This window comes from Lutispora sp. (genome assembly GCF_041687175.1).
Taxonomy (GTDB): Bacteria; Bacillota; Clostridia; order Lutisporales; family Lutisporaceae; genus Lutispora.
Genome location: NZ_JAWLCK010000011.1, coordinates 1 through 42,295 on the forward strand (window position 1 = coordinate 1; position 42,295 = coordinate 42,295).

A 42,295-nucleotide genomic window follows, 5' to 3' on the forward strand; every position below is an offset into this window, starting at 1 on the left:
GGATTTCGTTAAAGAATTATATATTGGTTCAGAAAAACTATCTCTGAAATCATACCTTCTGCATCCATTACAATTTCATCGGCAAACTTTTGCAATTCATCTAAATCTAAGTGATTTAGTTGTTCATCAATAAGACTATCAATTCCATCAGCATGTACATCAACATTTATCAATAACAGAATGAGTATGATAATAAATATTTTTCTCATGTCTTACCACCTTCATGGCATGATTTTTAAAATAATGTCAAATAATGCTGCATAAATTGGTACTGCTATTGCCATGATCAAAACCTTTCCTGCAAACTCAATTTTTGAAGCTATAGAACCTTCTCCTGCATCTCTACATATTTGTGCACCAAACTCTGTTATGTAAGCTATTCCTATAACTTTTAGTATTGTTGAGAAATATAAAATATCTATTTTGGCCTTCACTGCATACCCTTTTAACACCTCAAGGATTTGATTAAATCTTCCAAGCAATGATATAAATATAACCAAACCTGCTACTATACTTAACTTTAATGCAAACTCTGGCCTGTATTCTTTTAAAATAGTAGAAAGAATTGCTGTTATTATACCTAACGCAACAATTTGCATAATATCCATACTTTTCACCTACAATTGAAACATGGTTCTAACAGTATCAAAAAGACGGCTGATTAGGCTAATTACCATCATCAAAACTACTACTATACCTGTCAGAGTTGTCATCATAGCCATTTCTTCTCTGCCGGACCTGATTAGTACATTATTTAGCACTGCAATGACAATTCCTATAGCCGCAATTTTAAAAATCAAATTTACATCCATCCGTAAACCTCCATTAAACCAAAATAATCAATATAGCTGCGCCCAATAGAAAACCCATGCTTTTATACATTTTTTCATTGTTTTTTCTTTCGTCTTCAGCTATTTTTTCATGATGTTCCAATTGAGCATAAATAAGTTTGAAGTGTTTTTTCTGGTCTTCCGTATCAGATTTACCAATTATCCTACCAAAATTTCTAAGCAATTCTTTGTCAGACGGACTTAAGCTAGATTCACAAAGATTATTAACTATTGCTTGATTCCAAGCTTCTTCCATACTAAAAAATCTTCTTTCAAGCAAATTTTCAGATACTGCAAGAAAAAAACTTTTCCATGGATTATCACTTTTGCAACCTACATTATAACAAGCATAGGGAACAGGAGTAGAACCATATACAATCTCTGTTTCAAGCATTTGAAGCGAAAATCTTAACTTTCTTATTTCTTTAGGTCTAATGCTGTATTTGCTGGATATAAGTATTCCAAGCAAGCTGCTTGAAATGATTATCAGTAAGGCACCAATTCCTTTAATCATATACAATCTACCTCCTGCTAGGTATTTAAATATAGTATCCTTCCCTCCCTGTCATATATTTTCTCAATAGTGCCTACTCCTTTGCTTCTCCCTAGGACTAAAATTCTTTCAAAATAGTTACTATGTAATTTTTTCAGTTCAATTTTCCTAAACAGGTCATCTATATCACTGCCATGCATTGTTGCAATTATTTTTACTCCAGCATTTGCTCCTTCCATTAATGCATCTGCATCTTCTTTTCTTCCTATTTCGTCTGTAGCTATAATGTCCGGCGACATAGATCTTATCAGCATTATTATTCCTTGTGACTTTGGACAGGCGTCCAATACATCTGTTCTTATACCTACATCATTCCTTGGTTCTCCCAAAAAGCAGGCTGCTATTTCAGATCTTTCATCCACTAATCCAATTTTGAAACCTTTTATATTCTGCGATTTTATTCCATTGCTCAACTGTCTTACTATATCTCTTAACAAAGTGGTTTTTCCGCATTGTGGAGGTGATATTATTAAAGTATTATATATGCTTGAATTTCCAGCTATAATATAAGGTATGGCTTTATCTGCTGCTCCAATAATTTCCTTTGCTATCCTATAATTAATAAAGGAAATGTCCTTGATAGTTTTAACATTTCCATCATCTATGACAGCTCTACCGGAAATTCCTATCCTATGCCCTCCAGGTATAGTAATATAACCATTTTTTAGTTCTTCTCCAAAGGAATACACGGAAAAACCTTGAATTATCTCTGAGGCCTTCCTTATATCATCTTTAGTGGTTATATAAGCATTTTTAATTTCTTTTGTTAAATAACCCATATCATCAATAAAAAAATCCCAATCACTTCCTGATATTATTAGCGGTTTACCCAATCTAAGCCTTATTTCCTCAGCCTGGTGAATTTTATTGCTAGTGCATTTTCTTATAAGCCATTTTATTTTAGGCGGCAAAAAATCAATTATTTCATCCATAGTATTCTTTATTTGCAAGTTTGTCCTCTCCTCAAATTTTTATTAGATTTGTACTAATAATATGACAGCTATTATTAAAAAATTACGTTTTGGAGATAAAAACCAATAAAAAAGCTTCTGAGAAATATTTCTCAGAAGCTTTAAACTAATAATTCTAATCATCACAACAACAATCGTGGTCACAGCACTCCATATCTATTTCAATTGGCTCGTTGCAATTTGGGCAAAGAACTTCTTCTCCCTTATCTAGAACTTCTTCGTCTAAATATACATATTCATTGCAGTGAGGACATTCTACTTCTATAAAACCATAATCATCATAATCGTCCTCTTCATCTTCAAAAAGCTCATCCTCAACATTGGATAAATCCTCATCAATAGCTTCAACATATTCATTTAATTCTTTCTGGGAATCATTTAACTCATTTATAGCATCAGCAAAATCGCTGAGCACTTCAATGATGTTTGTGATTACCTTTCCTTCCTTGCTGTTTTCTTCAATGCCTAAACCTTCGACTAAACCTCTCAGGTATGCTACTCTTTCATATAAGTATTCCATAGGGTTCATCTCCTTCTTTTTACTTTTTATTATTCCACTAAAGCCTTTCCATATACTCCCCGGTTCTTGTATCAACCCTGATCCTATCTCCAGTGTTAATAAATAATGGAACATTGATCACTATACCGGTCTCTAATGTTGCAGGCTTAGTAGCTCCTGTTGCTGTATCACCTTTAAAACCAGGTTCAGTATGAGTGACTTCTAGTTCAACGAAATTCTGTGCTTCAACAGAGAAAGCCTCTCCCTTATAGAACTTTATTATAGCTGTATCATTAGGTTTTATATACATAATAGCATCTTCTACCTGTTCTTTGTTTAAAGGTATCTGCTCATAGGTCTCATTATCCATAAAATAATATAATCCGCCATCTTCATATAGGTATTGCATTTCTTTTCTTTCAATATGAGCTTTAGGATACTTATCTGTTGGGTTGAAGGATTTTTCTATAACTGCTCCAGTCATTATATTCTTAATTTTTGTCCTGACAAATGCAGCACCTTTACCTGGCTTTACATGCTGAAAATCAACTATTACATACACTTGCCCATCCATTTCGAAAGTTAGACCTTTTCTAAATTCACTTGCTGATAACATAAAATATTCCTCCCTATAAACCATATAAATATATTATTACCTCTAAGAGCATAAAAATTACAATTCAATTAGCTCCTTAGGTGATTTACTGAATACGATCGGACCATCTTCTCCAACTACAACCAAATCCTCTATTCGGACGCCGCCGAATCCAGGTATGTATATACCGGGTTCATCAGTTACTACCATGTTTTTTTCTAAAACTCTATTTCCTATTGGTGAGAGTCTTGGTTCTTCATGTATAGCTAATCCTACTCCATGACCTAATCCATGTCCAAAATTATCTCCATAACCTGCATCACTGATTATGTCTCTGGCAATCTTATCAATATCCTTACCTAACACTCCTGCCTTAATATGTAATAAAGCTTCTTTCTGTGCTTTCAAAACAATGCTATATATCTTCTTTTGCTCTTCGTTGGCTTTACCTACAACTACAGTTCTTGTCATATCTGAACAATATCCATTATATACACATCCAAAGTCCATGGTCAATAAATCTCCATGATTAATTTTCTTCTCTGAAGCAACCCCATGAGGCATTGAAGATCTCAGACCAGAAGCTACTATGGATTCAAAAGAATTTCCGGAGGCTCCATTTTTTCTCATAAAATATTCGAGCTCTAATGCAATATCCATTTCAGTAATACCAGGCTTAATGTAATCTAATATATGAGTAAAAGCTAAGTCAGCAATATATGCAGCTTTCTTAATGTTTTCAAGTTCATCATCATCTTTGATAATTCTTATTTCTCCTGAAGATTCCTTTAGCGGAATCATATTTACTCCAATAAGCTTTTCTTTTAATTTATCATAAAATCCAACAGTCATATAGTCATCTTCGTAGGCAAGATTTTTTATACCATATTTTTTTATTGTATCAGCTAAATACTCAGTCAACGGGTTCTCATTTTTTATGATTTCATAACCTTCACACTGCTGTGCAGCTTGCTCAGTATACCTAAAATCGGTAACAAAGCCAGCCTGATTCATGCTAATGATTACATATCCTGTAGTTCCTGTAAACCTGCTTAGATACCTTCTGTTTTCAGGTGAATATGCAATAATTCCATCTGCATCAATGGATTTCAGAATATCTCTCATTCTAGCTATTCTTACATTCATTATTATTCCCCTCTCAAAAAACTCTCTTTAATATTATCATAATTTTTCCTATAAGAACAGAAAATATTTATTATTTCTTTTGCTATAATTGAAGGAGTTTTATCATCAACTATTAATTCAATATCAGCCTGCTTATAGAAGGCCATCCTTCTATTATACAACTTTTCTATCATGCTTCTTTCCTCATCCTTTAATAAAGGCCTGTTAGGAGGGATTCCTTTTCTCAATATTGTATCCACTGAAGCATTAAGAAAAAATACCATGCCTATAGCTTTCAAATTTCTTATGTTTATAGGATCCAAAAAAGCTCCTCCACCGGTTGAAATGACCTTGTTCTGTAAAAAATGGAGTTCCTTAATAACTTCTCTTTCAACAAACCTAAAATATCTTTGTCCATAGTATGTAAATATATCTTCAATTTTAAGGCTTAATTTTCTCTCAATTAATACATCGGTATCGACAAAGTCCATACCTGTAATATTTGAAATTTCTTTCCCAACAGTTGTTTTTCCACATCCGCTAAAGCCAATAAGTATAATATTCACTATTCTTCACCAGCTTGATGCCTAGGATTCTTTCCAACAATCATAGCAGCTTTAATTATTGCAGTCTCAACATCTACTTCAAATTGCATTTCCATCTCATTTAGCTTGGAGTATAAGTTTCCTTTATCAGTAACTACATAACGAGGTGGCAATTTGTTTAAAGCAATTGCTTTTATATCCAATTTACATTTTTCACATCTGCACATATCTATAGAATCCAGAAGCTTATTTAATTTTGAATCTACTACTTCCTCCATATAATTCTTCAAATAATACATAATTATCCCCCTTTTATAATAAATAGGATGGTTTAATTTTTAAGAAGTACTCTTCCCGTTCCAGGAACAACAGTTATCTCGCAATACTTTCCATTAGTATTATTGACCAATGTTATTGTACCGCCACTAGTTGAAGGTGCTCCGTTAAAGGAGAAGGCAATCTGACTGTCTTTAAAATTCTGATATAATGAAAATTTGCTGCCCAGGCTTACTTCCTTAACTTTTTTTGTCCCTTCCAGTATTGAATATTTTGTTTTTTGGAAGAACACTCGTAAGTTTTCTCCCTCAGTCATTTTTATATACCTTACATATCTTATATCATCCCTTAATGCTTTTGATATTTCCATAAGTTTATAATTACTGGTGTCAATTTTAGGTAATGAAAAAGTCATTAGTAAAGAAAGCATACCTATAACTACAATTAACTCAATAACAGTCAATCCTTCATAGCTTCGAAATCGTTTCAATTTTAGACCCTCCTGTTAGAGTTTCTAAAAAAATAGGAATTTTCAAATGTTAGAGTACACTCATCAAGAACAAAATTTATACATATGTAAATTCCATCAGCTTCATTGTAATTTTTGTGCAGGGGTATTGGTTCAACTTCAATATTCTGAATAAAATTTCCTACTTCATCTGAAGCTCCTCCCATAGTTCCAATACCATATTTCAGATTATAGCAATCATTTTGAGGATCCTTCGTCAGCGCAAAAATATAGCCTTTATCCTTATGATCAGGAGAATTCTTAAATATTATTTTTAATATAGAAACCTTTTCATTTGAATTATGTTTCTGTAAACCCTTTGAATCTTGCAAATATATAACACCAGTAGACTGTATTATTTTTTCTTCCATAAAATCAAATATAAATTGAGCTTGTTGTTGAAGCTCGACTTCTGCTTCTATATTCTTAATAATATTCATATTTGAGGCAGTGGAAGTAAAAACCAGTAAAATAAGAATACCAAATATAGGTATTGTCACCAGCAACTCTATTGTTGTAAATCCTTTTTTATCAGACAATATTTCTGTCAAACTGCTAGCTTTCCAATTTCCAATCATAAATATATATCAAATCCTCAGGCTCAATTGTATTACAAGATGATTTATCTTCAGGTATCAGGATGTGGCATGTCATCTTAATTTTCCTTTCTATTTTTTCATCTATACAACTTGCTACAATCTCCAACTGAAGAAAATCAATCTTATTAAAGATTTCTGCCTCAATGAATATGTTGCTATTGTTATAGATTATATAATTGCGATTATCTTTTAGAAAATTTATTAAGCCAATATTATCCGATAAATCTTCGCAATTACCCAATAAAAAGTTCAAATAGGAGTTTATGAAATTTTCTTTATCATGAGCATACCCAAGAGCTGATTCTATGTATTCTATAGCAATCGCATATGCTTCATTCAAAGCCCCTTCCGCATTATATTGTGCTTTCTTTACTCTTCTGTTTATATGCTTCATTTTGTAATTAGTAACCGATGTAGATAATAAGACAGTACCTGCTGATATTACCGCAGAAGTCATAAGCAAAACCAAAACCAGTATTGCTCCTTTGTTGGCCTGCTTCTTTTTTAGCATATTCCCATCTCCACTTATCTTGTGATCTTTATACTTTCCAATGTTTCTAATAGTTTTTCATTCAAATATACTCTGACTATAATCCTATATGCTCTATCCTTATAGTCTTCAATCATTGCAACATCCTCTTCTATTGAAAAAACATCATATTCATAAGTATAGGTACCTGCTTCAATATTAGGCATAGCTTTAATTGATTCAAGTCTATTCTGTGCTAAAATCAATGCCTGATATCTATTCCTTGAATCATGAGAACTTTTAACAATTGTAACGATAAGAGTTGAAATTGCCAAGAATAAAATAAGGAATATAACAAGAGAAAAAATTGTTTCTATTAAGGTGAAGCCAGAGCTTAACTTTCTCTTTCTCATCTTAATCACACCAATATTGTTCTCTGCAATTCTCTTTATATATTCACTATGAATTGTATAAATCCTCTATTTTTCCATGAAATATGTAAAAAAATTAAATATTATTTACACTAATTATTAAATAAATGAAAAAAAGAATTCAACCATGTTTTTAATTACTTCCTACATGATTGAATTATTGTTAATACTATTCATTTAAATAATAAAGCAAGTACACAAATTCTGCTCTTGTAATATAGTTATCCATAGATATATAGCTCATAGGCAACTTATCTTTGTTTTTCATGATTTTCTCCTCAATATCGCGCCATGAGAATTCAGAACTGTCTGTTGCAGCTTTCATCAGTTCTTCTATCTCTTTATATGATATTGGGCTATTAGTTTCTCCTATTTGTATAATATTCTTATTGTATACTTTGCTTAGATATAATATTGCCTGGCCCCTAGTTAATGGTATATCAGGTCTGAAGGATTTATCCTCATATGTGTTTACAATACCCCTTCTCAAATATGCAACAATTTCGTCCTTTGCCCAGTGTCCTCTTAAATCACTAGCATTAACAGATTTGTTGTCTATTAAGACAGCGTAGATGACACTATTATTATTTAGAGTCACAGGATTTATATTAGTGAATATACTATTTTCATCAATTTTGCTCGGCATATATACCCATTGTTTGTCAGTATACTTGTAAATGCCACCATTATCAGGTCCATAATACTCAAAGCTTAGCTTAATAGATTTATCTTGGTTTAATGTGTTTGATGAATTTATAATTTTTACATTATAATAATCAGACACCTTTATAAATTGATCTCTCTGAGGCATTATTATATCATTACTAGCAGTATTCATCTTATCTATAGATACTACAACTTCATTATAAAAAACACCTTTGTCTATTTTTAGCGAGAGATTATTGTCTCCTGATATAATCTCACCTCCGCTTATGGGTACAATTTCTGTAACACTTTTGCTTAAAAATCTATCAAAGCCAGCATCTTGATACATATTAATGTAGCCTGTTCTAAAGCCTTCCCTGAATCCGCTAATAAAACCCTGTTCATATCTGTCTTCCTCATAGAAAAGCTTATATTCACTTATGATATCATTGTCACTGAAAAAATGCCTGCTGTAGTTATTGCTCGTTCCAGTATTAATATCGATAATAGCTAAACTCTCTCCCCTAGACCTTCCAATTTCCTTTCCATGTGAATATCCTTTTTCAAATACTAATGTATAATATTCAACGTTTGCTGTCCTGTAGGTTTCTTCATAGCTGTTTTTATAACTGAGTTTAAATGATACGATAAAAGCATCTGAATAATCAGAACAATCATTATCCAATGAAAACATTGATATTAATTGCTTATCTGTAGGTAGATCCTTCTCCCAGTTGCTTTCATTGTCATTATAATAATCATATTTTCCCCAATTTGAGCCCAATATTGCCCCAAACTTTTCTCCGTCTTTGGTTCCTTGGCTTAAAGCAGTATTATAGGGTTCATATTTTGCCAGCCTATATCCATATTCGTAGCCTTCTTTGTATTTGGTTTTAAAAGTACTTATAAAGTTATTCTTGTAATCGTTTGGTTCTTTCATTAAATCAAAAATATCTATAATCTCTGATGTAGTAGGAATGTTTCTTGTCCACTTATTTGATTCTCCCTTATAGAAGTCAAGGTACCCATGAGATTCTCCTATAGTATATCCTAATACTTCAGGATAATTTGTAGGTATTTCTTTATTACCACTTGGATTATCATAAGCCATATTATAGCCTTCTCTGAATCCGGATTTATAGCCTGATATAAAGTTAGATCTATATTTACTGTTCTCACCATCTAAATTATACATTTCAATGATCTCTGTACTATTTGGCATAGCTCTAACATAATTTTTTTTGTCTCCATTGGCATAATCTATCTCTGCAGCTTCTATACCATCAACCCAACCATTGGTGTAACCAAGTTGATATCCTTCATCCTCCGGACCTGCATACACAAATAGCCCAGGAAAGATCATAAAGATATATAAAAATAGTGTAATAACTGCAATATGTTTATTGTTTTGTTTCATTATATCATCCTTTCTATCAATGAGATATAACTAGTACCTTCCCGGCCTTTAACTCATCGTTGATATCTAAAGCATTGTCCTTCGCCAATTTTGTGTGGTAGGACTCAGTATTATAGAATTTTTTGCTGATGGTTTTCAGTGTATCTCCGGGTTTAACCACATAAAATATATAGTTATGTTCTTCTAGAACTTCATTTTTTTTATTACTTGGGTAATCTGCTTCAATTTGGTCAAAGAGCATAACTCCGTAATCATCTCTATTGGGTTCTAACTCAAAGTATATTCTGTCTAGTGTTAATGGATATATATTTATATCCTGGGGCGGTGAAGCAGATATAAACTGCCAGCCTGTCCAATTTACTCCTTTGGCTAATTCTAGATAAATCTTTCTTCCATCCATATCTTGGAATCTCATGCCAATGGTTACAGGAGAATAACCATATCCATAAGCCCATATTCCAACAGATTGGGGAGGGTACTTAAGAATTATATTCTTATGATCTAAAACTATATAGGCTCTTTCGGTTTCATAGGTTGTTGATATAAAGTACTCAGCCCTTATAGAACTTTTTCCAAACTTTCCATTATTAAATATTGCTACTTCACCGGTCACATCGGTACTAGTACCCATAAAATATATTTCATCTGATTCTAAATCATATACTAAATCTCTTTTTTCTTCATCTGTATAAACCTCATTATCTTCCATTATTTCTGCTTTTTCAAATCCGTCAAAAACCTGAAAAGGGTCTGATTTACTATATCCACTATAGGCATTGATATAATAGTAATCGCTATTGGCAGTATTTCCATTTCCATAACTAAATGCACTCAATAAAATTTGACCATTGATCACATTATCCTCTCCACCCCTTGATATGGATAAATAGTCAACCAATAGCTTTTTTGAACTTTTTCCTAATGCATTTAAAAAAGATTCCAAAGCATTATAATTACCCTTGAAAGGAAGTGAAACTCCAATAACGTTTACTTCCTCCAAGCTTTCAGAATCTAAAGGTGCCGGCTGTGAAAAGCTCATACTCGTAATATTCAAATCACTGCCCTCAATAATTGTATTTAATAAATGCATCAAGCCTGGCTGATCTATGCTGTAATAATACTTCTTTGATTTTTCATGTATATTGTCCTTAAGGCTTTCTTCTTCTAACTTTAATTTATCATCTTTTGATATTATTTGCTCCATCATATTTAGCTCTATCTCATAATTTTCTTTTTCTGTTTTTAAGGCTTCAAGTTTACCTAGCTGGGGTATAAATAAAAACTGATATGAAATCCAAAATAACAGTGTAACAAATAGTATGAGGAGAAGATTTTTCTCTTTTTTACTCATAGTAATATTGAGTTTAAATCCATTACTGAACTTGAATTTCTTTTCCAACGATTTTCTCCTCCTCCATAAAAATACTAAGATAAAAACTGTAATAACCATCCTCTACTACAACTTCAGGTATAAATACTTGGGAAAAATCATCATATTGGCTGAGGTTGTATTGAAACTGGCTAATTGAATCCTTATCCTTTGATTTTCCTTCTATCCTTATGCTGCCACTGTTTATTAATATGGAATCAAAGAAAAGATTTTTAGGAATGCTAGCTCTAATATTCTCTAATAATGACTCATTAATGATATCTCGTACACTTACATAATCATCAAGAGCATTTAATGTTTCTAATCTATCTTTAGCAAGCCTTATATTCTGTTCCCTGTCAGAAATATCTTTTATTTTTTCATCCTTGCTAAGCAGATAATACTGTTCCTTTAAAGAACTTACTTCGACACTCAGTTTTCTAATTAAGATAAAATTGCGTAAACCAAAGATTATGATTCCCATTATAAAAGTTCCAATTAAACTATAAAAGATAACGTATTTATTAGGTATTTTGCTTCTTTTTTTATTATAGGATGAAAAAAAATTTAAATCTCTCATGACGCTACACCTCATCATCCCTCATTAGTGTGCCTATGCAATTAATATACTTATTCAAATCACTACTAAAGCTAATTTCATCTACACTATTTAACACTATTGTAGGGATACCAAAATAATTGAAAAACAACTTGTCTACTCCTTTGATATTTGACAGTCCACCATACAATACCAGTTTACCTATTTCATTGTTTATGTCCTTAGACAAATAGAATTTAAAAATACGGTCTATCTTGGAAATTATACTTTCTATACTTGTCTTGATAATATTTATATATCGGTTATAATCAGAAAATCTATCATCTACCAAGCTTACATCTTCAATATCAGATTTTAACGGCAGTAATTCATCTTTAGTAACAGCTATAAGACTCGTAGTATTATTGTCCAAAGTTATTCCACCCATATCTATAGTCCTTGTTGTCTGTATGACCCCTTTATTTATAATCGTTACATTTGTACTGTCATAACCTAGGTCTATTGCAGCAATAGTCGTTTGTGAAGGTTCAAAGCTTTCATTAATGGTTTTTATGAATTTAAAAAACTTCCAAACACAATTTGGTTGATAGTCCAATATTGAAGGCTTAAGCCCAAGCTCTCTCACTAAATCATAATGCATGTCCACCATATCCTTAGGTATTGCTACTACCAGTACATTCAACTTCTCTTTATCAATGTCAATGAATTTATCTATTATCTTATGCTGAATAATATATTTACTGTAATCCATAGGTAAATGCTCAGGCAGTTGATACTTTAGCAAACCTTCGATTTCTTTACTTTCTAATACAGGGAATGCAATTTCCCTTGTTATAATGGCAGTGCTTTTTATACTAAGGCAACAGATACCTGATTTAATACTATTTCTATTCAATGCATCCTTTATAGCGTCTATTAAAGCGTGTTGATTTCTTATATAGCCATTCATATAAGCATCCTTTGGAGTGTCAAAGCTAAAAGCTTTATTTATCTTAATTTCATTCCTTCTTCTACTGCCTTGCACTGCTTTTGTTTCGTAGGATCCTAAATCTATGGATATAACGTTATTGTTCCATATAGAAAATGGCTTCAAATGAAAATCTCCTCTCTTATTTCCTTATATTTACTCCATGTTTTTCTGATAAATAATTCCTAACTTTGATAATTTCATCCTCAGACAATGCGGCATCATATATTATTATTTCATAGATATTATTATTAACATTGGCATCACCAATGATTAGCTCAATTGGACTTCTATTATCAACTGTATATGAAAAACCTGCATTCAATTCTTCCTTATTATCGTTTCTATCTAATATAAGCTTCATATTTCCGCTGGAATATAAAGCTGTCACGATATATTTATCATTTGCAAAAGCATTAGAAGCTTGAGTAATGTTCTTAATTACACTATTTTGCTGTTTTATTGCAAATCCCAGCTTACCATCGTAAAGACCAATTTCCCAACCGTTTTCATTATTTGTTCTTCTTCTAATGATGTTATAACTATTGACTGATTCTTCAGAAACATTTCTATAAACTATAAATGCTGTAAAAGAATTTTTTGTTGTTGGGTTAAAATCTATTTTTAATGAGGTTTTGTCGAAATTTAATGCTTTACCGTCTTGTTCAAAATAGGAAAGCTTCATTTTATTTAAAGTGCTGTAGCCTGGAGTAAATACTCTGTTTGTGGAATAATCCTTCCATTCTGATATATCTCCATCATCAGGAATAAAAGTATCATTTCCATCCCTAAGAGTATAGGAATCCATATGAAAAGATAAACTATTCAATACTGGCGGTCCCATAATATAAACAGGTTTGCTATCCACTTCGGTACCAAATCTCCCTAATCTATCAATTGGTGTTACCGAATAAACTATATGTCTTCCGACAAATCTTCCTAAGTCCCCTAGTATAGTACTATCATTTTCTATTTGCAGATAGTCTGCAGGAAAAATAGGAAATCTTTCACCAAACATGCCTTCATTTTCATTATTTATTTCATCTGGAACATACCCATCAAATCCTTCATTGGATACATACCATCTATTAAGTTTCATAAATAGATACTCTTTATTTTTATTATCCACCTCACTAGTTCCAGTGAGTTTTTCACCGCTATATGGATATAAAGGACCAACAGGATTTATTTTAACAGAATCTGTTTTAATAATTGGCAGTTTTTCTTCCGTGTCTACTTCATTAGGAATGAATACTCTTATAGTGTTATTACCAAAGCTTGGTTGAGTTATAAGCACTCCTTTTATTTTCTTTCCGAATAATTGATACTCTGTTTTAAAGAATCTAGAGTCATATTGTTCTTCCTTTTTCATTTTAGCTATTTCAATGGATTTCTCAATTTGCTGCTGAGCCGTAAAGGTTTCCTTTGTCATCTTTCTTCCTTCATCAATTACAAATAAACTATGATTGAAGGATGACAAAAATACTGCACCGATCAAAGCAATCAATGAAATCGATAGAATCACCTCAATTAATGTCATGCCTTTATTGTTTTTCATATGTGATCAATCCTTTTTCTATTCTTTAGGTCCATAAATATGCCAATAATCATCCAAAATAATATTTTCTATTGCATGCATTGCTTCTCCTAACTCGTCCCCGTCTTTAGCATTATATGGCAATACTATCCTTCCACTTGAAGCAAGCTTTTGCTTAATTATTTCGAAATTATCTTCTTCCTGAGAATTGTCATCATTGGTGAAAAAACCGACTAGGAATATCTTCAGGTTTTCCATTCTATCTTTATCCATTCTTTCAACCATTTTATCAATGTAGTTCATTCCAGCTTCTATGCTGCTTGTCTTTTTTTGTCCATCACCTGTTATTTTAAACCCAGATTTCATACTACTAATACTGTTATTATTAGATATATTTCCACCATAGCTTGTAATATCAAGAACTTTGCCATAGTACCATCGATACGGAATTATAATAAAGTAGTCTTTTTTATAATTGTAATAATCATATCCGTTGTAATTCCATATCTGCCCTCTATTACTATCTTGCTTTATAGCATTTTCATCTGAATGATCATATTGAAAGGCTCCATATGTAGGTACTCCATCCATTAATAAAATCATATACTTATTTGCTTTCTTATGGGATTCATCTATATCATTAAAATTCATCAGCATATGATATGCTCTTCTAATACCATCACCCACATTGGTTCCGCCTCCTGCCTTTAATTCATCAATTTTATTGGCTAATGAGTCATCTGCAGCAGACTTCAATGGTATAGGATCATGAGCTGTTGTGTTAAATTCAACTATTCCTATTTCTAGATTCGATCGATCTGAAAGTTTATTGAGATAGTCCTTGGTGACTTCCTTTAATGCTTCAATTTTCTTTATGGTATTTCCATTGAAAACTGTGTTATCGCTCATGCTTCCTGATGTATCAAGAACAAAGGTTAAAGCTCCTGATACATCCTCAGTCATAGGCCTGTCTTCCAACCTGTAAAACATTACTGTAGCAGGTTCCTTATGATTTCCTCTGTTAACTACCTGGAGGCTGTTCAAAGCCTCTATTTCTGTCACTACTTCATTGACTTTTCCTTTTGAATCCTCAGAAATTAGCGTCATATTTACCATATTATTTTTTGCATTAGACATTGGTCTATTAAAAAACAACTTATATATAATATCTGTAGGAGCTATTATTCTTTTCACTATGTAGTAATAGTTACCATCATCATCTTCATTATAAATGAAGTTTCTAATTTCTTTTCTATCTTTGCTTAAGGTTATAAAACTCCATCCCTTGTATTTTTCTTCAATGGCTTTTTTATACTCTATTCCTCTGCCTTTGTTATTCATATAGCTATTGTCTACTTTTACAGTGTTATTGTAATGGCTGTCAAAATCATAGATATTATCTGTAAAGACATCTTCAATAGACCTGTGCAGGAATACAGAACTGGCTTTCATTATATAATTTGACATTTCTTCTATTGATGTTCTAATATTCGACTGAGCAAGATGTTCCTTATTTACATAAGCATTTATCCTCTCTCCCAGACCTGAGAGGGAAAATCCTACTGAAATAACTATAACTGATATTGTTAAAGTCAATAAAACCTCTATAAGAGTTAATCCTTTATTATTCTTTAACATAATTATTCTCCTTATTTTTCTATCCATTTTTTCAACTCAGGATAGTTTATGGGAAAGGACATTTGCAGTGTTTTAGTTTCCTTGCCATTACCGGTTATACCCTTTGATGTAATCAGAATGGTCTTGCCGGATTCAGTTATATCTACTCTTACTTCAGCTTTTTCACCATTACCTCCAATGGTTATCTCTTCAGGTCCTAAGGATTTGATACTTCCGCTTTTGAATTCACCAAGTAAATCCCTTTTTGAAGTATCTGTGAAAAGTGCTGCATAAGCTGCTTCAACTCCAGAGTATGCAATATAATAAGCTTGCATATTATTAGCCTGATAAGCAGCCTGCTTTGTGTTGCTCATACCAGTAAAAAGAGCTGGTATAGTAAGTATGGATAATACCGAAAATATGGTAACAACCATGAGCAATGCTGAGCCCTTATTTGATTTTATCAAATTTATAATCTTTGACATCATAAACACCACAATATTTTACATAATTAATTTTATGTAAAGCAATATTATACTTTCTCCCCATAAAGCGGAGATGAAAAAGGAAATATTGATGAAGGGACCGAAAGGAATGGTGTCCTTTCTACTCTTCCTTCCAGATATTAGAAGTAATAATGATACTGCAGCTCCAATGATGAAGGATAATAATATATTTAAAATAGTTTTTTTCAATCCCAATATAAAGCCCAATATAGCTATTAGCTTTATATCACCTCCACCCATGCCTCCATTAGATACCAATGCTATTATTGTAAATAACAATCCAGCAGCTAAAAAACCTATGAGACTGTCTAATAGGTATATGGGTATTCCATAAATATAATAAACTGTAACTCTATATAAAACAGTAATAATGATAACTAATACCAGTAAAATGTCAGGTATTATTTGATGATAAAAATCAATGATGCTAATAACAAGCAATATACTGATAATAATACTAAAATACAGAAAATCCAATGATAGTCCAAGATAATAAAATAATATTGAATATATAATTCCGTTCAACAACTCAATAATAGGATATTGAGGGGAGATATCTCCCCTACAATATCTGCACTTTCCCCTGAGGAATAAATAGCTTAATACAGGTATAAGATCATACCATTTCAAAGGAGTGTTGCAGTATGTGCAATGAGATGATGGAAACACTATGGATTCTTCTCTTGGTATTCTGTATATGCATACATTTAGAAAGGAACCTATTATGGTACCTAATATGAATATAATTATATACATCTGCAGCCTCCTTTGGTTAATATTAACTAGATTCACTAAATAGAAATAGATTGGAAACAGTAATACTCTTTTAATCACCTATTCAATAATAATACTAATTGGTCAAATAATTATGAGTCTGAACCAGGTGTTTCTTCTGTGCTATCTGCAACATCAATATCTCCATCATCACCCACTATTGCTTTACCTGGTTTTACAGTAATTTTGCCTTCTTCATTAATTGTTACTTCATATGGTTCTCCGGCTTTAGGTGAAGTTGAAGGAATGCCATTTGGTACATTCGGCCATTCTTGAACAAAGTCTAGCATATCATTACCGCTATCACCTGGAAATGTTTTCTCCTCTGAAGGTAATCCCTTATCAGCTATATACATATTTGCCGCACTTTCAAGAGTTCTGATATTTGAGTTGTGAGCAGTTACTACTGCTGTCTGTCTTGATTTGTTCAATCTTGGTACAGCTATGGATGATAATATCCCCAATATTGCAATTACAACTACCAATTCAACTAATGTGAAACCTTTTTTGTTATTAATCTTTTTTACAAACCAATTAAACATTTACATGCCTCCCCAAATTATTCAAAATAATTCCCTAGTTCAATATGCTTGTCCCTTAAATTTACATCCCTCCCCGTATATATATGATAAAGATTTTATATTTGAATGGTGTTGACCATTTCAAACATTGGCAGTGCTATTGCTACAACTACAAAGCCTACTACCAGAGCCATTATGACCACCATAATAGGTTGTATCAACTCTGTCATTTTCTGCAGAGAGGTTTCTACCTCTTCATCATAAAAGTCAGCGCTTTTATTTAATATATCGTCTAAAGCTCCCGATTCCTCTCCCACCTTTATCATTGAGTCTACCATGGGTGGAAAAACAGCAATATTCTTTATAGTCCTGGATAAAGGTATTCCTTTTCGTACATCTTCTTTTACTTCTTCGAGTTTCATTGATATATATCTATTTCCTATAACTTTAGATACTATGTCAATTCCTTGTATAAGAGGTATGCCGCTTGCCAGCAAAGTAGATAAAGTTCTTGTAAACCTTGATGTAGCTACTTTAATATTGATGTCCTTTATTATAGGTATTCTAATTTTAATAATATCGAGCATCATACCGCCAACATCAGTTTTACTATAATAACCTAAACCCATAGTTATAGCAACGAAAACAACTATATACATGTACCAGAAATCATTTATAGAGTTGCTTATGTTGAGCAGCATTTTTGTAGGACCAGGCAATTCTATTCCGCTGCTTTGGAACATGCTTATAAATGTCGGCATCACAGCAACAAGCAAGAATACAACTACTGCTATGGCAACAACTGCCAATACTATAGGATAGACCATAGCTCCTTTTATCTTGTTTTCAATCTTATTTTCCTTTTCATAATGGAAGGCCATTCTCCCCATAATAACATCCAAGCTTCCACTCATTTCTCCTGCTTCTGCCATATTAATGAGTATATTAGGAAATACCTTTTCTTTGTTTTTCATAGCCTCTGACAGAGTCATTCCCTTTTGCACACTATCGTAGACTTCACCCACTGCTTTTCTTAGCAGTTTATTCTCACATTGTTTTTCCAGTACATCGAGACATTTTACTATGCTTACACCTGCATTGAGCATGGTATAAAACTGCCTGCAGAATACTGCCAAGTCTTTCTTTTTTACCTTCGCAAGAGTAATACTTTTGCTTGCACCACTGTTATATGTCTCTTCAATATGTATGGGCATATATCGACTGCTTTTCAGCATAGCAACTACTTCAGCTTCACTTTCTGCTTCATGAATGCCCTCAATAATGCTGCCATTATCTGCAACGGCTTTATATTTATATTGCAAAGCATATCACCGCCCGCTTATAATATAAACTTTTTTAAAATATCAGGATTTGTAGCTTGCGTTAAGATTGTATCTCTATCGATTAACCCTTTTTTATATAGGTTCAAAAGAGAGTTGTCAAAAGTCTGCATTGAATATTGAGATCCAGTTTGTATTACTGTATCTATTTGATGGGTCTTTTCTTCTCTAATAAGATTTCTTATGGCAGATGTGGCAATCATTACTTCAAAGGCCGCAACTCTGCCCTCTCCATCCGCCCTTGGAAAAAGCTGCTGTGAAATAATCCCCTGTATAACTGAAGAAAATTGAATTCTTATTTGCTGCTGTTGATAGGGCGGAAATACATCTATTATTCTATCTACGGTTTTAGCAGCTCCCAAGGTATGAAGTGTAGATAACACTAGATGTCCCGTCTCTGCTGCTGTAAGCGCTATGCTAATAGTCTCAAGATCCCTCATCTCTCCTACTAAAATCACATCTGGATCTTGTCTTAAGGCTGCCCTTAAAGCATTTGCAAAGCTTCTTGAGTCATTGCCAATCTCCCTTTGGTTTACTATGCTTTTATTATGCCTATGCAAGTATTCTATAGGATCTTCTAATGTGAGAATATGGCAATTTTTTTCTCGATTTATCAAATCAATCATAGTTGCAAGGGTTGTGGATTTGCCACTTCCAGTAGGACCTGTAATTAATATGAGTCCTCTTGGCATAAGGGCTAAATCTCTAGCTACAGGGGGAACACCAAGCTCTTCCATAGTAGGTATGTTGAGGGGAATTATTCTTATAGCTAAACAAAAACTTCCCCTTTGCTTATATACATTGACTCTGAATCTGGCTACACCTGGAGCTGAATAAGATGTATCTATTTCACCTTTTTCCATCAGCTCCTTGAGCTGAATATCATTCAATATGTCCTTTACCATTTTTTCTGTCATTTGAGGTGTTAATGCTTCTCCTCCTATTTTTATCAATTTACCATTTATCCTGTAAATTATGGGCACTCCAACTGTAAGATGAATATCTGAAGCTTTTTTCTCAACACCATCTCTTACTATATTTAAAATATCCAATTTATGACCTCCTAATCTATGGTAAAACCTACTTTTAGCACTTCTTCCATGGATGTAATACCTTCCAAAGCTAAATTTACTGCATTTTCATACAATGTAGTCATACCATTTTTTATAGCTGTATTTTTTATCTCGTCTGTAGTACCTTTATTATCTACAAGCTTTCTTATTGTTTCATCTATGTAAAGCACTTCATGAACAGGTATTCTCCCTCTGTAGCCCTTTATGCATCGATTACAGCCGTTGGGTTTATAAAGCTTTATATCCCCAGTATCTGCAATACCCAGCATTCTTTTTTCCTTATCACTGGCAATATAACTTGTCTTGCATCCATTGCACAGTCTCTTAACCAATCGTTGAGATATTATACCTATGACAGAAGAGGATACCAAATAAGATTCTATACCCATATCAATAAGCCTGACCACAGTTGAAGCAGTATCATTAGTATGTAGGGTAGACAATACAAGATGCCCTGTTATGGATGCCCTTACAGCTATTTCAGCTGTCTCTGAATCCCTTATCTCTCCTACCATTATTATATCTGGGTCCTGCCTTAGTATAGATCGAAGTCCGCTTGCAAAAGTTAATCCAGCCTTTGTATTTACTTGTACCTGATTAATGCCATGAAGTTTATATTCTACTGGATCTTCTACAGTTATTATATTTTTTTCTTCCTTATTCAGTTCTTTCAGGATAGCATACAAAGTTGTAGTTTTACCGCTACCTGTAGGGCCTGTAACCAATATTATTCCATAGGGCTGTCTTATTATTTTGTTAAACAGCTTTAAATTATTATTTGAAAAACCTAAATCTTCTTTACCAATGTTAAAATTATCTCTGTCCAGCAACCTGATGACAATTTTTTCGCCATAGACTGTAGGAAGGGAAGATATCCTCATATCTATAGCTTTATTTTCTATCTCCATTTCAACTCTTCCGTCTTGAGGTATTCTTCTCTCAGCTATGTCCATTCTTCCCATAATCTTTATTCTTGTAACTATAGCCATATGGCTTTTCTTTGAAAAGCTCATAATCTCCTGGAGGTCTCCGTCCAGTCTGAAACGAACTCTTATGCTGTTTTCGCAAGGTTCTATATGTATATCACTGGCTCTCATGGTTACAGCTTGTCCGATTATAGTGTTTACCAGCTTAACTACTGGTGCACTATTCACATCTGATAACTCACTTTCATCTAGATCGTCCATCCTGTTAGGCACAAAGCTTTCTTCAAACTCTTCTATTGCTTTTTTTGTTCCTTCCTGTGTATAGTATTTATTTATGGTCCTGGTTATTACTGATTTAGAAGACAGTGCAACCTTTACCTTCATGCCTGTTAAGAGTTTAACATCATCGATTGCAAATATATTGAGAGGATCGCTCATAACTATAAGCAATTCTCCATCTATTATATCTATAGGAATCAAATCATATTTTCGTGCTATATTCTCTGGTACAAGTGCAGTGATTTTAGGATCAATATAATAATAGGATAAATCTATAATTGGGATGTCAAGCTGCTTTTCCAGAATTTCCAGAATATCTTCTTCCTTTACATATCCTAGATCCACCAAGACTTCTCCAAGTCTTTTAGTTTTTATTTTCTTCTGTGTGTTTATAGCTTCATGGAGTTGTTTTTCAGTTACCTTACCGGAACTTAGCAGCATATCACCAAGCCTAAGATTTCTTTTCAATTTATCACCCTCTCGCTGCTACATGATTACCCAAGTCTATGTATACTAAAAAAACCAACTAATACAAAATAGTCGGTTATGTTACAACTACACTATGTTTAAGCTCCTAACTTAATCCATAGTACATAAGTCCTATCTCCATAGTACTCTTATATTACTATGAGACTATATTCTATATTTCTTGAAAAAATCCTGCAATTTTTTTAAAATAAATCTAAAAATTGGCGATTATCTACAACAATTTTGGTCAAGGATATTATTTAATACAATTCTCTCTAATTTGCGCACAAATCGGGTCCATATAAACTCTTTCGAGCTCATTGGAGCAACAAGAATGGTGAACAACCCTAAACGATTGCCACCAAGCACATCGGTGAAGAGTTGGTCACCAATAACTGCAGTATTTTGTTTATTTGTATTTAGAAGCTTCATAGCCTTTAAATATGGGGTTAATTTTGGCTTTCCTGCCCTATGTATAGATGGCAGGCTTAGCATTTCATTAAATTTATCCACTCTTTTTTTCGTATTGTTAGATATTATACATACTTTAAACCCTTGTTGTAGTATATCATCAATAAAATTTATTACCTTAGCATTTGCCTCTTTCACATCCCAAGGTACTAAAGTATTATCAATGTCAATTATTATGCCTTCAATGCCTCTTCTCTTTAGTTCCTTATTATCTATAAAAAAAACAGACTCATAATATAGATCTGGCATTAATAGTTTTTTCATACTACACCTCTTAGCTCTCCAAGTACAACTCCTTATAGAGCTTTTTGATAGCTCTTTTTTCTATTCTGGAAACATATGATCTGGATATACCCAGCATATCTGCAATTTCTCTTTGAGTTTTACATACTCCGTTTAAAAGACCATATCTTAGTTCCAATATTTGTTTTTCCCTGTCTTTCAAAATTGATTCCATTTTCTGATATAGTTTTTTTATTTGAATTTTTAACTCCACCTCATCCAATATTAAATCTGCGTCGCTTCCCAGTATGTCTATAAGTGATATTTCATTGCCTTCCTTATCTATGCCTATGGGTTCATTTATAGATACTTCAGACTTTGTCTTTTTTGATGCACGAATTGTCATTAATATCTCATTTGCTATTATTACATTGAGGTAACAAATCTTCATCAACTAGGATTATATCAATTTTTTCTCCATTCCACAATATTTGAGTTATTATAGACCTAATAAAACATCTTCTTACTCTAATATTCATTGAATTCCATAACTCATCCTTAATAAATCCCAGCTGGAGAATTCTCATTATTTCTTTCATACTTTCTATTATTTGAAGGTCAATTCTATTTCCATTAATGTTCTTATTTTGGCATTTATCCTTTTTACTCTTTTCCTTTCTCTCGCAAATATAATAATATACCTGATTCCCATCAGCAGTATACCTCTTCATGGATTTTGGTCTCATGAAGCTACCGCATTCTTTACATTTCAGGATTCCAGACAGAAGAGCATGAGAACTATTTTCTCTTTTATAAGCATGAGATTTGTTTTTCTCCAGCAATTTCTGAACTTCAATCCAGTCTCTGCCAGGTATAATACCCTTATGCTTACCTACAGCAATTATCCATTGGTTCACATCTCTATACTTAATGCTTTTATTCTCTGCTGATTGCTTTGTTTTGTTGTATCCTATAAGCCCATTTATATCGTTAAACTCACTTAAATCGGAACAAATGCTATATCCTTTACGTTCCAAGTATTTGTAAGTGTCTTTATCAGCTATTGCATATACAGGGTTTTTTAAGATCAGCTTAATAGAGTGTCTATTAAAATCCGCTCCGTTTTTTGTCTTTTTGTTATTATTTATTAAATAGTTCTCTACTGCAGATAGAGACTTTAATTCTAAAAACTTATTATATATTTCTTTCACTAGCAATATTTCTTTTTGTATTGGAATCAGCTTATATTCTTTTTTTTCTTTTTCTCCTTTTTCCTTTGTAATAATAGACTCTGATTTAAAACCTGTAGGAAGTTTACCTCCTAGCCACCGTCCTGATTTAGCAAGTTGCAACATATTATCTTTTATTCTCTCTGCTATTGTTTCCCTCTCCAGTTGTGCAAATACAGAGGCAATATACATCATAGCCCTTCCCATAGGAGTAGTAGTATCAAACTGTTCTCTGATAGATACAAAACCTATATTGTCTCTACTTAAGATTTCTATCAGATTAAGAAAGTCTAGTACATTTCTACTTATTCTATCTAATCTATAGCATATTATTAAATCAATTTTCTTCTTCTTTATGTCGGTTAACATCCTTTGGAACTCAGGCCTCTTAGTGTTGCTGCCCGAGAATCCTTCATCTTCATATATTATTAAATCTTTATCATCGAAACCAAGATTCTTAACAGCATATTCCTTGCAAAGCTGAACTTGATTCTCTACACTCTCTCCTTTTCCTGTGTATTTACTCTTCCTGGAATATATGGCAACTCTCAATTCTCATCAATCCCCTCATGATGAACAATACTTTCCATCATTTCATCGTACACTTTTTTCTTTTCTCTCTCGCTGATTGATAAGAATCTGATATGTTCTTTAAACAATTTATCGAAGGCTTCTATAACCCTTTTCCTTAATTTATATATACCTTCTTCTGATTTAGGATAATGAATCTCTATAATATATGCTTTTTGCAACCTAGACATAGAAAACCTCCTTATCTCACATATAACAGAATACTAAGTCTACTTCAATTTATATGTGAAATAAGGGGGTATTATGTTCCTATCATGTGAGTATTGCATTTTCTATGCATCTGGCAGCATAGGTAGCAAGCCTTGTACCTTTTTCCCCTTTGAAGGTAACAATTGCTTTTATAAGACCTATTGTTCCTATAGATATGAGATCATCACTTTCCTTACCACTGCTGAATTTTTTTACTATATGTGCAACCAGTCTTAGGTTTCGTTCAATTAATATATTCTTTGCGTCTTCATCACCATTCTGGTAACGCTCCAGGTAATACTGCTCTTCTTCAGGAGTCAGGGGCTGCGGGAAAGAATTGGTACTTTGAACATAGCCAAAAAGCAAAATAAGATCCTTAAATGCCTCTGCAATCAAGGTACAAATCAATAGCAGCATGTTGAACCCTCCTATTTTAGTGTCACTTTTAATTATATGATTTTAAAGTTAGTTTTGTGACTGTCCTATCTCTTAATATTTTTAATTATGGCTTCTCCTATCTGTCTAAAAACAGGAGCTGCTGATCTACCTCCTGAACGACCGTTATTTATAAAAACAGTAATGGCATATTGGGGATTGTTTGATGGTATAAAACCTGTAAACCAACCATGTATTATTCTTCCATTATCTATTCCCGTCTCTGCAGTACCTGTCTTGCCGCTGCTTCCCCCAAGTTGTGCTCCTATATCCGCTTGCTTACCTGTACCATATGTGACAACATCTCTTAACATCTTTTTTAATCTATAAGCAGTCGTCGGAGATAAAGCAATTTTAGGATGCCCTTTATCAATCTTTTTTACAGTAGCACCATCTTCATTTATCAATTCATCAACCAATCTACTATTATATTTTATTCCATTATTGGCTATTGTAGACACCATAGAAGTTACTTGAAGAGGAGTAACTTGAATTTTTCCTTGCCCAATAGATATATTTCCTATACCCTCTTCCTCAGGCTTTGGAATGTAGCCGGATTTTTCTTCTAATAATTCGAAGCATTGTTTTTCACCGAGACCAAGTTTTTTTGCCATATCCAATATGGTTTCTGCACCTAGTTCCATTCCTATTTTTACAAAAGCTGTATTACAGGATAAGGCAAAAGCTTCATCTATGGTTATTTCTCTGTCTTTGTGGCTTTCATGTGTAGAACAATTAATTTTACTATTTCCTACATCAATGCTTCCTTCACATTTATATTTCTGATCAAGATCGATTTTCCCACTTTCAATTGCTGCTGCAGCAACAACAATCTTAAAGACCGAACCTAGATCGTAAGGCCAAATGCATTTGTTAATAAGCTCTTCACCATTACTATTTATATATTTTTGAATATCATCCTGCTCATAATGAGGGTGGCTTGCCATAGCCAATATTTCTCCTGTTTTTACATCCATCACAATTACAGCCCCATTAACCTTATTATCTTTCATAACTTGTTCCACGATTTTTTGTATATGGTAATCCAAAGTAAGCTTTATCCCATAATTTAATCCATTACTATTGGTTTCAACCTTCCTGAAACCAAGACCCGGAATAATGTTTTTACTGCTATCCACAACAGCAATAAGGCTCCTTCCACTTGCAGATGATAAGTAATTATCCATGCTTCTTTCAATTCCCATTTCACCATTTTTATCAGATTTGCTGATATAACCAATGACATGCCTTCCTATAGATTTATCAGAATATCTATGATTTTTTTCAATTGCTATTACTCCCTTTAACTTTCCAGCTTCTATTAAATCTAACAATTCTTCATTTTCTTTCTCATAAATGAATTCAAGTGTATCTGCATCCGAGTCCAGTTCCTTTAATACATCTTCATAGGATGTGCCGCTCAATTTTGAAATTACAGATGCAACAGCATTATTATCTTGTATATAATCAGGATAAACAATTATGTATTTCTTAATTTCTCTCCCTGTAAATGGAATCATATTCTTATCAAAAATGTCTCCCCTTTCTATGTCTAGAGGAATAGTCATTAATCTCTGCTGTACAGCCTTTTTACTGTACTCATCTTTCTTAATTATTTGTATAAAAAATAATCTGCCAAGTAGGGATATACATATCAGTATAAGTATAGACCCTATAAGCAGAATTCTTTTTTTGCTCACAAAAGGTACTTCTTGATCTACCATAAAACCCCTCCAAAAAAGTTCCAATACTATACTTATAAATATAGTATTGGCCAATTGGGGAGGTTGTATTCTTATCTATCCTGTTATTCCCAGTATAGACTTTATTTTTGCAACTATTATATCAATAGCTACTTTATTGTATCCTCCTTCTGGAATTATTATATCTGCATACCTCTTAGTAGGCTCTATAAATTCATAATGCATAGGTTTTACTACTTCAGTATATTGTTTTATTATTGATTCCAGAGTTCTACCCCTTTCCTTCATGTCTCTCTGTATTCTTCTTATGATCCTGACATCTGCATCAGTATCCACATATATTTTTATATCCAACAGCTTTCTTATTTCAGGGGAATCCAAAATCAATATTCCTTCAAGAATAATAATCTCTTTAGGCTCTATTCTTATAGTTTCTTTCATTCTGTTATGGACGGTAAAATCGTATAAAGGCTTGTCTATAGGCTTGTTATCAAGGAGGTCTTTTAAATGGGAAACCAGCAGATCGGTGTCAAAGGCCAGGGGGTGATCATAGTTGGTCTTTATCCTTTCTTCAGGTGTCAAATGGCTTTGATCATTATAATAGCTGTCCTGTTCTATTATAATTATATTGTTCTTTGGAAGACTTTCGTAAATAGCTTTAGCAACAGTACTTTTGCCTGAGCCGGTACCCCCAGTTATTCCAATCAACAATGGTTTATTCATCTTCTTTTCTTTCCCTCCTGATAATATCATATTTAGACACATCATGTTTCATCTTCATTTTTACTATCTGCTGAGGATGTGGTGCTGATTCTATTTTTTGTCCTTCTTCATCCCACATTTCCTCAATTCTTTGGCTAAACATTTTCTTTTTAGGTCCTATTACTTCTATTTCTTCTCCTAAAGACATTTTATTCCTCTGTTCTATGGTCGCAATTCCTGTTGAATTATCATAATCCATTACAACACCGACAAAGGCATAGTCTCTTACATAAGAACTAGTTTCATATATCTGTCCTTTGCTGTCGGGTTTTCCAAAGTAAAAACCAGTGGAAAATTCTCTATGACTTGCTTTGTGTACCTCATCAACCCATTCCTTATCCAATATGAAATTATCTGGATCCTTTATATATTGATCTATTGCTTTCCTATAAGCTCCTACAACTGTAGCTATATAATAGGAGCTTTTCATCCTACCTTCAATCTTAAAGCTCTTTATTCCTGAGTTGACCAATTCCGGTATATATTCTATCATACATAAATCTTTCGAATTAAAAATATATGTGCCTCTTTCATCTTCTTCTACAGGCATATATTGACCTGGTCTTTTTTCCTCTACCAAATAATATTTGTAGCGGCATGGATGTGCGCATTCACCTCTGTTAGCATCTCGTCCAACCATGTAATTACTAAGTAAACATCTGCCGGAGTAAGACATGCACATTGCTCCATGGACAAAAGCTTCAAATTCCAAACCCTTTGGTGCTTTATCAATAGTTTCTTTTATTTCAGTTAAACTTAATTCTCTTGCTAATACTATCCTTTTAACACCTTGTTTATACCAAAATTCTGCACTCTTATAGTTTGTATTATTGGCTTGTGTACTAAGATGCAACTCCATACCAGGAGCAGCTTCTTTAATAATCAGAAATATTCCAGGGTCAGAGAATATAAGTGCATCTACTCCTATGCTTTGCAGCTCTTTTACATAATCACTAAAGCCTTCCAAGTCTTCATTATGGGGTATTATATTTACAGTAACATATATCTTTTTTCCCAACTCGTGAGCAAGCTTTACACCTTCTTTCAAGTCTTCCATAGAGAAGTTACCTGCTTGAGCCCTCAAACCAAATCTCTCTCCACCTAGATATACTGCATCAGCACCATATATTAACGCCATTTTTAGCTTTTCTAAATTTCCTGCAGGCGCTAGTAGTTCAGGTTTAGTCATCTATTACTGCCTCCTTCTTTTTCATGCTTATTGAAACTCCATCACCCATTGGAATTACCACTGTATCCATGGCCTCATGATTAGATATATAACTCAGAAATCTTTTTAGCCTCTTTACTATTGTTATTTTTCTTCTTATCAACAGACTTCTTTCTGCCACCATTCCTCTGAATAGGACATTATCACAAATAAACAGACCTCCGATTTTCAACTTATCAAATGAAAGTCTCAAAAAATCCATATACTGTCCTTTAGCTGCATCTATAAATATCATATCATAGTTATCATCTATAGATTGTAGAATTTCAGATGCATCTCCACTTAATATATTAATATTATTATCATAACCTGCAGCCTTTATGTTTTTTGAAGCTAGATCAATCATTTCCTGGTTCTTTTCTATGGTGGTAATTTTAAAGTTGTCGCCTGCAGCCCTACCCATCAATATAGCAGAATATCCTATGGCAGTTCCTATCTCAAGTATTTTTTTTGCATTGGTAGATTTTATTAAAATTGATAGAAAAGCAGCCACATCTGGAGTTATTATGGGAACATGATTTTCTTTTGCATAGCCTTCTAACTCTGCTAATATCCCTTCAGACTTTGGTATTAGCTGGTTTACATAGTTTTGAATATAATCGTAATTGATATTGCTCATTTTATCGACCATCTTTCATGTTAATAGGCAATACATGTGAAACCACATGTATTGCCTATTAATGTTATTAATCTAATAATCCACTTTTATATTTGTTTTGTAATTGTAGATGTTCCTTAAAAGTCTTTGAAAATACATGGGAACCGTCATCCTTTGCAAAAAAATAAAGATATTCAGTGTTTTCAGGATACAATGCAGCTTCAATAGATTTCATACCTGGTGATGCAATAGGTCCTGGAGGTAAACCAGGGTTTTTATAAGTATTATATGGAGATTGAATCTCCAGGTCTTTGTATAGTAAGTTTTCTTTTCTTTCCTTTAAAACATACTGTACAGTTGCACAGGATTGCAGATACATATTATTTTTTAGTCTGTTATGAAATGCAGAGGAAATCATCTTTCTATCTTCGTCTATTTTTGCTTCTCTTTCAATTATGGATGCAAGAGTCACCACTTCATCAACAGACATGTTCAATTCTTTAGACCTTTTTATATATTCATCATTAAAGACATCATCAAAGCGTTTAAGCATTTTATTTATTATTTCCTTTTCAGAAGATCCTTTATACACTTCGTAGGTGTCGGGGAAAAGATAGCCTTCGAGTTTGCCTTCTTCTCTTTCTATACCTTCAATAAAACTAAAGTCAAAATCTGCTTCATTTAGCAGCTCCTCATACTTTTCTCTCTGGCCTAACCCCAGTTCTACCAGCTTATCTATAATCATTCTGATTTCATAACCTTCTGGTATAGTAAATCGTATAACTTCAGTAAAACCTTTCCCTTGTAGTAGCATTTCAGAAATAGCTTTTATATCCATAGAGTTATTAATTTCATAGGTTCCTGCTTTATATTTGCTGTCTAGATTGTTTAACTTGCTGTATATCCTGAATACAGTCTTATTCCTTATCAGTTTATTGTCTTCTAATATAGATCCAATCTGACTTGAATTTGCACCGTTTGGTATGATAATAGTAATAGTTTTACCCTGTGAGGTATCTTCCATTGGCATTAATGAAATATTATAGTAAATAAAAATTGCAGCCATTATAATAATTATAAAAAGAATAGATATGGTTAAAAATTTTTTTCTCAACATATTGTTGCACCTCACATGCTTCTTTACAGAAATCTTTTTTCACTGTAAGCATTGTTTTAAGCAGTTCATGTCTACATGTAATAATAATTCTTTATAATTATATAACTTGCTGCAATTTTTGACAAGACATTATCCTTTTCTCAATTTTGCTCTTTGATTACCATCAAGTATTTTTTTTCTCAATCTAATTGATTTAGGTGTAATTTCAACCAATTCATCGCTTGCAATAAATTCTAGACATTGCTCTAAGCTCATTTCAATATGAGGACTTAGCTTTAAAGCTTCATCAGAACCAGAAGCTCTCATATTTGTTACATGTTTCTTTTTGCATACATTTACATCAAGATCGTCGCTTTTTGAATTGACACCAACTATCATACCTTCATAAACTTCTACACCAGCCCCTACAAAAAGTTCTCCTCTTTCTTGTACATTGTAGAGACCATATGTTGTTGTCTCCCCACTTTCAAAAGCTACTAAGGCACCTCTGTTTCTTTCAGGGACTTCTCCTTTATAGGGTTCAAAGCCCATGAAAACATGATGCAGTATTCCATTACCTTTTGTATCAGTGAGGAATTGGGATCTGTATCCTATAAGACCTCTTGTAGGAATTTTAAACTCCACCCTTAGATATCCGTCACTGGTGGTATTCATATTAAGCATTTCAGCTCTTCTTGAGCCCAGTTTTTCCATTACTACCCCTAAATGATCCTGGGGTACCTCCACGAAAAGACTCTCGATGGGTTCACATATTTTGCCATCAATTTCTTTTAAAATTACTGTCGGCTTAGAAACCTGAAACTCATATCCTTCTCTTCTCATAGTTTCTATCAGTATTGAGAGATGAAGTTCTCCTCTACCATAGACTTCGAAAGCATCTGGAGAATCTGTTTCACGAACTCTTAAAGCTACATTTGTTTCCAGTTCTTTCATCAACCTTGCTCTTAAATGCCTGGATGTTACATACTCACCTTCTCTGCCTGCAAAGGGGCTGTTATTTACCATGAAAGTCATAGATAAAGTAGGCTCCTCCACTTCTATTAATGGCAAAGGTTCCGGTTTTTGGCTATCACACAGTGTTTCCCCTATATTAATATCTTCTATACCTGAAATAGCTATTATATCTCCTAAAAAAGCTTCCTGTATCTCTACCCTTTTTAAACCCTTGAAGCCATAGAATCTTCCCACTTTTACATTTTCCAATCTACCATCAATCTTGCATAAAACAGCATTCTGCCCATACTTAATTTTCCCTCTAAAAATCTTACCTATTGCAACTCTTCCGATATAATCGTCGTACTCAATGGTTGTTATCTGGAACTGCAAAGGTCCATCTAAGGACCCAGAAGGTGGAGCAACTTTGTTAATTATGGTTTCATATAAAGGTGTCAAATCTTTACCTTCATCATTAAGATCATATAATGCATAGCCAGCCTTTGCTGAAGTATAGATGATCGGGAAATCAAGCTGTTCGTCATCTGCTCCTAAATCAATAAATAAATCTATTACTTCATCTATTACTTCTTCTATCCTTGAATCAGGCCTGTCAATCTTGTTTATTACCACAATAGGCTTGAGCTTTAAACCTAGAGCTTTTTTTAATACAAATCTTGTTTGTGGCATGGGTCCTTCAGCAGCATCTACTATCAAAAGAACACTTTCCACCATTTTTAATACACGCTCAACCTCACCGCCAAAATCTGCATGGCCTGGTGTATCAACTACATTTATTTTTACCCCATTATAGTTAATAGCTGTATTCTTAGCTAATATTGTAATGCCTCTTTCTCTCTCCAGTTCGTTTGAATCCATTACCCTTTCCGCTACATTTTCATTGCTTCTGAAAGTCCCACTCTGTTTCAGCAGTCCATCTACCAAAGTAGTCTTACCATGATCAACATGGGCAATAATAGCAATGTTTCTTATATCTTCTCGTACGAAATTATCCATGGTACACTTCCTTTATTATTGCGAATTGTTTCAACAAAAAAACATTATACATTTGATTATTCATAATTACAACATTATCTTGTTGTTTTAATATACTTTGCATATATAGAAACAAGGAAAATTCCCAAAACACCTACAGCAATTGTTTCTCCTAAGGCTATATTAGCCATAATTATAAGATATGGAATTCCTGAAAATTTGCTTACCCAAATAGACACAATAAGTGCATTCAATACTATGGGTGGAATAGCACCTAAAATTTTATTCGGCATTTTACTTGTCAAATAGGCAGCTATTAATGTTACTGTGCTGCCTCCAAATATATCTATAGGGCCATAACCTCCAAAAATATTTGCAATTATGCATCCAACTGTTACTCCCATAATAGCTGCAGGTTCTACCAGGGGCAATAAGACAAGAGCTTCAGCTATTCTAAACTGAATGGGACCATAGGAGAACTCTCCTAAAATTACTGTTAATACTACATAAACAGCAGCCAAAAGAGATGATTTCGCCAAATACTTATTGTTCATAAATACTTCTCTCCTATTTTCCAACTAGCACTTTTATTTTTTGAGGCAGTATACTAAATTTTGCTCCTATTACTCCTGGTTGTTCACCATCTACCTCAATCAGTGCCTTTTGTTTTGCATTTACTATTACTGTTTTACCTTTAAGGTGCATCAACTTAGGATGATTCATATGATCACCCTTATATATTTTGGGAAAATTAAAAAGCAGATCTAATTTGCTTAAATTACCAATAATTATTATATCAAAATATCCATCATTCATTTCTGCCATGGGAGCAATTTTCATTCCTCCCCCAAAGTACTTTCCGTTAGCTACAATGATGCTGTTGAGCCTTTCATCTATTACAACATCATCCACTGTAACTTGAAAGTCTTTATTTCTGTATGTTATTATCGTTGTTAAAGCACCTAGCATAAAGGATAAGAAGCCTTTTAATGCTTTAGAGTTCTTATTAACCCTATATGTAGTTTCCCCACCAATACCTACATCTGATACATTGAGAAAATACCTTTGTGTCTTTTTGCCTCCATATCCGGTGAACTCTGCCAAACCAACATCAAGGAACTGACTTTTCTCAAGTTTTAATACTTCAATTATTGAATTCACATCTTTACCTATACCAATGGTTCTGATTGTATCACAGCCTGTCCCTCTAGAAAAAATTGCTAATGATGCGTTTTTATTTATGAGTTCTCTATCATAAAAAAAACCGTTTAGCACCTCATTCATGGTGCCATCGCCGCCCACTGACAAAATAATTTCATACTCTTTCTTTAGAGCCTCTTGTGCTAAAGCTGTTGCATGCATTGGATATTCAGTAAACACATAATCCATATCAATACCAGAAGCTTTTATTATGCTTTCATAACTAGGCCATTCCTTTCCTGTTAAACCGTTCGCAGAAACAGGGTTTACTATTGCATATACTTTCTTTTTCACTAAGCCTGCCTCCCAAAATACTAAAGCCTTGAGATATCAAGGCTTAAATTATTAAATCCTTCAATAGAAATCTTTTGTTATTCATATATTACAAGGCTCCCTTTAATCTTTGAATACTTCCATTGGAAGCCTTGTACCAACCTTATATTTCCATTATTATTGGCAATATCATTGGGTTCCTCTTGGTTTTCTGATATATAAAATCCCTCAGATTGTCCTTAATATTTGTTTTTATAGTACCCCATTCAGTTATACTTTTTTCTTCACATTCCGTCAAGGCTTCTTTAATAACCGATTTTGCTTCTTCCATCAAGTCTTCAGATTCCCTTACATATACAAAGCCTCTTGAGATTATATCAGGACCTGCCACAACAAGACCTGATTCCTTATTCAGTGTAACAACAACCACAATTAATCCATCTTGTGACAGATGCTTTCTATCCCGAAGAACAATATTTCCTACATCTCCTACACCTAAGCCATCAACCAAAACTCTTCCGGCCATTACTGTACCATTGATTCGTCCTTTATCCTTTGTGAACTCCATCACTGTTCCATTATCTGCAATAAAAATATTTTCTTTTGGTATGCCCATTTTTTCTGCAAGCTGTGCATGTTGAATTAAATGACGGTACTCTCCATGAACAGGCACAAAGAATTTTGGTTTTACAAGGGCTTGAAGAAGCTTCAATTCCTCTTGGTAGGCGTGGCCTGATACATGAACATCTGCTAGAGCTTCATATATTACATCTGCTCCCCTCTTAAACAGTTGGTTGATTACTCTTGAAACTAGTTTTTCGTTGCCCGGTACAGGAGTAGCGGAAATTATAACTGTATCTCCAGGTACAATATCTACTTTTTTGTGGTTTGATGAGGCCATTCTGGTCAATGCAGACATGGCTTCTCCTTGGCTTCCGGTGGTAATAAGAGTGATTTTTTCAGGTGGATATTTGTCGATATTATCTATATCTATAATTACATTATCCGGTATAGTCAAGTATCCCAATTCGGAAGCTACATTTATCACATTTAATATGCTTCTACCCGATATAGCTACTTTTCTTCCAGAATTTATGGATGCATTTATAATCTGTTGTATACGGTGAATATTTGAAGCAAAAGTTGCAACAAGAATTCTTTGCTTAGCATTACTGAAAAGCTCCGTAAAGCTATTTCCCATAGTACTCTCTGACATGGAATAGCCTTCTCTTTCAACATTTGTACTATCAGCAAGCATCACCAGTACACCTTTTTTTCCCAGCTCTGCAAAACGATGAAGATCAATTAATTCTCCATCGATTGGCTGATAGTCGATTTTGAAGTCACCTGTGTGTACAACAATACCAACAGGAGTGTGTATAGCTAACCCCACTGAATCCGCTATGCTATGATTGGTTTTAATAAACTCTACATCAAAATCGCCAAGTTTTATTACATCTCTGGGCTTTATTATATTCATGGTTATCTCAGGTAGTGTAGTATGTTCCTTAAGTTTGTTTTCTACCAGACCAAGAGTAAGTTTTGTACCGTATAATGGCACATTAATCTGCCTCAACACATATGGTAATGCTCCTATATGATCTTCGTGGCCATGAGTTAAAATGATACCTTTAATCTTCTCTTTATTCTTTATTAAGTAGCTGATATCAGGAATCACTAAATCGATTCCCAACATCCCTTCATCCGGAAACATAAGGCCACAATCGATCACAATTATAGTATCCTTGTATTCAACCACGAACATGTTTTTACCTATTTCTTGCAATCCGCCCAATGGTATAAGTTTTAATTTTGCTTTTGTACTAGCCAAAAAACATACTTCCTTTCTTTTTCCCGCACTAATATTATTTGCTTATTATATATTTTTTATCAATTGAAAAAAGTATTGCAATAACTTACAATACTCTAATCCCTGCATTGATGACAGTATCCGAAAAACTTTAAGTTATGATTCATTATTGAAAATTTATATTTATTTTCAACTTCAACTTCTAGCTGTTCTAGCAGGTCTTCTTCCACCTCAACAACCTTCCCGCACTTTATGCATATTAAATGATGATGCTGATGGTCTTCATCCTGATATAATTCATATCTGCTTCTTCCATCATCAAAATTATTCTTATATACCACTCCAACCTCATCAAATATTTGCATAGTTCTGTATATAGTTGCAAGCCCTATATTGGGACAACTATTCTTAACTAAATCATATATCTCTTCGGCACTTAAATGCTTTCCTTGATTAGCGATAATAACATCGATAATAGACTTTCTTTGGGGTGTAAGCTTAAAACCTTTCTCTTTTAATTTCTTCTTAAGTGTTTCATATCCATAACTCAATAAAACCGCATCCTTCACATGATATATTTTTATTCTATTATTGATTGAAAATATTGTCAATAATTATTAACAATCCACCAAGATAAAACCGTTATGCTGAAATCTATTTTAACATACAAAAGTCTTTTTTATTATCCTATACAATGCAATATTATAAAAAATAAATTTGTTTTATTTAATTTTTCTGAAAGTTATGATATGATTAAGTAGAGTCATTAATTAGTTACATATGTTATTATAAGCAATTATTAGTATTTAGGAGGGATTTAATTGTTGAATCTTTCAAAAAGAGCGGAATTAATGCCCGCATCACCAATCAGGAAACTTGTACCTTTTGCACAGGAAGCAAAGAAAAGAGGCATTAAAGTTTATCATCTTAATATTGGCCAACCTGATATAAAAACTCCCGAACTATTCTTCGAAGCAATTAGAAATTTCAATGCCCCTGTATTAGCTTACGCTTTATCACAGGGTGATCTTCAACTTATTGATTCATTCAGAGAGTACTATAAGAAATGGAATATTGACTTCGCACAAAATGAAATTATAATCACAAATGGTGGAAGCGAAGCCATCATAATGTCTATGATGGCAATAGGCGATCCAGGTGATGAAGTATTGATTCCTGAACCTTTCTATGCAAATTACAATGGATTCGCCTGTGAAGCAGGTATGACGGTTAGCCCAATTACAACTAAGGCAGAAGAAGGTTTCCATCTACCAAGTAAAGAATACATAAAAAGTCTAATAAAACCTAATACAAAGGCTATAATGATTTCAAATCCTGGCAATCCCACCGGTGCTGTATATACTAAAGAAGAACTGACTATGCTTGGAGAAATAGCTTTAGAACATGATATCTTCTTAATCGGCGACGAAGTTTACAGAGAATTTGTGTATGATGGATTAAAATTCACAAGCTTAATGGATATTCCGGGAATTGAGGACAGAGTAATAATATGTGACAGTATTTCTAAGAGATATAGCGCTTGCGGAGCAAGAATAGGCTGTATATGTTCAAAGAATAAGGAATTTATGAGCACTATAATGAAATTTGCACAAGCAAGGCTATGTGCACCAACGATTGAAATGATAGGTGCTGCAGCATTAGTAAACACTGCTAAAGAATACTTCGATGATGTACATCATGAGTATCAGAAAAGAAGAGATATAGTATATAATGCACTAAAAAATATGCCTGGTGTCGTATGTGAAAAACCTATGGGAGCTTTTTATGTTGTTGCTAAATTACCTTTAGATAATGCTGAGGATTTTGCTAAATGGATGCTAACTGATTTCAACATAGATAATGCTACAACAATGGTAGCTCCAGCTGCAGGCTTCTATGCTACTCCCGGATTAGGCAAGGACGAAGTGAGATTAGCCTATATCCTTAAAGAAGAAGATCTGGTTGCTGCTATGGACATACTTGCCAAAGGTATTGAAGCTTACAATAATAGATAAGGTAAAAGCGGCTTATAACAAGCCGCTTCCTTTATTCATTATTAATTTGATTCATCCTTTATCAGCTCTTCATAGGCCTTTATAACATCGTTTAATTCATCTTCATCCTCTATGCCAACGAGAATATCTTCTCCATTTTCGTCTTGTTCCATTCTGAGAACATATACTTCATCAACTTCATCAGATTCAGGATCAATTTCCGCATCGGAAGGCAACAGAATAGCATATTCATTATCATCTAATTCTAATGTAGCAATAACTTCAAACTCAGTTTCATTGCCGTCTTCATCGTATAGTACAATGAAGTCCATATCTTCACTCATTGTCTCACCTTCTTTCATAAGCTTATTGTTATTCTATCCTACAGTCCATACTATGTCAACACTAACAAAATATACACTTTTGGCTTATTATTATTTTTTTGCATCCATATAGCTTTGTAGTATTAGAACCGCTGCAATTTTATCTATAACCTTTTTTCTGTTTTTTCTACTGACATCCGCTTCCAAGAGAGTTCTTTCAGCTACCGCAGTTGTAAGTCTTTCATCCCAAAAAACTATTTCTTTTTCAGGATAGTAATTCTTTAATAATTCACCAAACTTAATTGACTTGTTACCTCTTTCACCAATAGTATTATTCATATTTTTAGGCAATCCTATTACAATTTTGTAGATATGTTTTTCTTTTATAATTTTATCAAGTTCCTTAAGGTCATAATCAATGGATTTTCTGCGAATTGTACAAACACCATGAGCCATCCAGCCAAGTTCATCACTTACAGCTACTCCTATGGTTGCATCGCCCACATCCAGCCCCATGAGTCTCATATTCTTCACCTCAATCCTTAATGAGTTAATTCATATAATCTTAATGCAGAACTCTTTACAGTGTCTGCTGCAATAGCCGCATAAAACACATTTTTCAGCATCCACTTCAGCTCTATTATTGTTAATATATAAAGCACCTTGTTGACATACATGCACACAAGATCCGCATCCTTGGCACCAAAAATCTATCAACAGCCTTCTCTCTTTTTTGCTTATTGAAGTCTTTATATATTCAGGTACTTCTTTCCCATCAAATAATGCAGTATTGTAGATTACCTCTTCAATACTTTGCATTCCTACAGCAATTGAATGTATGTTCGGATTATTGAGTACATAAGCTATTGATCCCTCAACATCTTTTAATAGATTACCTCCGCCTAAAGGCTTCATGGAGTAAATACCCTTCCCAGCCTCATAAGCTTCTTTAATGGCGTTTTCCATATCTGACACAGAACCGTCAACAATTCCAAGACCAGCTTTGTTGTAGATAGGATGTATAATTTGGATATCATTATACTTTAAAGCTGCTTTAACACCATCAACATAATGTGTTGAAATGCCAAATGCTCTTATATATCCTTTATCTCTAGCTTTAATAAAATATTCGATGGCTTCACTGTGACCTCGAAGGGTGTGCTCGCTTTCCTGTTCATGGAGTGAAAATATATCAATATAGTCAGTATTAAGCTCTCTTAATGCTTTTTCTAAGCTATTTTTAGCACCTTCATAAGAATAAGCATAGGATTTTGTAGAGATAATTACCTTACTCCTTCTGCCTTTTATTGCTCCCCTGATATAAGAATAGTTCTCATATAACTCGGCAGTATCTATGAAATTGACACCTCGGTCAAAAGCCTCCTTTATTACACAAACCCCATCTTTTATGCCCAAATTTGATTGAAGAGGACTGATAGTCAGGCTTCCAAAACATAGCTTTGAAACAACAATATCAGTATTTCCTAATTTTGAGTATTCCATATTTCCCTCACATTTTATAAAATTAATGAAAAAGGCCGGAGGAATCTATCCAAACCCCTTCCAGCCTATTTTGTCAATTACCGCATGTATACTTCTATTTATATGTCCTTAACATAAGACTTTACCAATTCTTCTAATAGTTCATCTCTTTCCATTTTTCTTATGAGGCTTCTAGCATTATTGTGACTCGTGATGTATGTTGGATCTCCAGAGAGTATGTATCCAACTATCTGGTTAATTGGATTATAACCCTTCTCCAATAAAGCTTTATAGACATTTATAAGTATTTCTGCGGGTACATATTCTTTTTCCTTTTCCACCTTAAATTTCATTGTTTCTTCAATGTTAGAGCACATTATGCCACCACCTCCCGGATTTACTATCTTTATCATAATATAGCAGTGAATTTATTTCAACAGGATTATTTTATTTGTTTTTTTATTAACATAGGTATGGCTTCCTTAATTTCATCCAGCTTACTATTATCTTTTATGCCGCCCTGTGCCATATCAGGTCTTCCACCTCCGCTGCCATTACCTATTTTTGTTACTTCTTTAATGATATTTCCAGCATGTATTCCAGATGATACTGCTTTCTTAGATGCCATAGCCAATATAGTTGTTTTGTCACTGCCAATAGAATACATTATCGCTATACCGTTCTCTAGCTTTTCCTTCAACTTATCCCCTAAAGCTCTCATGTCTTCAATACTTGATGAATCAGTATCAATAACTATATATTTTATACTTCCTACTTCTTGTGCATTTGATAAATAACTATTAATTGAAGAATCTGCTATCTTATCCTTTAAACTCTGTATTTCTTTCTCAAGTTCTTTATTTTCTTTTATAGTATGTTCTATTTTTCTTAGCAACTCATCTTCATTTGACTTTAACTTGGAGCATGCATCAGCTATAATATTCTCTTTATTTAGAAGATACTCATAAAGAGCCTCTCCAGTAATAGCTTCTATCCTTCTGACTCCAGCAGCAATACCACCTTCACTTATTATCTTAAACATACCAATTTGACTGGTATTTTTCATATGAGTTCCGCCACATAACTCTATGCTATAGTCACCCATTTTTACTACTCTTACAATATCGCCATATTTCTCTCCGAATAGAGCTATAGCCCCCATTTTTTTTGCTTCATCAATAGTAGCTTCAGAAACAGTAATATCCATGCTTCTCCATATAGCCGAATTAACTTCCTTTTCTACTGATGCCAATTCTTCATTAGTCATAGCTTTGAAGTGAGAAAAGTCAAATCGTAATCTGTCTTTTTCAACAAGAGAACCTGCCTGTTCAACATGTGTACCAAGAATATCTCGTAAAGCTCTGTGCAGCAAATGAGTTACAGAGTGATTTCTTGAAGTAGCAAATCTTCTTTTTTTGTCAACATTTGCTGTACAAGAATCGCCTACTCTTACTTCACCTTCTAGTACTTTGCAGTAATGAACAAACCTTCCTCCTGTTACTTTCTTACAATCCTTTACATCAAGCTTGAATCCAGTTCCTTCTATTAAACCTGTATCAGCTGCTTGCCCTCCGCTTTCTGCATAAAAAGGTGTTTCAGATAATATTACATTTATATTCATTCCTTCTGAAGCCTTATCCACTATAGTATTATCTGCAATAATTGCCTTAATAATACTTGGATAGCTTAGATTATCATAACCTACAAAAATTGTTTTAATTTCTTTATCCAGTTTAGAATAAATGTCTTCTTTCCATCCTTCAACTTCATTGTCTCCTCTTGCTGTTCGAGCTCTTTCTCTCTGACGCTCCATTTCGTTCATGAAAGCTTTTTCATCAACTTTTAGACCTTGCTCTTCCAATATATCTTTGGTTAAATCAAGAGGAAAGCCATAGGTATCATATAATTTAAAAGCTGCTTCTCCTGACAGGGTGCGGCTATCATCCATGGAATCTATATACTCTTGAAGTTTCTGCAATCCCTGTTCAAGAGTCTCTTCAAAGCGCTCTTCCTCTATGTTTATTATATTTTCAATATAGTCTTCCTTTTCTTTTAGCTCTGGGTAGGCTTGATGATAAGACTCAATAACCTTTTTGGATACCTTGCTCAAGAAAGGTCCTTCGAAACCAAGAAGCTTACCATGCCTTGCTCCGCGCCTCAAAAGTCTTCTCAATACATATCCTCTACCTTCATTACTGGGGATTACACCATCAGAAATGAGGAAGGTTACACTTCTTATATGGTCTGTTATAACTCTTATGGATACATCCTTCTTTTCATCCTTGCCGTATTCTACTCCGGCTAAGCTGCATATATAATCCAAAGTATTCCTAATAGTATCCACTTCAAAAATATTATCAACATCCTGCATTATTACAGACATTCTTTCTAGACCCATGCCTGTGTCAATATTTGGATTGGCAAGCCTATTATAATTGCCATCTTCATCTCTATCAAATTGAGTAAATACCAGGTTCCAAAACTCTATATATCTATCACAATCACAACCAAGCTTACAATCGGGTTTACCGCAGCTGTACTTTTCACCTCGATCATAATAAATTTCAGAACAAGGTCCACAGGGTCCAAGACCAATCTCCCAAAAATTATCCTCTTTGCCCATTCGTACTATTCTTTCAGGGTTTATACCAATTTTTTTATTCCATATTTCAAATGCCTCATCGTCATCCTGGTATATAGTGACCCATAACCTGTCCTCAGGCAGTTTGAGCCATTGAGTGCAGAATTCCCATGCCCAGGCAATAGCTTCGTTCTTGAAATAATTACCGAAGGAGAAATTGCCAAGCATTTCAAAGAATGTACCATGACGAGCTGTCTTTCCTACTCTTTCAATATCCGGCGTCCTAATACACTTTTGACATGTAGTAACTCTTTCTTTGGGAGGAGTCTCCTGCCCAGTAAAATACGGTTTTAAGGGTGCCATACCAGAATTTATCAATAGAAGACTCTTGTCCTTTTCCGGTACTAAGGATGCACTTTTAAGTCTTAAATGATCCTTAGTCTCAAAAAAGCTGAGAAATTTCTCTCTTATTTCATTTAATCCTAGCTTCTCCATTATTATCCTCCTCTTAAGATGTTTGTGGGTAATAAAAATCTTCATCCCTGCTGGGATGAAGCTGATACCATGGGACTTATAACTCTGCTTTTCAGCATAATATTAACTTATTAATAGAAAAATTATATATTATTGTACAATTATTGTCAACTTTTTGGTAGATTTAGATAGCGTCAATTTACTGTAGGGAAAAGAAGAATAAAATCATCCTGATATTTAGATTGATGGAATGCTCTTGACAACAAGCATCTCCCATATGATTTG

45 protein-coding genes and 2 pseudogenes are annotated in these 42,295 nt (G+C 33.5%); 1 reads left to right on the plus strand and 46 read right to left on the minus strand.

All coding sequences use genetic code 11. From position 1 onward, the window contains the following. Window positions 1–8 precede the first annotated feature (8 nt). The 41 genes and pseudogenes from ACESM9_RS03315 to ACESM9_RS03515 all read right to left on the minus strand — a co-directional run bounded on the left by ACESM9_RS03315 (window position 9) and on the right by ACESM9_RS03515 (window position 35,707). The gene (locus ACESM9_RS03315) at window positions 9–209 is read right to left on the minus strand and encodes a hypothetical protein (protein ID WP_372995270.1); all 201 of its coding nucleotides are present in this window, start codon (window positions 207–209) and stop codon (window positions 9–11) included. A 12-nt stretch (window positions 210–221) separates the two neighbouring features. Then, the gene (gene spoIIIAD / locus ACESM9_RS03320) at window positions 222–608 is read right to left on the minus strand and encodes a stage III sporulation protein AD (protein ID WP_372995272.1); all 387 of its coding nucleotides are present in this window, start codon (window positions 606–608) and stop codon (window positions 222–224) included. Between the two features lie 9 nt (window positions 609–617). Next, window positions 618–812, minus strand: coding sequence for a stage III sporulation protein AC (spoIIIAC, locus tag ACESM9_RS03325; protein ID WP_255227339.1), 195 nt, complete (start codon window positions 810–812; stop codon window positions 618–620). A gap of 13 nt (window positions 813–825) precedes the next feature. Further along, window positions 826–1,344, minus strand: a complete 519-nt coding sequence (spoIIIAB, locus tag ACESM9_RS03330) for a stage III sporulation protein SpoIIIAB (protein WP_372995275.1) — start codon at window positions 1,342–1,344, stop codon at window positions 826–828. A gap of 17 nt (window positions 1,345–1,361) precedes the next feature. Then, window positions 1,362–2,333: a stage III sporulation protein AA gene (gene spoIIIAA, locus ACESM9_RS03335; protein ID WP_372995277.1), complete on the minus strand. Its 972-nt coding sequence runs from the start codon at window positions 2,331–2,333 to the stop codon at window positions 1,362–1,364. A gap of 136 nt (window positions 2,334–2,469) precedes the next feature. Next, window positions 2,470–2,874 carry a CD1247 N-terminal domain-containing protein gene (locus ACESM9_RS03340; protein WP_372995279.1) on the minus strand — a complete coding sequence of 135 codons (405 nt, stop codon included), beginning with the start codon at window positions 2,872–2,874 and terminating at the stop codon, window positions 2,470–2,472. Between the two features lie 37 nt (window positions 2,875–2,911). Beyond that, complete coding sequence (efp, locus tag ACESM9_RS03345) at window positions 2,912–3,469, minus strand: elongation factor P (protein WP_372995281.1); 558 nt, start codon at window positions 3,467–3,469, stop codon at window positions 2,912–2,914. A 57-nt stretch (window positions 3,470–3,526) separates the two neighbouring features. After that, window positions 3,527–4,594 (minus strand): aminopeptidase P family protein, encoded by a 1,068-nt coding sequence (locus ACESM9_RS03350; RefSeq protein ID WP_372995283.1) that lies wholly within the window; start codon window positions 4,592–4,594, stop codon window positions 3,527–3,529. A 2-nt stretch (window positions 4,595–4,596) separates the two neighbouring features. Continuing rightward, the gene (locus tag ACESM9_RS03355; RefSeq protein ID WP_372995285.1) at window positions 4,597–5,139 is read right to left on the minus strand and encodes a shikimate kinase; all 543 of its coding nucleotides are present in this window, start codon (window positions 5,137–5,139) and stop codon (window positions 4,597–4,599) included. Continuing rightward, entirely contained in the window at window positions 5,139–5,417 is a 279-nt protein-coding gene (locus tag ACESM9_RS03360) for a late competence development ComFB family protein (protein WP_372995287.1), read from the minus strand. Before ACESM9_RS03360 ends, ACESM9_RS03355 begins: the two co-directional genes overlap by 1 nt. Before the next feature lie 32 nt (window positions 5,418–5,449). Further along, a complete protein-coding gene (locus tag ACESM9_RS03365) occupies window positions 5,450–5,884 on the minus strand; it encodes a Tfp pilus assembly protein FimT/FimU (protein ID WP_372995289.1) in 435 nt (144 codons plus the stop codon). Between the two features lie 2 nt (window positions 5,885–5,886). After that, window positions 5,887–6,441, minus strand: coding sequence for a PilW family protein (locus ACESM9_RS03370; protein ID WP_372995291.1), 555 nt, complete (start codon window positions 6,439–6,441; stop codon window positions 5,887–5,889). Window positions 6,442–6,457: 16 nt separating this feature from the next. After that, window positions 6,458–7,012: a hypothetical protein gene (locus tag ACESM9_RS03375; protein ID WP_372995293.1), complete on the minus strand. Its 555-nt coding sequence runs from the start codon at window positions 7,010–7,012 to the stop codon at window positions 6,458–6,460. Window positions 7,013–7,026: 14 nt separating this feature from the next. Next, entirely contained in the window at window positions 7,027–7,383 is a 357-nt protein-coding gene (locus ACESM9_RS03380) for a prepilin-type N-terminal cleavage/methylation domain-containing protein (protein WP_372995295.1), read from the minus strand. A gap of 187 nt (window positions 7,384–7,570) precedes the next feature. After that, window positions 7,571–9,463, minus strand: coding sequence for an S-layer homology domain-containing protein (locus ACESM9_RS03385; RefSeq protein WP_372995297.1), 1,893 nt, complete (start codon window positions 9,461–9,463; stop codon window positions 7,571–7,573). Between the two features lie 16 nt (window positions 9,464–9,479). After that, entirely contained in the window at window positions 9,480–10,862 is a 1,383-nt protein-coding gene (locus tag ACESM9_RS03390) for a LysM peptidoglycan-binding domain-containing protein (protein WP_372995299.1), read from the minus strand. Next, window positions 10,837–11,412: a PilN domain-containing protein gene (locus ACESM9_RS03395; RefSeq protein ID WP_372995301.1), complete on the minus strand. Its 576-nt coding sequence runs from the start codon at window positions 11,410–11,412 to the stop codon at window positions 10,837–10,839. Before ACESM9_RS03395 ends, ACESM9_RS03390 begins: the two co-directional genes overlap by 26 nt. A 4-nt stretch (window positions 11,413–11,416) precedes the next feature. After that, entirely contained in the window at window positions 11,417–12,484 is a 1,068-nt protein-coding gene (gene pilM / locus ACESM9_RS03400) for a pilus assembly protein PilM (protein WP_372995303.1), read from the minus strand. A 16-nt stretch (window positions 12,485–12,500) separates the two neighbouring features. Beyond that, a complete protein-coding gene (locus ACESM9_RS03405) occupies window positions 12,501–13,916 on the minus strand; it encodes a prepilin-type N-terminal cleavage/methylation domain-containing protein (protein WP_372995305.1) in 1,416 nt (471 codons plus the stop codon). A gap of 18 nt (window positions 13,917–13,934) precedes the next feature. Continuing rightward, window positions 13,935–15,533, minus strand: a complete 1,599-nt coding sequence (locus tag ACESM9_RS03410; RefSeq protein WP_372995307.1) for a VWA domain-containing protein — start codon at window positions 15,531–15,533, stop codon at window positions 13,935–13,937. 11 nt (window positions 15,534–15,544) lie between these two features. Then, on the minus strand, window positions 15,545–15,997 hold the full coding sequence (locus ACESM9_RS03415; RefSeq protein ID WP_372995309.1) for a hypothetical protein: 453 nt from the start codon (window positions 15,995–15,997) through the stop codon (window positions 15,545–15,547). A gap of 18 nt (window positions 15,998–16,015) precedes the next feature. After that, entirely contained in the window at window positions 16,016–16,774 is a 759-nt protein-coding gene (locus tag ACESM9_RS03420) for a prepilin peptidase (RefSeq protein ID WP_372995311.1), read from the minus strand. Window positions 16,775–16,884: 110 nt separating this feature from the next. Beyond that, entirely contained in the window at window positions 16,885–17,334 is a 450-nt protein-coding gene (locus ACESM9_RS03425; RefSeq protein ID WP_372995313.1) for a type II secretion system protein, read from the minus strand. A 95-nt stretch (window positions 17,335–17,429) separates the two neighbouring features. Next, a complete protein-coding gene (locus ACESM9_RS03430) occupies window positions 17,430–18,635 on the minus strand; it encodes a type II secretion system F family protein (RefSeq protein ID WP_372995315.1) in 1,206 nt (401 codons plus the stop codon). Window positions 18,636–18,652: 17 nt separating this feature from the next. Then, the gene (locus tag ACESM9_RS03435; RefSeq protein WP_372995317.1) at window positions 18,653–19,705 is read right to left on the minus strand and encodes a type IV pilus twitching motility protein PilT; all 1,053 of its coding nucleotides are present in this window, start codon (window positions 19,703–19,705) and stop codon (window positions 18,653–18,655) included. An 11-nt stretch (window positions 19,706–19,716) separates the two neighbouring features. Then, the gene (locus ACESM9_RS03440; protein ID WP_372995319.1) at window positions 19,717–21,399 is read right to left on the minus strand and encodes a GspE/PulE family protein; all 1,683 of its coding nucleotides are present in this window, start codon (window positions 21,397–21,399) and stop codon (window positions 19,717–19,719) included. 228 nt (window positions 21,400–21,627) lie between these two features. Further along, the gene (locus ACESM9_RS03445; protein ID WP_372995321.1) at window positions 21,628–22,134 is read right to left on the minus strand and encodes a YqeG family HAD IIIA-type phosphatase; all 507 of its coding nucleotides are present in this window, start codon (window positions 22,132–22,134) and stop codon (window positions 21,628–21,630) included. A 10-nt stretch (window positions 22,135–22,144) separates the two neighbouring features. Further along, window positions 22,145–22,516, minus strand: a pseudogene (locus tag ACESM9_RS03450) (sigma-70 family RNA polymerase sigma factor); the annotation flags it as partial. After that, window positions 22,506–23,873 carry a recombinase family protein gene (locus ACESM9_RS03455; protein ID WP_372995323.1) on the minus strand — a complete coding sequence of 456 codons (1,368 nt, stop codon included), beginning with the start codon at window positions 23,871–23,873 and terminating at the stop codon, window positions 22,506–22,508. The gene ACESM9_RS03455 and the pseudogene ACESM9_RS03450, both read right to left, overlap by 11 nt. After that, window positions 23,870–24,082: a hypothetical protein gene (locus ACESM9_RS03460; RefSeq protein ID WP_372995325.1), complete on the minus strand. Its 213-nt coding sequence runs from the start codon at window positions 24,080–24,082 to the stop codon at window positions 23,870–23,872. The genes ACESM9_RS03455 and ACESM9_RS03460 overlap by 4 nt, the downstream gene beginning before the upstream one ends. An 88-nt stretch (window positions 24,083–24,170) precedes the next feature. After that, window positions 24,171–24,518 (minus strand): annotated as a pseudogene (locus ACESM9_RS03465) (sigma factor); the annotation flags it as partial. 65 nt (window positions 24,519–24,583) lie between these two features. Beyond that, window positions 24,584–26,260: a peptidoglycan D,D-transpeptidase FtsI family protein gene (locus ACESM9_RS03470; protein WP_372995327.1), complete on the minus strand. Its 1,677-nt coding sequence runs from the start codon at window positions 26,258–26,260 to the stop codon at window positions 24,584–24,586. Between the two features lie 75 nt (window positions 26,261–26,335). Beyond that, window positions 26,336–26,962, minus strand: a complete 627-nt coding sequence (gene udk, locus ACESM9_RS03475) for a uridine kinase (protein WP_372995329.1) — start codon at window positions 26,960–26,962, stop codon at window positions 26,336–26,338. Continuing rightward, complete coding sequence (locus ACESM9_RS03480; protein WP_372995331.1) at window positions 26,955–28,190, minus strand: peptidase U32 family protein; 1,236 nt, start codon at window positions 28,188–28,190, stop codon at window positions 26,955–26,957. Before ACESM9_RS03480 ends, udk begins: the two co-directional genes overlap by 8 nt. Beyond that, a complete protein-coding gene (locus ACESM9_RS03485) occupies window positions 28,183–28,848 on the minus strand; it encodes an O-methyltransferase (RefSeq protein ID WP_372995333.1) in 666 nt (221 codons plus the stop codon). The genes ACESM9_RS03480 and ACESM9_RS03485 overlap by 8 nt, the downstream gene beginning before the upstream one ends. Before the next feature lie 67 nt (window positions 28,849–28,915). Beyond that, window positions 28,916–29,944, minus strand: coding sequence for an endolytic transglycosylase MltG (gene mltG / locus ACESM9_RS03490; protein ID WP_372995335.1), 1,029 nt, complete (start codon window positions 29,942–29,944; stop codon window positions 28,916–28,918). 129 nt (window positions 29,945–30,073) lie between these two features. Further along, the gene (gene typA, locus ACESM9_RS03495) at window positions 30,074–31,894 is read right to left on the minus strand and encodes a translational GTPase TypA (protein WP_372995337.1); all 1,821 of its coding nucleotides are present in this window, start codon (window positions 31,892–31,894) and stop codon (window positions 30,074–30,076) included. A 74-nt stretch (window positions 31,895–31,968) separates the two neighbouring features. Then, window positions 31,969–32,427, minus strand: coding sequence for a QueT transporter family protein (locus ACESM9_RS03500; RefSeq protein WP_372995339.1), 459 nt, complete (start codon window positions 32,425–32,427; stop codon window positions 31,969–31,971). A 13-nt stretch (window positions 32,428–32,440) separates the two neighbouring features. Then, window positions 32,441–33,367 (minus strand): diacylglycerol/lipid kinase family protein, encoded by a 927-nt coding sequence (locus tag ACESM9_RS03505; RefSeq protein ID WP_372995341.1) that lies wholly within the window; start codon window positions 33,365–33,367, stop codon window positions 32,441–32,443. A gap of 142 nt (window positions 33,368–33,509) precedes the next feature. Next, on the minus strand, window positions 33,510–35,177 hold the full coding sequence (locus ACESM9_RS03510; protein ID WP_372995343.1) for a ribonuclease J: 1,668 nt from the start codon (window positions 35,175–35,177) through the stop codon (window positions 33,510–33,512). 95 nt (window positions 35,178–35,272) lie between these two features. Continuing rightward, window positions 35,273–35,707, minus strand: coding sequence for a Fur family transcriptional regulator (locus ACESM9_RS03515; protein WP_372995345.1), 435 nt, complete (start codon window positions 35,705–35,707; stop codon window positions 35,273–35,275). Window positions 35,708–35,980: 273 nt separating this feature from the next. Here ACESM9_RS03515 and ACESM9_RS03520 point away from each other — a divergent pair, with 273 nt between their 5' ends. Beyond that, window positions 35,981–37,171 (plus strand): pyridoxal phosphate-dependent aminotransferase, encoded by a 1,191-nt coding sequence (locus ACESM9_RS03520; RefSeq protein ID WP_372995355.1) that lies wholly within the window; start codon window positions 35,981–35,983, stop codon window positions 37,169–37,171. 41 nt (window positions 37,172–37,212) lie between these two features. On the opposite strand, the gene ACESM9_RS03525 is transcribed toward ACESM9_RS03520, so the two are convergent. The 5 genes from ACESM9_RS03525 to alaS form a co-directional block, all read right to left on the minus strand. Continuing rightward, on the minus strand, window positions 37,213–37,494 hold the full coding sequence (locus tag ACESM9_RS03525; RefSeq protein WP_372995347.1) for a DUF1292 domain-containing protein: 282 nt from the start codon (window positions 37,492–37,494) through the stop codon (window positions 37,213–37,215). A gap of 90 nt (window positions 37,495–37,584) precedes the next feature. Beyond that, entirely contained in the window at window positions 37,585–37,998 is a 414-nt protein-coding gene (ruvX, locus tag ACESM9_RS03530; RefSeq protein ID WP_372995349.1) for a Holliday junction resolvase RuvX, read from the minus strand. A 30-nt stretch (window positions 37,999–38,028) separates the two neighbouring features. Next, on the minus strand, window positions 38,029–38,976 hold the full coding sequence (locus ACESM9_RS03535; RefSeq protein WP_372995351.1) for an aldo/keto reductase: 948 nt from the start codon (window positions 38,974–38,976) through the stop codon (window positions 38,029–38,031). A gap of 98 nt (window positions 38,977–39,074) precedes the next feature. Next, window positions 39,075–39,332 (minus strand): IreB family regulatory phosphoprotein, encoded by a 258-nt coding sequence (locus tag ACESM9_RS03540; RefSeq protein ID WP_372995357.1) that lies wholly within the window; start codon window positions 39,330–39,332, stop codon window positions 39,075–39,077. Window positions 39,333–39,397: 65 nt separating this feature from the next. Beyond that, entirely contained in the window at window positions 39,398–42,031 is a 2,634-nt protein-coding gene (gene alaS / locus ACESM9_RS03545) for an alanine--tRNA ligase (RefSeq protein WP_372995353.1), read from the minus strand. Window positions 42,032–42,295: the final 264 nt, after the last annotated feature.

Bases quoted from the DNA above. Each gene is read 5' to 3' on its own strand.
- ACESM9_RS03315 (WP_372995270.1), bottom strand. From the start codon at position 209: ATGAGAAAAATATTTATTATCATACTCATTCTGTTATTGATAAATGTT.
- spoIIIAD (WP_372995272.1), bottom strand. From the start codon at position 608: ATGGATATTATGCAAATTGTTGCGTTAGGTATAATAACAGCAATTCTT.
- spoIIIAC (WP_255227339.1), bottom strand. From the start codon at position 812: ATGGATGTAAATTTGATTTTTAAAATTGCGGCTATAGGAATTGTCATT.
- spoIIIAB (WP_372995275.1), bottom strand. From the start codon at position 1,344: ATGATTAAAGGAATTGGTGCCTTACTGATAATCATTTCAAGCAGCTTG.
- ACESM9_RS03340 (WP_372995279.1), bottom strand. From the start codon at position 2,874: ATGGAATACTTATATGAAAGAGTAGCATACCTGAGAGGTTTAGTCGAA.
- efp (WP_372995281.1), bottom strand. From the start codon at position 3,469: ATGTTATCAGCAAGTGAATTTAGAAAAGGTCTAACTTTCGAAATGGAT.
- ACESM9_RS03350 (WP_372995283.1), bottom strand. From the start codon at position 4,594: ATGAATGTAAGAATAGCTAGAATGAGAGATATTCTGAAATCCATTGAT.
- ACESM9_RS03360 (WP_372995287.1), bottom strand. From the start codon at position 5,417: ATGTATTATTTGAAGAATTATATGGAGGAAGTAGTAGATTCAAAATTA.
- ACESM9_RS03375 (WP_372995293.1), bottom strand. From the start codon at position 7,012: ATGCTAAAAAAGAAGCAGGCCAACAAAGGAGCAATACTGGTTTTGGTT.
- ACESM9_RS03380 (WP_372995295.1), bottom strand. From the start codon at position 7,383: ATGAGAAAGAGAAAGTTAAGCTCTGGCTTCACCTTAATAGAAACAATT.
- ACESM9_RS03385 (WP_372995297.1), bottom strand. From the start codon at position 9,463: ATGAAACAAAACAATAAACATATTGCAGTTATTACACTATTTTTATAT.
- ACESM9_RS03395 (WP_372995301.1), bottom strand. From the start codon at position 11,412: ATGAGAGATTTAAATTTTTTTTCATCCTATAATAAAAAAAGAAGCAAA.
- ACESM9_RS03405 (WP_372995305.1), bottom strand. From the start codon at position 13,916: ATGAAAAACAATAAAGGCATGACATTAATTGAGGTGATTCTATCGATT.
- ACESM9_RS03410 (WP_372995307.1), bottom strand. From the start codon at position 15,533: ATGTTAAAGAATAATAAAGGATTAACTCTTATAGAGGTTTTATTGACT.
- ACESM9_RS03415 (WP_372995309.1), bottom strand. From the start codon at position 15,997: ATGTCAAAGATTATAAATTTGATAAAATCAAATAAGGGCTCAGCATTG.
- ACESM9_RS03420 (WP_372995311.1), bottom strand. From the start codon at position 16,774: ATGTATATAATTATATTCATATTAGGTACCATAATAGGTTCCTTTCTA.
- ACESM9_RS03425 (WP_372995313.1), bottom strand. From the start codon at position 17,334: ATGTTTAATTGGTTTGTAAAAAAGATTAATAACAAAAAAGGTTTCACA.
- ACESM9_RS03445 (WP_372995321.1), bottom strand. From the start codon at position 22,134: ATGAAAAAACTATTAATGCCAGATCTATATTATGAGTCTGTTTTTTTT.
- ACESM9_RS03460 (WP_372995325.1), bottom strand. From the start codon at position 24,082: ATGTCTAGGTTGCAAAAAGCATATATTATAGAGATTCATTATCCTAAA.
- ACESM9_RS03470 (WP_372995327.1), bottom strand. From the start codon at position 26,260: ATGGTAGATCAAGAAGTACCTTTTGTGAGCAAAAAAAGAATTCTGCTT.
- udk (WP_372995329.1), bottom strand. From the start codon at position 26,962: ATGAATAAACCATTGTTGATTGGAATAACTGGGGGTACCGGCTCAGGC.
- ACESM9_RS03480 (WP_372995331.1), bottom strand. From the start codon at position 28,190: ATGACTAAACCTGAACTACTAGCGCCTGCAGGAAATTTAGAAAAGCTA.
- ACESM9_RS03485 (WP_372995333.1), bottom strand. From the start codon at position 28,848: ATGAGCAATATCAATTACGATTATATTCAAAACTATGTAAACCAGCTA.
- mltG (WP_372995335.1), bottom strand. From the start codon at position 29,944: ATGTTGAGAAAAAAATTTTTAACCATATCTATTCTTTTTATAATTATT.
- typA (WP_372995337.1), bottom strand. From the start codon at position 31,894: ATGGATAATTTCGTACGAGAAGATATAAGAAACATTGCTATTATTGCC.
- ACESM9_RS03500 (WP_372995339.1), bottom strand. From the start codon at position 32,427: ATGAACAATAAGTATTTGGCGAAATCATCTCTTTTGGCTGCTGTTTAT.
- ACESM9_RS03525 (WP_372995347.1), bottom strand. From the start codon at position 37,494: ATGAGTGAAGATATGGACTTCATTGTACTATACGATGAAGACGGCAAT.
- ruvX (WP_372995349.1), bottom strand. From the start codon at position 37,998: ATGAGACTCATGGGGCTGGATGTGGGCGATGCAACCATAGGAGTAGCT.
- ACESM9_RS03535 (WP_372995351.1), bottom strand. From the start codon at position 38,976: ATGGAATACTCAAAATTAGGAAATACTGATATTGTTGTTTCAAAGCTA.
- ACESM9_RS03540 (WP_372995357.1), bottom strand. From the start codon at position 39,332: ATGTGCTCTAACATTGAAGAAACAATGAAATTTAAGGTGGAAAAGGAA.
- alaS (WP_372995353.1), bottom strand. From the start codon at position 42,031: ATGGAGAAGCTAGGATTAAATGAAATAAGAGAGAAATTTCTCAGCTTT.